General features: G+C 61.4%; 50 protein-coding genes and 4 pseudogenes (2 of these 54 cut by a window edge). 32 read left to right on the top strand and 22 right to left on the bottom strand.

What is annotated here, in order from left to right; genetic code table 11:
• The 4 genes in view from M1D40_RS18490 to M1D40_RS18505 are tightly spaced (each overlapping or abutting the next) and all read right to left on the bottom strand, a layout consistent with a single transcriptional unit that may run on beyond the window.
• Window positions 1–604: the 5' portion of an ABC transporter ATP-binding protein gene (locus tag M1D40_RS18490; RefSeq protein WP_461171205.1), read on the bottom strand. The gene continues 197 nt to the left of window position 1, outside the view; 604 of the gene's 801 nt are visible here — the first part of the coding sequence; it begins with the start codon at window positions 602–604; the stop codon falls past the left edge of the window.
• Window positions 601–1,761: a FecCD family ABC transporter permease gene (locus tag M1D40_RS18495; protein ID WP_461171206.1), complete on the bottom strand. Its 1,161-nt coding sequence runs from the start codon at window positions 1,759–1,761 to the stop codon at window positions 601–603. The genes M1D40_RS18490 and M1D40_RS18495 overlap by 4 nt, the downstream gene beginning before the upstream one ends.
• Window positions 1,758–2,543, bottom strand: coding sequence for a class I SAM-dependent methyltransferase (locus M1D40_RS18500; protein WP_461171207.1), 786 nt, complete (start codon window positions 2,541–2,543; stop codon window positions 1,758–1,760). The genes M1D40_RS18495 and M1D40_RS18500 overlap by 4 nt, the downstream gene beginning before the upstream one ends.
• Window positions 2,543–3,568 carry an ABC transporter substrate-binding protein gene (locus M1D40_RS18505; protein ID WP_461171208.1) on the bottom strand — a complete coding sequence of 342 codons (1,026 nt, stop codon included), beginning with the start codon at window positions 3,566–3,568 and terminating at the stop codon, window positions 2,543–2,545. The genes M1D40_RS18500 and M1D40_RS18505 overlap by 1 nt, the downstream gene beginning before the upstream one ends.
• Window positions 3,569–4,238: 670 nt before the next feature.
• Between M1D40_RS18505 and M1D40_RS18510 the strand changes: the two genes are divergently transcribed.
• The 3 genes from M1D40_RS18510 (at window position 4,239) to M1D40_RS18520 (ending at window position 7,242) form a co-directional block, all read left to right on the top strand.
• A complete protein-coding gene (locus M1D40_RS18510; protein ID WP_461171209.1) occupies window positions 4,239–4,940 on the top strand; it encodes a hypothetical protein in 702 nt (233 codons plus the stop codon).
• A 1,124-nt stretch (window positions 4,941–6,064) separates the two neighbouring features.
• Window positions 6,065–6,724, top strand: a complete 660-nt coding sequence (locus M1D40_RS18515; protein ID WP_461171210.1) for a ParA family protein — start codon at window positions 6,065–6,067, stop codon at window positions 6,722–6,724.
• 5 nt (window positions 6,725–6,729) lie between these two features.
• Window positions 6,730–7,242: a hypothetical protein gene (locus tag M1D40_RS18520; protein WP_461171211.1), complete on the top strand. Its 513-nt coding sequence runs from the start codon at window positions 6,730–6,732 to the stop codon at window positions 7,240–7,242.
• Window positions 7,243–7,297: 55 nt separating this feature from the next.
• Here M1D40_RS18520 and M1D40_RS18525 read toward each other — a convergent pair whose 3' ends face one another.
• From M1D40_RS18525 to M1D40_RS18555, 7 genes are all read right to left on the bottom strand, one after another.
• A complete protein-coding gene (locus M1D40_RS18525; protein ID WP_461171212.1) occupies window positions 7,298–7,597 on the bottom strand; it encodes a hypothetical protein in 300 nt (99 codons plus the stop codon).
• A 268-nt stretch (window positions 7,598–7,865) separates the two neighbouring features.
• Complete coding sequence (locus tag M1D40_RS18530; protein ID WP_461171213.1) at window positions 7,866–8,054, bottom strand: hypothetical protein; 189 nt, start codon at window positions 8,052–8,054, stop codon at window positions 7,866–7,868.
• A 178-nt stretch (window positions 8,055–8,232) separates the two neighbouring features.
• Window positions 8,233–9,192, bottom strand: coding sequence for a hypothetical protein (locus M1D40_RS18535; protein ID WP_461171214.1), 960 nt, complete (start codon window positions 9,190–9,192; stop codon window positions 8,233–8,235).
• 186 nt (window positions 9,193–9,378) lie between these two features.
• Complete coding sequence (locus M1D40_RS18540; RefSeq protein ID WP_461171215.1) at window positions 9,379–9,858, bottom strand: hypothetical protein; 480 nt, start codon at window positions 9,856–9,858, stop codon at window positions 9,379–9,381.
• A complete protein-coding gene (locus M1D40_RS18545) occupies window positions 9,830–10,663 on the bottom strand; it encodes a hypothetical protein (protein WP_461171216.1) in 834 nt (277 codons plus the stop codon). Before M1D40_RS18545 ends, M1D40_RS18540 begins: the two co-directional genes overlap by 29 nt.
• 129 nt (window positions 10,664–10,792) lie before the next feature.
• On the bottom strand, window positions 10,793–12,607 hold the full coding sequence (locus tag M1D40_RS18550) for a MarR family transcriptional regulator (protein WP_461171217.1): 1,815 nt from the start codon (window positions 12,605–12,607) through the stop codon (window positions 10,793–10,795).
• Between the two features lie 314 nt (window positions 12,608–12,921).
• Window positions 12,922–13,155 carry a hypothetical protein gene (locus M1D40_RS18555; RefSeq protein WP_461171218.1) on the bottom strand — a complete coding sequence of 78 codons (234 nt, stop codon included), beginning with the start codon at window positions 13,153–13,155 and terminating at the stop codon, window positions 12,922–12,924.
• Window positions 13,156–13,672: 517 nt separating this feature from the next.
• On the opposite strand from M1D40_RS18555, the gene M1D40_RS18560 reads away from it, so the two are divergent.
• Together M1D40_RS18560 and M1D40_RS18565 are read left to right on the top strand one after the other, a co-directional pair.
• A complete protein-coding gene (locus M1D40_RS18560) occupies window positions 13,673–14,140 on the top strand; it encodes a hypothetical protein (RefSeq protein WP_461171219.1) in 468 nt (155 codons plus the stop codon).
• Between the two features lie 300 nt (window positions 14,141–14,440).
• Window positions 14,441–15,652 (top strand): annotated as a pseudogene (locus M1D40_RS18565) (IS110 family RNA-guided transposase).
• Between the two features lie 204 nt (window positions 15,653–15,856).
• On the opposite strand, the gene M1D40_RS18570 reads toward M1D40_RS18565, so the two are convergent.
• A complete protein-coding gene (locus tag M1D40_RS18570) occupies window positions 15,857–16,282 on the bottom strand; it encodes a hypothetical protein (RefSeq protein WP_461171220.1) in 426 nt (141 codons plus the stop codon).
• A complete protein-coding gene (locus tag M1D40_RS18575; protein ID WP_461171221.1) occupies window positions 16,275–16,874 on the bottom strand; it encodes a helix-turn-helix domain-containing protein in 600 nt (199 codons plus the stop codon). Before M1D40_RS18575 ends, M1D40_RS18570 begins: the two co-directional genes overlap by 8 nt.
• A 284-nt stretch (window positions 16,875–17,158) precedes the next feature.
• Between M1D40_RS18575 and M1D40_RS18580 the strand changes: the two genes are divergently transcribed.
• Together M1D40_RS18580 and M1D40_RS18585 are read left to right on the top strand one after the other, a co-directional pair.
• Window positions 17,159–17,800, top strand: coding sequence for a hypothetical protein (locus tag M1D40_RS18580; RefSeq protein ID WP_461171222.1), 642 nt, complete (start codon window positions 17,159–17,161; stop codon window positions 17,798–17,800).
• Between the two features lie 239 nt (window positions 17,801–18,039).
• Entirely contained in the window at window positions 18,040–18,459 is a 420-nt protein-coding gene (locus tag M1D40_RS18585) for a hypothetical protein (protein ID WP_461171223.1), read from the top strand.
• Window positions 18,460–18,830: 371 nt separating this feature from the next.
• Here the strand turns inward: M1D40_RS18585 and M1D40_RS18590 are convergent, their stop codons facing one another.
• Together M1D40_RS18590 and M1D40_RS18595 are read right to left on the bottom strand one after the other, a co-directional pair.
• A complete protein-coding gene (locus M1D40_RS18590; protein ID WP_461171224.1) occupies window positions 18,831–19,256 on the bottom strand; it encodes a DUF4870 domain-containing protein in 426 nt (141 codons plus the stop codon).
• 339 nt (window positions 19,257–19,595) lie between these two features.
• Window positions 19,596–20,255 carry a TetR/AcrR family transcriptional regulator gene (locus M1D40_RS18595; protein ID WP_461171225.1) on the bottom strand — a complete coding sequence of 220 codons (660 nt, stop codon included), beginning with the start codon at window positions 20,253–20,255 and terminating at the stop codon, window positions 19,596–19,598.
• 219 nt (window positions 20,256–20,474) lie between these two features.
• Here M1D40_RS18595 and M1D40_RS18600 point away from each other — a divergent pair, with 219 nt between their 5' ends.
• Window positions 20,475–21,938: an MDR family MFS transporter gene (locus tag M1D40_RS18600; protein WP_461171093.1), complete on the top strand. Its 1,464-nt coding sequence runs from the start codon at window positions 20,475–20,477 to the stop codon at window positions 21,936–21,938.
• A 310-nt stretch (window positions 21,939–22,248) separates the two neighbouring features.
• Here the strand turns inward: M1D40_RS18600 and M1D40_RS18605 are convergent, their stop codons facing one another.
• The gene (locus M1D40_RS18605; RefSeq protein WP_461171094.1) at window positions 22,249–22,821 is read right to left on the bottom strand and encodes a TetR/AcrR family transcriptional regulator; all 573 of its coding nucleotides are present in this window, start codon (window positions 22,819–22,821) and stop codon (window positions 22,249–22,251) included.
• Between the two features lie 116 nt (window positions 22,822–22,937).
• On the opposite strand from M1D40_RS18605, the gene M1D40_RS18610 reads away from it, so the two are divergent.
• Window positions 22,938–24,623 (top strand): FAD-binding protein, encoded by a 1,686-nt coding sequence (locus tag M1D40_RS18610; protein ID WP_461171095.1) that lies wholly within the window; start codon window positions 22,938–22,940, stop codon window positions 24,621–24,623.
• Window positions 24,624–25,192: 569 nt separating this feature from the next.
• Window positions 25,193–26,508 (top strand): annotated as a pseudogene (locus tag M1D40_RS18615) (ATP-binding protein).
• A 311-nt stretch (window positions 26,509–26,819) separates the two neighbouring features.
• On the opposite strand, the gene M1D40_RS18620 reads toward M1D40_RS18615, so the two are convergent.
• From M1D40_RS18620 to M1D40_RS18635, 4 genes are all read right to left on the bottom strand, one after another.
• Window positions 26,820–27,044: a hypothetical protein gene (locus M1D40_RS18620; protein WP_461171096.1), complete on the bottom strand. Its 225-nt coding sequence runs from the start codon at window positions 27,042–27,044 to the stop codon at window positions 26,820–26,822.
• Window positions 27,045–27,390: 346 nt separating this feature from the next.
• Window positions 27,391–28,410, bottom strand: a complete 1,020-nt coding sequence (locus M1D40_RS18625) for an SDR family NAD(P)-dependent oxidoreductase (protein ID WP_461171097.1) — start codon at window positions 28,408–28,410, stop codon at window positions 27,391–27,393.
• Between the two features lie 560 nt (window positions 28,411–28,970).
• The gene (locus tag M1D40_RS18630) at window positions 28,971–29,171 is read right to left on the bottom strand and encodes a hypothetical protein (protein ID WP_461171098.1); all 201 of its coding nucleotides are present in this window, start codon (window positions 29,169–29,171) and stop codon (window positions 28,971–28,973) included.
• A gap of 163 nt (window positions 29,172–29,334) precedes the next feature.
• A complete protein-coding gene (locus tag M1D40_RS18635; RefSeq protein ID WP_461171229.1) occupies window positions 29,335–29,796 on the bottom strand; it encodes a MarR family winged helix-turn-helix transcriptional regulator in 462 nt (153 codons plus the stop codon).
• A gap of 100 nt (window positions 29,797–29,896) precedes the next feature.
• Between M1D40_RS18635 and M1D40_RS18640 the strand changes: the two genes are divergently transcribed.
• The 20 genes and pseudogenes from M1D40_RS18640 to M1D40_RS18735 all read left to right on the top strand — a co-directional run bounded on the left by M1D40_RS18640 (window position 29,897) and on the right by M1D40_RS18735 (window position 54,460).
• Window positions 29,897–30,952: an MsnO8 family LLM class oxidoreductase gene (locus M1D40_RS18640; protein ID WP_461171099.1), complete on the top strand. Its 1,056-nt coding sequence runs from the start codon at window positions 29,897–29,899 to the stop codon at window positions 30,950–30,952.
• 651 nt (window positions 30,953–31,603) lie between these two features.
• Window positions 31,604–32,515: a tyrosine-protein phosphatase gene (locus tag M1D40_RS18645; protein WP_461171100.1), complete on the top strand. Its 912-nt coding sequence runs from the start codon at window positions 31,604–31,606 to the stop codon at window positions 32,513–32,515.
• A 57-nt stretch (window positions 32,516–32,572) separates the two neighbouring features.
• Window positions 32,573–33,326: pseudogene (locus M1D40_RS18650) on the top strand (transposase family protein); the annotation flags it as partial.
• Window positions 33,327–33,512: 186 nt separating this feature from the next.
• The gene (locus M1D40_RS18655; protein ID WP_461171101.1) at window positions 33,513–34,415 is read left to right on the top strand and encodes an acetoacetate decarboxylase family protein; all 903 of its coding nucleotides are present in this window, start codon (window positions 33,513–33,515) and stop codon (window positions 34,413–34,415) included.
• Window positions 34,416–34,488: 73 nt separating this feature from the next.
• A complete protein-coding gene (locus tag M1D40_RS18660; protein ID WP_461171102.1) occupies window positions 34,489–35,457 on the top strand; it encodes a PDR/VanB family oxidoreductase in 969 nt (322 codons plus the stop codon).
• Window positions 35,458–35,484: 27 nt separating this feature from the next.
• Entirely contained in the window at window positions 35,485–36,051 is a 567-nt protein-coding gene (locus M1D40_RS18665) for a cupin domain-containing protein (protein WP_461171103.1), read from the top strand.
• Window positions 36,048–36,809 carry an SDR family NAD(P)-dependent oxidoreductase gene (locus M1D40_RS18670; RefSeq protein WP_461171104.1) on the top strand — a complete coding sequence of 254 codons (762 nt, stop codon included), beginning with the start codon at window positions 36,048–36,050 and terminating at the stop codon, window positions 36,807–36,809. Before M1D40_RS18665 ends, M1D40_RS18670 begins: the two co-directional genes overlap by 4 nt.
• A gap of 157 nt (window positions 36,810–36,966) precedes the next feature.
• A complete protein-coding gene (locus M1D40_RS18675) occupies window positions 36,967–37,392 on the top strand; it encodes a nuclear transport factor 2 family protein (protein WP_461171105.1) in 426 nt (141 codons plus the stop codon).
• Between the two features lie 289 nt (window positions 37,393–37,681).
• Window positions 37,682–38,506 carry a Gfo/Idh/MocA family protein gene (locus M1D40_RS18680; protein WP_461171106.1) on the top strand — a complete coding sequence of 275 codons (825 nt, stop codon included), beginning with the start codon at window positions 37,682–37,684 and terminating at the stop codon, window positions 38,504–38,506.
• Window positions 38,507–38,524: 18 nt separating this feature from the next.
• Complete coding sequence (locus M1D40_RS18685) at window positions 38,525–39,739, top strand: family 1 glycosylhydrolase (RefSeq protein ID WP_461171107.1); 1,215 nt, start codon at window positions 38,525–38,527, stop codon at window positions 39,737–39,739.
• A gap of 525 nt (window positions 39,740–40,264) precedes the next feature.
• The gene (locus M1D40_RS18690) at window positions 40,265–42,700 is read left to right on the top strand and encodes a glycoside hydrolase family 3 N-terminal domain-containing protein (RefSeq protein WP_461171108.1); all 2,436 of its coding nucleotides are present in this window, start codon (window positions 40,265–40,267) and stop codon (window positions 42,698–42,700) included.
• Between the two features lie 47 nt (window positions 42,701–42,747).
• The gene (locus tag M1D40_RS18695; RefSeq protein ID WP_461171109.1) at window positions 42,748–43,524 is read left to right on the top strand and encodes an SDR family NAD(P)-dependent oxidoreductase; all 777 of its coding nucleotides are present in this window, start codon (window positions 42,748–42,750) and stop codon (window positions 43,522–43,524) included.
• Window positions 43,521–45,959 (top strand): glycoside hydrolase family 3 N-terminal domain-containing protein, encoded by a 2,439-nt coding sequence (locus M1D40_RS18700; RefSeq protein ID WP_461171110.1) that lies wholly within the window; start codon window positions 43,521–43,523, stop codon window positions 45,957–45,959. Before M1D40_RS18695 ends, M1D40_RS18700 begins: the two co-directional genes overlap by 4 nt.
• 95 nt (window positions 45,960–46,054) lie before the next feature.
• Window positions 46,055–48,139 carry a hypothetical protein gene (locus M1D40_RS18705; protein WP_461171111.1) on the top strand — a complete coding sequence of 695 codons (2,085 nt, stop codon included), beginning with the start codon at window positions 46,055–46,057 and terminating at the stop codon, window positions 48,137–48,139.
• Between the two features lie 49 nt (window positions 48,140–48,188).
• On the top strand, window positions 48,189–48,797 hold the full coding sequence (locus M1D40_RS18710; protein WP_461171112.1) for a GDSL-type esterase/lipase family protein: 609 nt from the start codon (window positions 48,189–48,191) through the stop codon (window positions 48,795–48,797).
• Between the two features lie 44 nt (window positions 48,798–48,841).
• On the top strand, window positions 48,842–50,578 hold the full coding sequence (locus M1D40_RS18715; protein WP_461171113.1) for a glycoside hydrolase family 3 protein: 1,737 nt from the start codon (window positions 48,842–48,844) through the stop codon (window positions 50,576–50,578).
• Window positions 50,579–50,767: 189 nt separating this feature from the next.
• Window positions 50,768–53,254 (top strand): glycoside hydrolase family 2 TIM barrel-domain containing protein, encoded by a 2,487-nt coding sequence (locus M1D40_RS18720; RefSeq protein WP_461171114.1) that lies wholly within the window; start codon window positions 50,768–50,770, stop codon window positions 53,252–53,254.
• Between the two features lie 171 nt (window positions 53,255–53,425).
• Entirely contained in the window at window positions 53,426–53,917 is a 492-nt protein-coding gene (locus tag M1D40_RS18725) for a family 43 glycosylhydrolase (RefSeq protein WP_461171115.1), read from the top strand.
• The gene (locus M1D40_RS18730; protein ID WP_461171230.1) at window positions 53,854–54,213 is read left to right on the top strand and encodes a hypothetical protein; all 360 of its coding nucleotides are present in this window, start codon (window positions 53,854–53,856) and stop codon (window positions 54,211–54,213) included. The genes M1D40_RS18725 and M1D40_RS18730 overlap by 64 nt, the downstream gene beginning before the upstream one ends.
• Window positions 54,179–54,460 carry a hypothetical protein gene (locus M1D40_RS18735; protein WP_461171116.1) on the top strand — a complete coding sequence of 94 codons (282 nt, stop codon included), beginning with the start codon at window positions 54,179–54,181 and terminating at the stop codon, window positions 54,458–54,460. The genes M1D40_RS18730 and M1D40_RS18735 overlap by 35 nt, the downstream gene beginning before the upstream one ends.
• 74 nt (window positions 54,461–54,534) lie before the next feature.
• Here the strand turns inward: M1D40_RS18735 and M1D40_RS18740 are convergent, their stop codons facing one another.
• On the bottom strand, window positions 54,535–54,822 hold the full coding sequence (locus tag M1D40_RS18740) for a DUF4913 domain-containing protein (protein ID WP_461171117.1): 288 nt from the start codon (window positions 54,820–54,822) through the stop codon (window positions 54,535–54,537).
• Window positions 54,823–54,978: 156 nt separating this feature from the next.
• Window positions 54,979–55,413 (bottom strand): TraM recognition domain-containing protein, encoded by a 435-nt coding sequence (locus tag M1D40_RS18745; RefSeq protein ID WP_461171118.1) that lies wholly within the window; start codon window positions 55,411–55,413, stop codon window positions 54,979–54,981.
• A 460-nt stretch (window positions 55,414–55,873) separates the two neighbouring features.
• Here M1D40_RS18745 and M1D40_RS18750 point away from each other — a divergent pair, with 460 nt between their 5' ends.
• Both M1D40_RS18750 and M1D40_RS18755 read left to right on the top strand, forming a co-directional pair.
• Window positions 55,874–56,539: a TetR/AcrR family transcriptional regulator gene (locus M1D40_RS18750; protein ID WP_461171119.1), complete on the top strand. Its 666-nt coding sequence runs from the start codon at window positions 55,874–55,876 to the stop codon at window positions 56,537–56,539.
• A gap of 584 nt (window positions 56,540–57,123) precedes the next feature.
• Window positions 57,124–57,671: pseudogene (locus M1D40_RS18755) on the top strand (IS110 family RNA-guided transposase) (its annotated part continues 550 nt past the right edge of the window); the annotation flags it as partial.

Consider the following 57,671-nt stretch of genomic DNA (forward strand, 5'->3'; position numbering starts at 1 on the left):
ATCGTGCGGCGAGGTTGAGATCGTGCAACGCCGTGATCACCGTCATGTCCAGGGATGAGAGCAGAGCGAGCAGGTCGAGTTGGTATCGGATATCTAGATGGTTCGTCGGCTCGTCGAGCACGATTACGTCAGGCTCCTGCGCGAGCGCACGTGCGAGTTGTCCGCGCTGCTGCTCACCTCCGGACAGGCTGCGCCACGTTCGTGAGCGGTAGCGCCTCATCCCTGTCAGCGCGAGTGCGCGTTCGATCGCCGCATGATCGCCGCGGTCCAGGGTGGCGAACGTGCCGCGGTGGGGTGTGCGCCCCAGCGCCGCCGTCTCCTGCACGGTGATATCCTCGTACACCTCCGGTGACTGCTCGACGATCGCGAGCCGTCGGGCGACGGATCGGCGCCGCATGGTTCGAAGGTCTTCGCGGTCGAGGGTGACCATGCCTGCATCCGGGTGGCGCAGGCCGGCGAGGATGCGCAGCAGTGAGGTCTTTCCAGCGCCGTTCGGACCGAGGATGCCGAGCATCTCTCCCGAGCTGGCCTCGAGCGAGACTCCGTCGAGGATCGTAGTGCCCCCTGCCGACCAGACAATGTCGTGCGCAGCCAGCGCGGTCATCGCGTGGCCGCCTTGCGAAGGACAAGAGCGAAGACTGGCGCGCCGAGTAGCGCGGTGATGACGCCGACGGGCACCTCGTGTGGAGCGAACGCCGAGCGTGCGAACGTGTCGACCCAGATGAGGAAGATCGCTCCTCCCAAGGCTGACAACGGCAGCAGCATCCGGTGCGTGTGTCCGGCGAGCAAGCGGACTATGTGTGGGATGAGGAGGCCGATGAAGCCGATCGCGCCGGATGCCGCGACTGCTGCCGCCGTCATGAGCGCGGTGAGGATCATCAGCGCCACCCTCGCGTGCGTGACGCGGATGCCGAGCGAGGCGGCGGTGTCCCAGCCAAAGGTGAAGGCGTCGAGTGCTGGTGCGAACAGCAGGCAGGCGACGGCGCAGATGACGATGACGATGGATGCGACGATGAGCGGCTCCCAGCGCGCACCGCCGAGCGAGCCGAGCAGCCAGTAGGTGAAGCCCCTGGTCGAGTCGGCGTCGCCGTTGAGCATAAGCACGAGTGAGGTTACGGCTGAGAAGAACTGCGACACGAGTACGCCGGTGAGCACGACGCGGGACGGGTTAGACACCTTCCCTCCCCCGATCAGCAGCAGCACGATCGTGAAGGCCACGAGTGCTCCGGCGAATGCCCCCGTTGAGAGGCTCACCGCGCCGGAACCGAAGCCGAGGATCATGACGGCTACGGCTCCGGTGGAGGCGCCGGATGAGACGCCCAGCAGGTATGGCTCGGCCAGGGGGTTGCGGGTGATCGATTGCAGCACGGCGCCGGAGACCGCGAGTCCCAGTCCAACTGTCGCTGCGAGTAGCACCCGTGGCAGGCGTGATTCCCAGATCAGCGCGTCGATGAGTGGTGAGACCGGAGGTGCCGGGGCGAGTGCCTCGAGTCCGAGGTGGCGGAAGATGATCGCGATGACGTCGAGCGGGCCGATGCTCGCGGTGCCGACGAAGGTCGCCGCAATGATCGATGCGGTGAGTGCCGCGGCGAAGATGATGAGGATGGCCGATGACTGTAGCCGGCGACGCACGCGGTCGCCGGCGGGTGGGTCCGCCGCCTCTCTGGTTGCGGTGCCGGCGCCCAATTCACGGGTGGCGGCGGGCGACGGATGCGAGGTCGCACTGTCGATCGCGGCATCCGTCTCGGTGACCTTGATCATCGCCGTCCCAGGACGACGACGTCGTCGTAGTGGCGCCAGATGACGCCCGTCTCGGAGAAGCCGGCCGTGCGCAGCGCGCTCAGATGCAGCTCGAGCGGCGCGTGTGGGGTCGGCGGCCGGTCCGCGAAACGGCGGTCGCGCTCGTCTGTGTGCCGAGCGAGTGCCGGAAGAGCGATGGCATCCGCCCACCATTCGTCCCAGGTTTGCACGCCCTGTGAGTACGAGGCGTGCTGGGTGCGTTCGTCGTCAGCCGCGGCGAGTTCGCTGAGGAGATGCTGGGTGGTGGGGTCATAGCGCAGATGGTCGGCGTCCATGAAGACGCCGTCCGGTGGAAGCACGGTTCTGAGCGTGGCGTAGAGAGCGACCAGCTGCGCGGGTTCCAACCAGTGCAGCGCGGTAGAGGAGACGGCGGTGTGTAGTGAGCCTTCCGGCAGACCTGCTTCCCATCCCGGCGCCGCGAGGTCGGCGTCGAGAGCCGTGAATCGGTCGCCGTACCGGGTGCTGAGCCAGGTGCCGGCGAGGGCGAGCAGCACCGGGTCGTAGTCGATGCCGATCACGCGGGCGCGGGGGAAGCGTTCCAGTATCCGCTGCGACAGGCTGCCCGGCCCGCAAGCCAGGTCGAGGGCGGTGAGTCCTGCGCCGTCGGGTTCCAGGCCCGGTGTGGTCTCGCACACGTGGGCGATGACGTCGAGCATGACCTCGAAGCGCTGTTCGCGGTGGGTGATGTACGCGGCCTGCTGATCGTCCCAACGGCGGATGAGGTCCTCTATGGCATCCGTCATCACTTCACCTCCAGGTCGACGAGCCCCTGAGCGACGGTCGGCAGTGCCTGCACGCTGTGGATCGACGGGTCCATGTACTGGCCGGGAACGATAATGAAGTGGTCGTTGATAACGGCATCCATTGTCGAGGTCAACGGATCGTTCTTAAGGAAATCGATCTTCTCCTCGGCCGTGTCACCGGGGTACCCGCGGGTCAAGTCTGCGAGGACGATCACCTCGGGATCGTGCAGGGCGATTTCATCCCAGCTGACCTCCGGCCATTTGGTGTCGGCGTCGCTGAAGATATTCTCGGCACCAAGCATCTCGGTAACGGTCTGCGGCAGACCGCCGGGACCGGCGACGGACGGGGTGGATGCGGATGCTGCCGTCGAATAGAACCAGACCAGCTGTGGCCTGCCCTCGATCTGCTCGGCGATCTCGAGTCCCTCGTCTACGACGGCCTGTTGGGCTGTAACCACTTCTTCGCCGGCATCCGGCACGTCGAAGATCTGCGCGATGGTCTCGATCTCCTCGAAGAGCATGTCGAATGTCGCACCGCCCTCGACCGCTAGGTGATAGGTGCAGTCGAACTCGCTGAGATAGGTCGGCACGCCGAGGTCGTGCAGTTCGGCGCGTTCTCCCGCGTTCTCGGCGGTGAGGAAGGATGCGAACGAGGAGTAGACGAAGTCCGGTTCGGCTTCGAGCAGTGTCTCGTGCTTGATAAGGCCGTTGGTCAGCAACGGGATCTGGGCATAGGCGTCGGATATGTCGTCACCTATGGGGTCGGTCTCGTACGACGTGCCGGCCATGCGGCCTTCGAGTCCGAGCGCGATCATGATCTCGGTGGCGGACTGATTGAGCGACACCGCTCTCTGTGGCGAGTGCTCTATCGTGACATCGGTGTCGCAGTTTTCGATGGCGAGGGGGAAGGGATCGCCGCCACTAGCGGTGGCTGGTGCATCGTTTGAGGCGGGTGCCGCCCCGCAGCCGGAAAGACCCAGCGCCGCTGCGGCGATCGCACTAATGATAATGATTCTCAGTCGCATTGACTCAGCGTACCGTCCGTAACCGCCCAGAGAAAATCCGCCTCCGGACGTGGTGAAAGACGCACCTTCCGCTTAAATGAGTGCCCTGGTGACATCGCATTGAAGATGCGACCACAGATTTCTCGGCGAAGGCGACCGTGCATTGCTGCAGAACGCCCAGTTCACCCGCACCGCGCGAGTCCTCAAGTCAGAAGGTTGGCTCGACCGGCATCTGCTAATCGCCATTGTCAATATCGTTATCAAGCGCCGTGCCGTCTCCCAAGGATTGACCTTGACGCGGCAGATGACAGACACACGATGGCAGGAATATATCGACCTAGCCCACACGCCCCCACGCGCGGCGGACCCAGTACTCCGGCCAGAGATTTGCGGCGAAGGTGAACTCCGGTTCCACCGATGACGATGCCGATCCCGGATACGCCCCGTAGAGCGACAATGGATCACGCATCCTCCGTCCGGAGAACGTCGTGGCGCTCAGCGCCAGCACACGGCCGACAAATGAGCATCTCCACGTTCGAGCCAAAGCCGCCGGCGAGCAAAGTGACGATGAAGATTGTGATGCCAGGAGCTTGATCTGCTCCTTATTTGACTACCGCTGCGATCCGGGCCAGGAAGCACCACCACAAACCCACACCAAGGAAAAAGACCGCTCCGAGATGTAGCCCCCAAGATGACTCAAGTCCGCCCGTCACCGCAAAAAATACAGCTATCAAAAGCAGAAAGACAAGCGCTGGGGGCGGTGGACTTGATTCCGGCGGAGCAGTTGGAGTCCGCTGCGGCAAGGGTCCGCCCAGTTTTCCTCAAAAGCGACCGAGTACATTACGAGAGCGTACTGAACGCTCTAAACAGTGTCCTGAGAGGACGCGTCGGCTCAGATTCGTTCAGTGATCGAGTCGGGTGCCTGCGGAATCTGTTTCAACAAGCTGATCCTGACTACCCTAGCCACGGTCGGGACAAGGAATGGGACGGTGGCTCGGTTTCCAACAAACAGCTCTCTGGTGCCTGGCTATACGGACATCTCCTTCATGAGGATGAGACGAGGCGGTCGTTCGGCAAAGCCCTCCCCTTGGAAGAGATATTTGTATCCGCAATGCGCACGGTTTGTTCAGAGCTGCTCGCGGTAGTGAAGACCTTTCACCTGGTTGAAGAGCTTCAGGTGAAGGGATGGTTGGAACTGCCGGAAGATGTCTTTACCGACGACGTTACTATTACCGCTTCCTCCTGGACTCCGACGGGAGACGTATCCATGTATCTCGCTCCTGTGGATACCCCCATGCCGGACAACATACCGTCCGATTTCCTCAAGGACAGCCGATGGAGACCACTGACTGAGGTCATCGACCTCCCTGAACCACCTCCTATGGAGAACTGACACCGATTTGCGGCGCCCAAGCCGGTGCTGCTCCATGACTCACTGAGTCCCATGCTCACGGAGTCTGGCGCAGGAGTTGCCCCTGGTCGCCGCCGACCCTACCAGCAGACTCCGGGACTCACCGACTAACAGACTCGCAGAGTCACAGACTCGCAGAGTCACAGACTCGCCAACAAAGGGAGGTGCTCAAGATCGCCACCGACAGATTCCGGGGTCACCGACTGACAGACTCACAGACTCACCGACTGACAGCGTCACGGAGTCACAGAGTCACGGACCCTGTGACAGCCGGAGTTGCCCCTGGCTGCCTCCGACCTACCACCAACAGACTCGGTGACTAACAGACTCACGGAGTCACGGAGTCACGGACTAGCGGAGCGACCCCTAGCTGCCGCTGGCCCACAAACAGACTCAGCGACTAACAGAGTCACGGACTCTGGGGTTTACCGTCTGCAGCCAACGATAGCCAGTGCTGCTCAGCAGTAGACAATAACTTCCGGACCCACAGAGTCCCAGAGTCCCAGAGTCACCGAGTCACCGAGTCGCTGACTGCCAGAGTCACGGACTAACAGAGTCACTGTGTTGAACGTCGGCGGGGCTGCAGCAACCGGGTAAGCCGGCCCCCACAACCACAGCCCTACCAAGCAATCCTCCTGCATCGAGTTGCTGGCATCCTGCATGTCTGCGCCGGCAGAGATCGTGAATGCCTGGCCCGCTGCCCCTCTCCATGCTGGGGGGGGAGGTGGGAGGCCTTGGCCCGACATCCACATGATTCTGCAGACTCTGTCGGTAGCGCCAATCCTGATAAAAAGCTGATCCAGGTGGGCTTGTAGGGCGGGGGAGTGGTGCACCGAGAGTGGGGGAGGGGTCCGCAACAGAGTCACGGACTCGCGGACTCTGTAACTCACTGACTCTGTTAGTTGAGTCTGTGACTCACAGACTCCGCGTGTCACAGAGTGAAATCCAATCAAAAACAGAAAATGACTGATAGTTTTGTTCTAAATCGCATGCCGGCGACCAAGGGACGTTGCAAATCCCGCTTTCTGCTCAGCAGCTCCCAGTAGGGGAGGGGGCGGGCCTTGACTGCCGGCACCCAGCAGCTGAAATGACAGAAGGAAGCATCAATGAGGGTCGTCGCCGTCATCAACCAAAAGGGTGGTGCAGGGAAATCCACCACCGTGATGAATTTGGGCGCTGTGGCGGCAGAGCACTCTAAGGTGCTCGTTGTCGACGTTGATCCGCAAAAGTCCGTGACAACCTGGGCTGAGACGGCTGACCAGCTCGCTGAGGGGAAGCAGCTTCCCTTTGACGTCGTCAGCGAAACCGACCCCAGCATGCTCAAGATGATGCGCGATCTGGACTACGACACCATCTACGTCGACACCCCCGGCAATCTGGACAATGCCGAGGTACTGAAAGCGGTCGTGGATAACTCCGACTTCGTCCTTCTGCCTACCCAGCCCAGTGCGCTGGCGATGCTGCCGCTGATCAACACTTTCACTTCCATCGTGCAGCCGAGCGGCCTCGACTACAGGGTCCTGGTTACCCAGGTCGACTCCCGCTCCATCGTCGATGCCACTGATGCCCAGGAAACGCTGCGTGAATACGGGTTAAAGGTCTGCAAGTCTTACGTCCGCTCCTACAAAGTCCATGAGCGGGCCCCGATGACGGGCAACGTCGTCACTACCTATGACACGAGCCGGAATGCCGAGAAAGCGGCAGGGGACTATAAAGACGTCGCCCGCGAGCTGCTGAGCATCTGGGTTAACGAGAGCAAGGGATAAGGTCCATGGCTGTCAAGAGAAGCTTCAAGGACATGCTGCCGCCCATGCAGGTTCCTGCGCCGGCGGGCACGGTAACTCCTGAGGTGCCTGCTGCTGCACCCAAGGCTGACCCTGAAGCAGTCGCACCAGCATCCGAACAGGTACCCGCTCCGGCGCCGGCTAAGCCGACCCTGGTCTCAGTGCCCTCGCAGGAACCAGCTCCAACCACGGAACCAACACCTGCAGCTGTCCCGGTGAACGGGCCTGCTGCCAAAGCGGAAGAGACTGCAGGCGCACCGGCGCGCCCTCATTACTCGCTCCTTGTCCGCAAGGAACTGCGTGTTTTCAAGGATCAGGCCAAAGACCTGAAGATCCTGACGATGACCATCAATGACCTGAAGCTGAGCGTGGGGGAGCGGATCACCGACAACACTCTGGTCCGGGTGGCTATTGACCTGCTCCTGGAACGAAAAGATGAGCTCTCCGGCACGACGGAGCGCGAGCTTCGCGAATCCCTGGGGCTTCCACCCCGGTACTGATTCCAACCAGGAAGGACCAGTCCAACCGGACTGGCCCTTCGCGTTTCAGTAGTTGTTAGCGCGCTGCAATTCCTTGATGCGCTCCTCTTCCCTTTCGAACTTCCCACTCGCGCAGGAAGTCCCGGATGTCCTCCACATCAGATGAAATGTCCGGCGGCGAATCGGGCTCGTCGACTGCACGGATGGCATCCACAATCCAGTCCAAGCGGTAAGTCTTGTATATCTCTCTGATCGTCGACTGCCCGTCCCTCAGCTCGATCGGGTAGTTCATCACTTCTTCGCGCTGAACGGGATCCCGCGGCGCACGGCTGCACGTCTGCGCTACCCGGACCAACTGGGCGTTGTCATAGATCATGAGCCACTCAGCCCTCTTGGCTTCAGATTTCGGAAGCACGCTCAGGCGGTAAACTTCGTGCTCCTTGCGCCACCGCGCCGTGTGAGCGTCCTTGGCGGCCTTGATGGCGTGGGCGCGTCCTTTTTGGGCGGCTCGGGTAGGATTTGAGCCACTCTATGGTCCATAACCGCATTATTTCGGTCATGTCATCATCAATCTCACTCTGACGTGCCCTGTAGTAACCGCCGTTTGTCTGGAGGACGATCTCATCAGGGATCGGGACTGTGCTCTAAAAGTTGATGCAGTGTTCAGCTGTACTGGACGGAGACGGATGACGGTAGGTTCCGTCCATGCGGTCATGGAGGGGAATCACGTACCCGTAAGCCCTGGCGGGGTCGTATGGAGGCAGCCGCACTTCCTCATAGGGAGGCGGCTGCTCTTCCTCGTATGGAGGCAGCTGGTCTTCGGTAATGGTCATGCGGTTCCCCCTGGTCAGACTGCCGATCGGCAGCGTTTCATCATATCCGCCAACAGCTGGTCACTATGACGTCGTTCACATCCGGATGTGTGCGGACAACAGCAAGAGGCTCACCACAGTGTGGGGAGTGGGGCATCCCCACATTGCCATCGCCCCTGTGACTCTGTGACTCAGTGACTCAGTGACTCAGTGACTGGGTAGACAGCACGAAAGCCCCGAACTTGCTGGGGCTTTCGGCGTCCTCCTCGGTCTCGGTTACGTCAGGCAGCACGCCGACCGTCGATGACCGCGTCCAGATCCACGTCCCACTTCGCATTGTCCGGGCCTTCGATGTCGGCATCCTCGGCAAGGTCGACCAGTCGGCATCGGACTGCGGAAGCTGCTGAGCCAGGCCGGCAAGGTTGTGCCGGGTGCCTGTTCCCTGACTAACCCATTCACTGAATGCGGCGCGCTGATCCCAGCTGGCCCGGTAGTCAACACTGGCAAGGACGTGGCCGTTGCCGTCAAGAACCTCGGCAAGTTCCATTCCGTCCGAGTCTTTGCAGGTCTCCATGCGGATTGTCTTGGCGCTGGCGGTGGGAAACTGCAGCCGGGTCCGATGGGCAACCTGCAGCAGCGACAGGTCAGCAGTGTCGTTGACTGCGCGGTGGCGCTCTTTGAGAGCCCTGCCAAGCTGGCCGTCAAGGTGGTCCGGGTTGGAGGCCCCCTCCAGATTCACATCCCACTGGGCACGGTCAGGCTCATTCAGCTCGGCCTCCACGGCATGATCCCACGAGGCAGCATCATTCTGTGGGAGCTGCTGCGCCAGTCCGGCGACATTGAACCGGGTACCGGTGGCCTGATTGACCCACTCACTGTAGGCGGAGCGCTGCTCATCGCTGGAATCGAAATCGTTGCTGGCCAGGATATTTCCCTCACCGTCGACGACCCCAGCCAACTCCATCTCCATCGATATCATAGCAAGACTCAAGGCGGACAAATTGGCTGTCGGGAACTGCGCGCGGGTCCGGTCGACCAGCTGTGCCAGGGCCAGGCCGGCGACTGTGTCAGCGGCACGGCTGCGCTGGCCGATGGAATAGCCGAGCCTGTAATCAAGGCTGTCCTGATCGGTCGGGGCAAAGGTCCCGGTCAGGATCACGGTTGGCTCCGTGCGCATGGCCGCGGCGAACTGGCCACCGGTGGGACGTCCTCAGGAACGCGGGCGATCATGCCGCAACTGCTTCCGGAGCAGGGGAAGCCCAGGTGCTGGCGGTGTCCATGAGGTACGATTTGAACAGTGCAAACCTGCCGTTGGCATTGCGCGGGGGAGTGGCCACCAGGGGGATCAGTCGTCGCTGACAGCGTGCCCGGCGGCCTTCATGGCTTCGATCGCGCTGTCCTGGATTTCGTTATGGTCTTCGTCGTCGCCGAGGTGGTGGAACTCGGCAATTTGGGTGCCGTCTTCATCCTCGACTTCGTAGTGGCTGTCCCCAAGGCGGTTCACTGAGAAGTCGAGGTACTCTCCGGAGGCATCCCGGAGCTGCATATCGAAGATCTGCTCAGGCTCATCGTCATCATCGTCGTCTTCGTCCGCGTCTGCACAGTTGCCGCACAGGCCGTCGTAGCCTTCACCGTCGTTTAGGGACGCCCCGCAGCTGCAGGTGCAGTCAGGGCAGACGCCGTCTTCCAGGTCGGATCCGTAGTCATCGCATTCAGCGGCCGGCACTGCGGTGAGGATGACTCCTTCAGCCTCGGAATGTGCCGATGCTGCGAACTGGCCGCCGGCGGGAGTTCCTTCAGGCTGCCGGTTGACTGGCGCGCTCATGCCCGGGCCTGCACTTACGGATCGAGGGAGCGATCGGGGTGTTCGGATCCGCGTCCGGCTCCAGGCCGTTGATGCCGATGACATCCATGACGGCGGGACCGGCGTTGAAGGCGTAGTCTTCGTCGTTCTTGGCGAGCCAGCGCATTTCGGCGATGATGGATGCCATCCTGGCGTCGGCCCGGGCCGCTCCGGCCATTGCTCCTGCTGCGCGGGCAGCAATAGGCCTGGTGTCGTCGGGGAAGAGGTTGCCCGGCTTCGCGTTGCTCCCCTCAAGGTCTTCGACCTCAGCCTGGAGTCTTTCCGCACGGTCGGTCCGTGTGAAGGAATCGTTGGAGGAGTATTGAAGCTCTTCCAGGGCGCGCAGGGCACTGTGCCTGTCCTCATCGGATTCGAAGACGGACTGGGTTGCCGGATCGAAGTTCGCCAAGGTGGGCACCGTCGAGGGGATGCCGGAGGCCGCCCGGTCCGCGCGCACTTCGTTGAAAACCTGGGTGGCGATGCCGCTGTAGTAGGTGTCGGCGTCGGGTCCCGGGTACTCGGCTTCCCCGTTGCGTTCCAGGGTTGCGTCGACTTCTTCGGCGGTCACCGGTTCCCGGCGCAGCGCGCGGCCGAGGGTCTCCCTGTCGGCGTCGCTGACTTGCAGGACGTTGAAGTCGCGTGATTCAAGATAGTCGATGGCATCTTGGCGGTTCTCGTCGGGTATTGCGGAGCCGAGGCTGATGCCTGAGGACTCGCTGTGGGTGGCGGCGGCGAACTGTCCGCCGGTGGGAATGCCCTCGGGCTGACGTGCTGGGATGTTGGTCATGCCCAGTCTGTGTGCGGCCGCAGGACCAAACCCGCAGGTGCCGGGGGAGTGGCCCCTGCCGGACATCAGCTCACCACAGACTCACGGACTAACAGACTCACGGACTAACAGACTCCGCCAGTGGCACGGCTATCCTGCGGTGCGGAAGGCCAGATCAGCCAAGGTGAGGTCATCGGGAGGACCTTCGAACTCTTCCCACGGATAATCATCATCCGGTGCCGGGATGAGCTGCACGACGTTGGCATTGCGTGCCAGCCATTCCCACCACTGGGCACGTTGGATCCGGTACGTCTGGATTTGATTGGCCACGGCTTCGAGAACCCCGAAGTATTCGGCCAGTGTATTCAGCGAGGTGCCGGCAACGACGGTCCATCCATATTCACGGGACACCATATTCCAGGAGGCGAGTATCTCCAGGGCTTCAGTGGCAGCGGATCGTGACAGACCGGTGGCCCGGACGACGTCCATGGTGGACAGCGGCACGGGGGAGTCCTCGATCGCCTCGTAGACGAAGGCAGCCGGCAGACCCAGTTCCCTGAAGACCGGGCGCAGTGCATGGATCTTCCCCTTCCTCCAGGGCACGTCCTTCACGGCCTTCATCGTGGAATCCGGAATGGTCAGCTGGTAGAGGTCCCCTTTGGTTCCGCGGCCTGCCTCGATCAGCACAACCAGTGAATCCTTTTCCGAACGCAGCGCCCGGAGATGGAATCCAACCGTCGTGTGGTCCAGCCCGGTGGCTACGGCCAGGGCCCTGCCGCCGAATTTGATGTGCCTGCTGGCGCTCTTGTGAGCTGCTTCTCCCAGGGCGCGCAGGACCATTCTTCGGGCCATTCCCACACGGGACTGATACCGGTGCTCCACCAGGCGAAGTGCGTTCCGCCAGGAACGGATGAAGCGATGTTCGTTGTCGTCGGTGAGGACCTCGGAATTACCACCATGTAAGCCCCCCGCCTGTGTAGGGGGCCCGCTTGTGGGGGAAATGCGGACACTGTTCTTTCCGGGTTCTTGCTTCTTGGTTTGCTGAAGGAAGCTCATGGCTTTTCGCCAGTCCCGCTGCAGTGCTGCTGCCCTGTGCCTGGCCGGATACCGTGCATAGAAGGACGCAAGCCCCGGCCACAGTCCCTGCTTCATGCGCCGCTGAACCTCTGTGAGGGCCATTCCTGAGGCGGCCGCGCCGACGATGACACCTTGGCGTGCCTCAGAATCCGACTGGTACCGGTTCACCTCGTACAGGCCGGTAACAGCGATGCGCTGCATGGAGCGGGACATCCTGATGTTCGCCTCGATACCGGCCGGCTCCGGGGCTTCCAGGGCTTCGGAGGCGACTTGTTCCAGGCGGTAGGCGCGGGCCGCGGCGATCTCCCGGCTCAGATCCGCTGTCATGGCCTTCCACACATCAGCACTGTTGGGCCGGCGGGCGACGTCATAAGCCATGGACAGGCTCATGGCCAGCATCTGGTGGCCGCCGCGCTTGTGGGGGCTGCCGGGGGTTCGCATGCAGCCGTGCAACAGGTTTTGGTGCGGGGTCTTGTCCAGGCTCCGGAAGCGGGTCCCCAGGGCTTCGACAAGATCACGCGCTTCAGTGAAGGTGACACGCTGTGCCAGAGGGACATACAGGTGACGGCCGCCGTTGGGGGAGTAATCCTCAATCCACCGGGCACCATTGCGGTGCAGCCAGTCCTGGGCAGCACGGACATCAGCTTCAACCCAGTCCACACCGGCGACGGAGGAGTCAAAGTCCAAGAAGATGGCCGCGCAGGTGCCGTCCTTGCCGAAAATCCTCACCGCGGCCGGGTAGGAAGGCAGCCCGGGGGTCAGATCGCGTTCGAAGCGCTGCGGGTAGGACTTACCGCCGTCTTTGGACAGACGGACACGCGGCTGACCGGCCAACAGGGGTGCCAGAGAAGACCAGGCCTGCGAGGGGTCGCCAATGGAAGGCGACACGCCCAACAGTCTGTGAGTCTGTGAGTCTGGTAGTTGAAGGGGATGCTGATGTACGATGGGGTTATTCCTTTCGGGGATGCATGAATAAAGCCCCCCTGGGGGTCTGTATGAGATTCATGGAAATTTGATGTTCCTTCGGGAATTGAAAATGGATAGTTCAGGTGGACGGAAACGGACACTTCGTGACCAGCTCTCCCTGCAAAGAGAGCTGGTCGGTTCTACTGCAACTGCAAAGACTTTCACCTGCATCGCCGGCAAGCTTGTTAGGCGAAAGTCACATACTTCGAAGGCCCGCTACGGCGGGCCTTCTGTGTTTAAGAGGCCATACGGTCGATAGGAAGTTCTTCCTGGTGGCCGATAGCACTCAAATCCGTGTTGTCAATGCGCTCATTGACAACGGAGGCCACCCAGTCGCTGACATGCTCAAAGCCCTCGGCCTTCGCCAGCTCACTGACAATGCCTGCCCTGTCTTTGGCCAGGCGGAAACCAATTAGCTTGCGGTCACCCTTGGAACGGCGTCCAACGCGCTTCGGTGCTTCAATAGTCATGATCTTGTCCTTTGAATCTCCGGCCCCGGGGGGAGGGGCTATTGGTTCGTGATCAGTCGTGAACATCATCGGCTGGCCGGGTGGCCCACAGAGTTTGCTGCAAAATCTGAAACCGATATGTAAAAGCTATCACCGGCCGTTATCCAACCTGCGGATTAAGGGAAAACAGAAATTACGCCGTGTCGCACCGGTGGCTGCTCTTTCCCGACGTTATGCACACGGCCTCAGCGGGAGGAATCCAGGACCTGGATAACGTCTTCCTTACCCTGCAGGACCGCCTCGATGCCTTTCAGGCAGCCCACGGAGTCAGCATCGTCATGGACTCCTGGCGCCGCCTTAATTCATCCGGGTCCGTGGATGAGGCGGCGGCCGACATCGAAGGCGAGGTGAACCGCATCTATTCGGGGGAGGACGTTCGATGGTTCATGTCCCGCGCCCGTGAAGCCGAAAGCCCGGCGACCGCGGCTCATTCCCGGATTTCCCCGGGTCCCCGGACATCGACTGGCCGGTCCCATGGGTGGACTCGAACCGTTACTCCGCGCTGCTGGACGCCTGGCTCAGGGAGCTGGTGCGGCAGGCTGAGAATGAGGCCCGCGACAAGTCGGGAACGCCGCGGATCGGTGAGCAGTGGAAGTCAGAGATGAGGTTGCTGGAAGAGTTGCGGGCGGAGTTTCCCGAGGAGACGTTCGTGCACCAGCACAGACCGTATTGGCTTGCTCCCATGAGCCTTGACATCTTCCTGCCGGCCCACAGCATCACCATGGAGTACCAGGGCGCGCAGCACTCAGCACCCGTTGACTTCTTCGGCGGAAAGGACCGATTCGAGATCCAGCAGGACCGGGACATGCAAAAACGGCTGATGTGCGAAGACAACGGCTGCATCCTCATCGAGGTACATCCCGGATACTGTCTGGACGACGTAGCCGACAACGCCAGGGCAGCCATCCAGATTCGCCGGCAGACCGCTGCAGGGGCGGGCAACTGAGCCGGCGGCTCGATGCAGGGGTGCGAAACTGTGTTGGTCGAAGACGCCGGGCCATCGCCCCCGTTACCTTTTTCGTAGCCCGTTCCTGATGCAGGATATGGGTGTGTTGGCCGGTCGGTTCCGGCATGGTTTTTGCCCCCAGCCATCCATGATCCGGGGGGTGTTGCCACCGGAACCGGCTTGGCGGCCGGGGAATCGCTAATAGAGGCACGACCAACGAAGCCATTCGTAACGTGGATGCGACTTCCTGCCGCCCTGACCAGCCAACGCGTCAGTCTCAGCACGAGAGCTACCGTAATCATGATCTTGGAGCAAGAGAGCATCGACGTTTTCCTTGGCCTGGACGTCGGCAAGACCGGCCACCACGCCGTGGCCCTGAACCGGGCCGGGAAGAAGCTCTACGACAAAGCCCTGCCGCAGGACGAAACCAAAATCCGGGACGTCCTCACCAAACTCGCCGGCCACGGCTAAGTCCTGATCGTCGTGGAGCAACCCGCGATCATCGGTGCACTGCCCGTCGCGGTCGCCCAGGCCGCCGGAGCCGACGTGGGCTACCTGCCGGGCCTGGCGATGCGCCGAATCGCTGACCTTCACCCGGGCCAAGCAAAAACCGATGCCCGGGACGCAGCGATCATCGCCGAAGCCGCCCGGTCCATGCCCCATACTCTGCGGTCGGTGGAACTGGACGATGAAACCCTGGCCGAACTCGGAGTGCTCTGCGGCTTCGATGACGACCTCGCCGGACAAATCACCGCCACCTCCAACCGGATCCGCGGACTCCTGACCCAGATCCATCCCGCACTGGAACGGGCATTGGGCCCGCACCTGGACCACCCGGCGGTGGCGGACCTGCTCACCCTGTACCCAACTCCCGCGGCATTGAAGACCGCCGGCCGCGGACACGTCAAAGCACGGTTGAAGAAGCACGCGCCACGAGCTGCTGATCGTCTCACGGAGGCGGTGTTCGCGGCCCTGGACCAGCAGAGCGTCGTGGTCGTGGGCACCGGTGCGGCCGGGATCGTGCTCCCCAAACTCGCTGAGCAGCTCCTGGCGCTGCGCCGGCAACGCGACGAGATCGCGGACCAGGTCGAAGCCCTGGTGGAGGCCCACCCTCTTTACGAGGTCCTGACCTCGATGCCCGGCATCGGCGTCAGGACCTGCGCCCGGATCCTCACCGAAGTCACCGGCAAACACTTTGCCTCCGCTGCCCATCTGGCTTCCTACGCCGGAATCGCCCCGGTCACCCGCCGCTCGGGAACCTCCATCCGGGGTGAACATCCGAGCCGGAGAGGCAACAAGAAACTCAAACGAGCGCTGTTCCTCTCGGCCTTCGCCGCACGGCATCATCCGCCCTCAAGGGCGTATTACGACCGCAAACGCGCGGAAGGTAAAAGCCACAATCAAGCGATTATTACTCTGGCCCGACGCCGCTCCGATGTCCTCTTCGCCATGCTCCGCGACGGAACTCTCTACGCAGACCCTGCGCCCAGAAACCTGCCCTCAGTGGCTTGACGAAAACCATAGAGGCACCCCCCCGGAGACGCAGTTTCGAATCCTGCACATTCCTCTGTTTAGGCTGAAGGCGGTCTGGCTTCAGGCAATCGGGCTTTCGCCAGGGCTTCCTCTGCAACGATGATGTAGTCGTCAGGGTCTCCGGACAGCGGAATGGAATCCTCGCCGTATATTCGATACGCGACCGCCACTATTTCGGCAGCATCAGCTACTTCCAGTTTGCTGGAGAGAAACGCGATATCCGGAATGTCGCTGTCGCGCTCGGCCGCCATCTTTCATTGCCAGCAGCGACTCGTCATCGGCCCGGCCCAGTTTGAGGTCGGTGCTCTTCCACCCAACGTCCACCGCAACCCATCGGACACCGTCGGGGATGAATCCTCTTGCACGGTCGTTGAGCCAGTCCTCGGGTAGGTCCAGGTCCTTGGCCATGGCGGCCGCAACCCGCTCGACGGCCTCCTTGGGAGCGTAACTGGCATCCACGTCCATGGTTGTTCGGCGTCGGGACCCTGAGAGCATGACGGCCACGCCTCCGACCAGGTGGACGTCCGCATGGATACCCTCCGCGGCGAGGCGGCGACCGAGTTCAGCCAACAGCCCCATGGCATCATCGAGGTGAAATTCTTCAGCCACCGGCGATCAATGTCTTCTCCCGCAGAAAAACATTGACCCGTGACAGTTCCGGCGGGGTTTGTTTCTTCGTGAGCTCGGTGTACGCGGAAGTGGAGGGATTAGCGGGGTACCATTCCGACCTCAGCTTGGCTGCCCTGGTCCATGCCGGCGGCTGCAGGCCCTGTTTCCTAAGGGCGTAGGCAATCGAGCTTTTGAGCAGCCGGTCCCACTTCGACGGGAGTCTCTCCGGGGGTTCGGTAAGGAGGGCGTCGTGCAGGTCGTCCCGGCGGAGGATGAAGGCGACCGTCTTCATCAGAAGGCGTAAGGCGAACTCGTCGTCTTTGCCGATCTCTTCCGAGAGGGAATGTGCGCACGCATCGACGATGTTTTGCAGCGGGTGGTTCTTCCTGTCGGTCAGGACCGTCAGCCCGGCGGCTTGCATCAACTGGAGTGCCTTTCCCAGCTCTGCCCGTTCGTGCCCGGACTCGAAATCGGCGACAAACTTGCGGGAAACCCCGGCATCATCTGCGAGCTGCTGCTGGGTAAGTCCTCGCTGGCTGCGCAGATGGCGTAACTGCATCCCGGCTTCCAGGGCGGTGGCGATGGTATCCATGACACAAGAATGGCACCGTACGGTGTCAGAATCAATTACTTTCAGGGTTTCCATGGGGGATCAGATCGCCCATAGAAGAACTTTGCGCCGTGACACGGCAGGGCCGTTCTACAAGCACGACGAATCGGCGAGGCTGAGCGTCAAGTTCGTCTCCACGAAAAACTCGCGGGCACGCGGGCAGTGTCTGCGCATGTTCCGGTGCGGGTAATAACTGCGGCCGAGGGGCTATCTTGCCGAAGAAAGCTGTGGATTTTTCCATGCTCGCCGAAGACCGGTGATGGGCGGTGGCGCCTCTGGGCGGTGAGTGTGAGCCGGTACTGGTGATGGCCGGACTGTTGTTGCCCTTCTACCCGTACTCGGAAACCCAAATCCGGGTGTGGAAGCGGCAGAAGATCAAGCTTCCAAGGTCCAACGGCCCGTTCTACACCTACATGACCACGCCGCGGCCGGAAGCTGACGCCATGGCCTGGCTGAAAGACAACGGCGGCAACGACAAACTCATCAAGTGGGCGCTGGAGGGTCACCGCCTGCTAAGGGTGCCTCCGGGATCCAGCGCCGACGCACTGAAGGCCTTCACCGGCTTTCGTCTGGTGCCACGGATCAAGCCTCCGGAGCGGATCAGCCGCAGCGGAAAGAACACAGTGGACGGGTTCTACGAGGATCCCGGATTTTGGCCGGTCTCCTGGCTCACTGCCGAAGCCGTCTGGGGCAAGCGCCGGCGCCGGGAAGATTTCCCTTCACCAGTCCGGAAACTGTCTGCAGGAACTGAGCTCGAAGGAGATCCCGAAGCAGCCGTTGAGCTTGCTCTCGACGGGCTCCACAACCTGCTGGCCCATCAGATGCTCTGGCTGATGCCGGTCCGCGGTGCGGCCGCCGGATCGCCGGAGTGGGACTGGGGCTGGTTCTTGATCGACCTGTTCACCTAATAGGTGCGCCTTGAACCCGGCGGCTTCAGAGGGATGTCGCTGCCACCGGCGGCAGCCGCACACAGGCCGGTATGACAAGTTCACGAAATCCCAAGCGCCAGCCAGAAGGCGTCCCAGCAGGCGGCCAGTTCGCCAGCATCCCCAGGAAGGTCTCAGCGGTAACCCTCAATGCCCCGCCGGCCAGGGGCCAGCAATGGTTCTAAGACCGCCTCGCCGGCCTCGCTACACGCCGGGACCAGGTGGAAAACTACCGGGACAACGACTCCTATTCCTACTACCAGCTGGAGTTGCGTCACCAGCGAGCCTCCATCGGGTTGGGAGCCGCCGCAGTGCTCCGGGACTGCCCCGAAGCCAAGACAATGCTCCTGCGGGAGAACGAAGACGGGGAGAAGCAGTACGAGATTCTGGCCATCCGCGACGGCGACGACAGGGATGTGGTCGATCCGGAGGACTACTTCGAATGGGGCGAGGAGCTCGTCGGCGGAGAGGGAAGCCCGGAACTGGCATCCATGGCCTGGGCACTTGACGTGAATGAGAGCTCCTGGGCTCAGGGCGTGGCCGAGACCTCGCACAGCCGTAGCTACGGAGTGTCCGCCGTGGTGGACCTGCATGCCGCTGCCGCAATCACCGACTCAGAAATTGGTGTCGCAGGGGAATAGTAACCTGCCCCAGGTTGATCCCGCAGGTCGGTGGTGTGCAGCGGACCTCTCCTCAGCGTTACTTGACATAAGGTAAGTTATCGGCGGCTTGGAGGAGAGTTAGGGGAGTGTAAGCAGGGTCTCGACACCAATTTTTCTGAGGGTTTTCTGCAGCTCTTCAGTTTCTCAAAGGACGCGCGCAGCTGCGAGCAATACGGATACGGTTTCGCCACCGCGGAAATTGAGGACAACGGTCTCGATGCTTTTGTGGGTTCAAGGAGAACGCGTGCGGCACCGCGGCGTGCAACACGCATGGGCACGCTCGCACAGTGGTCTGAACGGGAACGGACGCGTCGTGTATGCAAGGTGACATAGGTGGAGTGTCATCCACCTCAAAGGTGACGAAGGGGTCGCAGATTGAATCGGTAGCGGTGCGGCTGGCCGCGGTTAACTCTGATGCCAGCCCTGACCGAGACGAGGGTAAGCGTAATCCAGCCGATCGCGCTCAGGATTGCAAACAACGCCCCGACTCCAGGTACGAGGGCTAGTAACCAGGTAACAAAGCCAAGGATGGTAGGGGGCAGCATGAAGTTGAGTGCCTCCTTTGATTCCTGTGCGGTGAAGGGCCCCCTGTCTTTGTAGATGCTGTAGATCAGAAGCGCTGGGACGCACCCCAGCACTCCGCCGAAATGTGCGAGGGTGGCAAACTGGCGGTCCTCAGTTGCCGTGAGAGGAAGCGCTATTGCTGGGGCGCCTTCAAACGACGTCCGAATGGCCCCCTGATCGTGAGACTTCTTTTCTACTCGGTTATGCAACACGAGGTATCCTCCGATGGTTCGCAATCTTCGTTGTCGGGCAAGAATCGGGCGAGGTCGATTGTTGCGGCCCCGGCGCAGTCGGGAACCTCGATGGGTTGATCCGACGCTCGTTGATAGTGACGCGGTGCCAGTAAGCGGTCATGCTCTCGGCGGCCGGATTCACAATAGTTTCCTCGAGGCGTAGGCGGCGCGCTTACTCGCCGTTGTTCTCGGGGCAGGATGCAGGCCACAAAGCCCGGCTTTCGAGCCTGTCATATGGTCGAAAGAGCACGAGATGTCCCCGTTGGGTGGGCTGCACGATGCTGAAGGACGCTCCGAGAACCTATCCGGCGAGAGGCGTTAAGCGCACCTACTGGTATCAGCGATGCTTCGGAGCCTCCGCCGGACTGTCGTGTACACCTCGGTCAGGGTCGCATCCATGCCATCGTCGACAGCCTCTGCCCACTCATTGAAAGCGGCCCTGACCCCCACTCCCGCCAGTTCAGTCACAAGCCGCGCTTCCTCAAGTGTCACGGTGCCCTTGTACGCGGTAGTGATGCGCTGTGCCGTCGACCAAGATGTTGCAGAGTCAAGTGAGAAAGCTGCCGCACGCAGTTGCGGCTCATGGAACATCAGACGCCGCACCCGCAGTTGATGGCGCGCCACAGGCGCCAGTGGGCCATCGAGCTCGCCGAGAACGGACGCATAGATCGCCTCGAGCTGTGGAAGCGGCGGTTCACCAATCTGAACCCGGTCAAGCCACGCGGCAAGCGGTCCCCCGAACTCCAGATGCAACGTAAGGACTGACTCCTCCTTGCTGGGGAAGTAACGAAAGCAGGTTCGGTCGGACACCCCTGCAGCAGCAGCAATATCATGCACCGTCGTCGCCGCGACGCCTTTCTGCTCGAACAAGGTCAAAGCAGCTTCACTGATCTCTGCTGTCGTTGCACGTTTGCGTCGTTCGCGCAGGTCACCCGACTGGACGGCCAACGAGCCGGCCTCGGCAGAAGCAGTGTTCATGTGACGTTCCCCTTAAACACTCAAGTAAACACTCAAGCTAATTGGTCAGACATAGACAGCGTGTCATAGTCTGACACTTAGTCTATGGCAGACCCCACTACGGCGGGTGCTGCTCGCCGACGCCCTCGCTTCGGAGTACAAATGACACCCCCTCCCCCGGCTGACGCTTCCCGTCTCGCCACTCGCCCGACCCCTCCTATTGGCCCCGCGAGCCCTAACATGCCTACCGAAGCTGTTGCCCACGCCGATGACGGCAGGCTCCCCCAGGGCGCTCCGCTGGTCATCGGACTTCTTGTCGTGGCCGCGTTCGTCGTCATTCTCAATGAGACGATCATGAGCGTTGCGTTGCCGAGTTTGATGGCAGACCTTGGCATTTCGACCGCCACGGCCCAGTGGCTCACCACGGGCTTCCTGCTCACCATGGCCGTCGTTATTCCTGCGACGGGGTTCATCCTGCAACGCTTCACGACACGGCAGGTCTTCGCCACGGCGATGACCCTATTCTCCATCGGCACGGCGGTCGCCGCGATCGCGCCCGGCTTCGGCATCCTTCTTCTGGGCCGGGTCATCCAGGGCAGCGGTACGGCAATCATGATGCCGCTTTTGATGACCACGGTCCTGAACCTCGTGCCCGCCTCCCGACGCGGGCAGCTGATGGGCGTCATTTCTATCGTTATCGCCGTCGCCCCGGCCATCGGACCGACGGTCTCGGGCTTGATCCTGAGCGTGCTCTCCTGGCGGTGGATGTTCATTATCGTGCTCCCGATCGCCCTGGTCGCCCTGGCGCTGGGCCTGTGGAAGATCACGAATGTCACCACGCCCCGTAAGACACCCTTCGACGTCCTGTCGATCGTGCTGTCGACGCTGGCTTTCGGCGGTCTGATCTATGGTTTGAGCAGTCTCGGCGAGTCAGCAGAAGGACACTCACCCGTATCCCCTTGGGCCATCGTCGTCCTCGGCGCCCTTGCCCTGGGGGCGTTTATCGCTCGTCAGATCACGCTCCAGCGCTCGAACCGCGCCCTGATGGACCTGCGAACGTTCAAGAGCCGCAGTTTCGTCGTTTCCGCCGTCATGATCTCGATCAGCATGATGGCCCTGTTCGGCAGCCTCATCGTCCTGCCGCTCTACCTGCAGAACGTGCTCAAGCTCGGCACCCTCGAAACGGGTCTGCTCCTACTCCCGGGCGGCGTCCTGATGGGCATCCTGTCCCCGATCGTCGGACGACTCTTCGACCGGGTCGGGCCGCGCCCCCTCGTCATCCCGGGAACACTCGTCCTCAGTGCCGCACTCTGGGGGATGACCACGATGCTGCACGAAGGAACATCCATCGGATGGGTCATCGCCGCCCACATGACCCTCATGGGCGCACTGGCCTTCCTCTTCACGCCGCTCATGAGCTCAGGGCTCGGCTCCCTCGACCGGTCGCTCTACTCCCACGGCAGCGCAACAGTCTCCACCCTGCAGCAACTCGCCGGCGCCGCCGGCACAGCACTCTTCGTCACCGCCCTATCGACCATGACCGCCAGCGGCCTCGCCGACGGGCTGTCGGAAGTATCAGCAACCGCAGCCGGCGTACAGGCAGCCTTCACGATCGGCGGATTCATCTCACTGGCTGCAATCGTCGCCTCATTCTTCGTGCAACGACCCACCAACGCCTTGCCAGCCGGCACCCCTACCCACTGAGCCAGGACCCATTGTGGCTCAGCGACTCAGACAAGGCTCGCTCATCAAACTCTTCGATGTGGGAGCCGACGTTTTCGGGAAAGGTCCAGGTGTCTATGGAGGTGAGGAGTTGAGCGAACGCGAACTCGTTTTAACGTCTGGATGACGAGGAGCTCCCGCCGAGACGCTGCCCAGACCGAATACGGGAGCGGATCTTGCACAGGATCCGCTATCTGGAGGCGCTATCAAGTTGTCCTGTTGAGCTCTCGCCTCAGGGGAGTAGCGCCCGTAAATCGCGTCGTAAAGACCTAGGCGCGGTGTCGGACCGCTTTCAAGCGATTGATGTGCGGGCAGGCTGGGGTCGACGGATCCCATCCAGAATGAGATCGATCATTCGATCAAGCGCCTCGTCGGTGGCCCCGAGCGCCGGCGGCTCAATCGCAACCGAGGCCATCATCGCAGTGATGAGTTCGAGGTCGCTGACGCTGAGGTCCGAACGGATCTCGCCCGCGCGACGGGCGGCTTCCAGGGTCCGCTCATGGAGAGCGGAGAAGCGACGATTGGCCGTTTCGACAAGTTCCGCTCCCGCACCGGCCTCTCGCATGGCAGTGATAATTCCGGGCAGACCCGCCATGTATCGTCCGTGCTCGCGGAGGAGTCGTTCGAGAAGGTTTGCGTCGGCCGGCGCGCTGGCATACTCCTCCAATTCCGTCAGACGCAGGTCGATCACAGTTGTCAGGAGTGCTGCCCTATCGGGGAAGTGGCGGTACACCGTAGCTCGTCCAACACCGGCCGCGTTCGCGATGTCAGCGAAACCCGCCTGCGGCCCGGACCGACCGAACACTTCAGAGGCGGCCGCCATGATCGACTCGCGGTTGCGTTGAGTATCGGCTCGGGCTTTCACGAGGCGAGCCTATCTGTGTAAAGGGTGGCAGAAAATCGGCATGTGGTTGATACTCGTTGTGAGACGAGGGTGTCTCACTTAGCCGTGCTGAAGTATCGGCACGAAAGGGAGAAGCAATGCAAACTACGTACGATGTCATCGTTGTTGGTGCTGGGACAGGGATGCTTGCCGCGCTCACGGCCAAGGCGAACGGACTGTCCGCACTTGTTGTTGAGAAGTCAGCACATGTTGGTGGGTCCACTTCGCTCTCGGGCGGCGGCTTCTGGATTCCCGGCAACTCGATCCTTGCCGAGAACGGTCAGGCGCCAGAACCTGAGCGCGTGGAAAGCTACCTCCGCGCTGTCACCAAGGGCGAAGTAGAAGACGAGCGGTGGCAGACGCACATCGAGTACGGTCCTGCCGCCGTGGACATGCTGCGGCGCACCACTCCCCTCGAGTTCCAGTTCATGCCTGAGTATGCGGATTACTTCCCCGAGTTGCCCGGAGGATCAGCGACAGGACGCTCAGTTGAACCGAAACCGTTCAATGTGCGGCGTCTGAAAGAGGCGCGCTCTCTTCTGCGTTCCCCTGTTCTCAGTGCACCCATACCCATGCCCATCACCAGCCGCGCGTACAAATGGCTCAGTCTGCTGACGCGCAAGCCGCAGGGATTTCTCATCGCCGCGAGAATGGCAGCCCTTGGCATCGGCGGTTTGGCATTAGGCAAAGAATTTGCCGCCGGAGGACAGGCGCTTGCAGCTGGCCTGCTCGCAGGCCTCGTCCGCGCCGGTATTCCTGTATGGACCGAGACTCCGTTGACCGACCTGGTCGTCGAAGGAAACCGCGTTGTCGGTATCCGTGTCACACGGGACGGCCAAGAGGTGGAGTTGCGCGCCGAAAAGGCCGTCATCCTGACTGCGGGCGGCTTTGATCACAACGCCGCGATGCGTCACGAGTATCAGACGGAGTACGTTGACGGCTCGTGGAGCCTTGGTGCTACCTCGAACACAGGTGACGTCGTGAGCATCGCGCAGAACCACGGAGCGGATCTTGCGTTCATGGACGCAGCGTGGTGGTTTCCGTCCGTCGCCGATCCCAATGGTTCCATGGGAGCCCTCCTTGCAGAACGGTCTCTGCCGGGTCAGCTCATCGTCAATGGCAGCGGCCACAGGTTCATGAATGAGGCGGTCAACTACATGACTGCCGGGCAGATCATCACCGGTCTGCATACCCCGGACGATCCGCATATCCCGGCATGGATGATTTTCGACCAGAGATACCGGAACCGGTATCTCTTCGCAAGCTCTGTCTTCCCGGGGCAGCCACTCCCACGCGCCTGGTACGAGGCCGGGATCGCTAAGAAGGCCGGCTCCATCGAAGAGCTCGCCGCAACGCTCGATATGCCTGACCTCGTGGCAACAATGACTAGGTTCAACGCTCTTACCCGGGCGGGCAGGGACGACGACTATGGGCGCGGCGACAGTGCGTACGACCGCTATTACGGCGACCCCACAATCACCCCAAACCCGTGCCTGGCCCCCGTCGATCAAGGCCCTTTCTATGCGGTGCAGGTCGTTCCAGGAGATTTGGGTACATGTGGAGGCATCCGAGCAGACAGCCACGCTCGGGCGCTGCGCAAGGACGGATCAGTTATTGAGGGACTGTACGCGGCGGGCAACGTCGCGGGCAACGCATTCGGGCGGGTATACCCCGGCCCTGGGGCCACCATCGGTCAAGGTCTCAGTTATGGCTATATCGCAGTGCTCGACGCAATGGGCAAGCTCGACTCGTCCGACGCCCCTGCTGTTTCGCGTCGAGCATAGGCGACACCTAACCCTCACCCCTTCTATGAACGCGTGTGAGTTGGAGCCACCGCAGCAAAGTGTTTATGTCAGACTCGATCATCTCGACGCCATTTTTGCTGCTGTGAGTGTAGAGGCAGCCCTGTTCCCACTGCGTCCGGGTTACCCTGTTCTCCTTATCTCCGCCAAAGGTATCGAGCACGTCGAACGCCATACCGCTGACAAGGAACTGCTCGTTACTGCCCAGCAAGGCTCATGATGTCCTGCAAAAAGCGTTTCGGACAGCACGCCTTATGTTGGAGCTATCTAGATAAGATTGAGAAGTGCTGTAAGGACCAATGAACGTCGATCCAAGTATTCAGCACCGAAACTTCTCCTTGTGCCATGGCGTGTTGATTGTTTATCGAACGATCCCGGAAGGACGAACGCGGGATTGAGAGAAAAGTTTTATATGAGATAGACCTTTTCCTGTGGTTCTAAGTGCGGCCACCTTTTTTCGCAGACCCTAACACAAGACTGCACCCTATGTGGTAACCGGCACAGAATAAGCAGGACCTACGGCTTAGCGAACAGCTTGAAGGAGGCCCGGTATGACTAATTGGCGGATCAGAGACTTCCACTCGGCGGACATGGACGGCATCCTGCGCCTTTGGGAAGCCCTTAAGACAAGCAAGGTTGAACCTGTTTACGCCCTTTCCGAGGTCCTCGCGTCCTGCGAGAAGGACGATGCTGTGGTGGCGGTGCAGGGCGAACAGGTGGTGGGCGCGGCGGTCGGACGGGCCGCGCACGACCAGGGCTGGATCGTTTTCCTAGCCACGCTTCCCGATTACCGCGGCCGTGGTATCGGCACCTCGTTGCTTGCAGCAGTCGAAAACCGCATGGCCCCGCACCAACTGAACAAGCTCTCGGCGCTGATGCCGGAGTCATAGACGAGGGTCGAAGCATTTCTCAGCCGCGGTTTCGTGCTGCAGAAGAATCTGCACTACTTTGAACGCATCATCCCCGTGCAACGCCAGGAGCTTGGCGCTCTCGGCCAACTTGGTGGCCGCGTTCTTGCCCGTGACCTCTGGAAAAACGTAGCCGGCATGCGGAGCGAAAAGGAACTGTTGGAACGCCGTCTGGTTCTTCCACTGGCTGAAGCGGATCTAGCGATCAGTTCGACGTAGTGCCGCCGCGCGCCGTGGTCCTGTTCGGTCCGCCCGGCACCGGGAAGACTACCTTCGCCAAGGCCATTGCCTCTCGGTTGGAATGGCCCTTTGTCGAGGTATTCCCTTCACGACTGGCGGCCAACCCACAGGGGCTGGCCGGCGCCCTACGTGAAACTTTCCTGAAAATCGCGGAACTCGAGCACGCCGTAGTGTTCATCGACGAGGTGGAGGAAATAGCTTCCCAACGATCCGGCGAGCCGCCATCTCCCCTACAGGGTGTCACCAACGAACTCCTCAAAATTATCCCGGCGTTTCGCGAACAGCCCGGGCGGTTGCTCGTCTGCGCTACCAATTTTGTCAGGGCATTGGACACGGCGTTCCTGCGGCACGGCCGGTTCGACTACGTCGTTCCAATCGGCCTACCCGATGGGCAAGCGCGCGAGCCCATGTGGCACCGATTCATCCCTGGGCTTGCAGTGGACACTGTGGACGTGGCGCTGCTCGTGGAACAGACTCAAGGGTTCTCCCCTGCAGATATCGAGTACGCCGCCCGTAGCGCCTCGCAGCGCGCTCTTGAAAAGGCTGTGTATGACACCAGTGAGCTGGACTCCGAGCGCAAATCCTTCACCCCTGACGCGGTACAAGCGGGCCCGTCAACAAAGGACTACCTGAACGCCATCGGCGAGACCCGAACCACCGTCAGCGAAAAGGTGTACCAAGAATTTCTTGAGGACATTGACACCCTTGGCCGAGTGTAGGAGTGGCGATGTCGGCACCGCCAGAATCGTGCAGGTCCCGGCATTTATTATCCGTTGTTAAATCCCCTCGCGGACTAGCTGTTCAAGTTTTGAGAAGGTGCGGTGTCTTGAAACGCCAGTTCTACTTGTTTAGCTCGTCGACCCATCGAGTTGTAACGATGCAACGTACTCGCTATTCAATTGCAACTGGCGTACCAGGCTGGAGACTCTGACGGGTGAGAGTAGGACTCGAACTCGACGTAGGAATGGCTAGAGGAGTTCCCGGGAATTTACCAGTGTGGGTACCTCCCCAACGGACCCGCGATGCCACCTTACGGCCTCGCTGACCGTGTCCTGATCGTGGCGGTAAGGTCCGGCAAGGCTGACCTCAGGCTTCGAGCCCAGTATTTGAGCCCGGACAGGCCGTCGCCCTGGCCCGAAATGAGGTTGTGGTCGACGACGTCCTCCCTGATCAAAAGATCGAGTTTTTCGAGTTCCCCGTCCGTGATGGCGGTGATGATCGCCCTGAATTTGTGGGCCAACAGAGGTTCGGTCACGATCTCTCTCCTCGCACCGAGGCATCGTTGTGGTCGGTGCTATGGAGCACCCTGCGATGGGCAGACCCGTGAACGTATGTTCGCGGGGCATCCAATCGCCTCAATGTCGGTTCACCCCAGGGCACGAGACTTTGTTCATGCGCGCGGATCCCGCGCCGCTCATCGGTGGCTCGTCCTTCACGCGTGCGAGGAAGGTCCTCGGCAGCGCCACACGTCGGCTGGCCTCCTCTGAATCCCCAAGCGAGGGACCATCACCGCGCGGTAACACGGTGGTGGTCCCGAAACTTTTCCGTAGCGCTTCGGCCAACGAGAGGCGAGATCAAGGAATAACGATGAACAGTACCAACTAGCTCGCGGCGGATCGGGTTGATTCTTTCACCGACTGTTCCGCAATCCATGCCAGATCGGGCACACGGCCGAGTTCGAGCATTTTAAGGAAGAAACGCTCCTCGCGGGGTTGGCTCTGCTCGAACACGTCGGCCAGGGCTCCGGACTCGTCGGTGGTACCCATGATTTGGTCCCAATTCTCCAGCACGTCTTCGGTCGTCAGGTCCGGGCTGAAGTATCCACGAGCGCCTGCGAGGAACACCCGGGCCATCCGTCCACCGCCGGCAGTGAAGGCTTCACCTGTGGTGGGGGCCTTCTCATGGAGCAACGGACCGACCGCGGTCGCGACCTTCTCTGGCTGAAGGGTGCTTCTCATGAACGTGATGAGCTCCGTCTCTTCGCCTCCTCCGCTTGCGCCCACCGTTTCTGTGAACGCCCACGGCATCAGAGTGTTCGCGATGATTCCGTGTTCTTCGCCGGCGGCCGCAATCTGTCGAGCTGCCGCGAAGACAGCAAGCTTGGACACGGCATAGTCGAGTTCGTACCCGGTAGGCCCGTACCAAAATCCGGTTCCCACGGCAGAGGATGTGAAGAGGATACGCCCGTACTGCTGCTGGACCATATGGGGCCACGCGGCGCGGTTGAGTTGGAGGGATCCGCGGACGTTGATGTCGAAGTAGAGGTCAAGTCCGGCGGCTGGCGCCTTTTCGGCGAGCTCGGATCCGTCCATGACGCGCCCTGCCGGCACTCCTGCGTTGTGAATGAGGATGTCGATGCGCCCGAACTCCTCGATCGTCTTTGCGACCAAGGCAACGGCGGCCTCGTCATCCCCGATACGGGCTCCGACGGCCATAGCCTTGCCGCCGGCTACACGAATCTTGTTGCACAGCGCCTCTGCTCGATCAATTGCGGAGGGTAGGTCGTTGACCACGACAGTCGCACCGCGGGCAGCCAAGTAGCGAGCGTGCGCTGCCCCGATACCTATTCCTGCCCCTGTCACGATTGCCACTCGCCCGTCGAAACGCAGTTCTGAACTCATAGGGTTACGTCCTTTCGATGATGCGCCTCGTCATCGGGGCGCATCTAGATGAGATCCGGCCGATGCAGCGGATCGCAATTTGTGGAGCGGAACAGCATTCCTTCGCGCTGTTGGCGCCAGACCTACCAGGGACGGTCGTCTGGCATGCCACCGCGGGAGGCTGTCGCGTCGTCTACCGGGAGACGCCCGATCCGCCGGCGACGAAAATGGATTGGGCCCTGATGTATGTCGAGTCATCACCGAGGAGGAAGGAGACGAGCGCACCGCGTCGGTCTCAAGGTCACCGATCCGCTTGAGCGGGACCGAGTCCATCGCAGCCTGGAAGGCTTGGGGATCACTCTGCTCCCAAACACTGTCCCTTCTGTTGGTGAAAGGCAGAACGACGTCCACCCGGATGCTGTCGACGCCCCACTCGACCGCCGCAACCCAGGTCAACCCTCGAATTGACTCCTTCGCTGCATCCTAGGTGGCGAATCCTGGCTCGCCTGCAGCCCCGGCGCCGGATTCAAGGTTCACGATAGAACCTCCGCCAGCGGCTTTGAGGTGCGGGTACGCGGCCTTCATGAGCAGGAAGGTCGCCGCGGTCCCGTGCTGGAGGACAGTTCAAACTCGTTGGCGGTTTGCGAGGTGAAGGGTGAGGGCGGCTTGATGGCGTTGTTAACCAGCCCGTCCAACGTCTCGAAGTGCTCGATCGCCGCACTGACGACGGCGTCTGCCATTGTGTCATCTCGAAGTTCGGCGGTGAGAACACGGTTCTGCAAGCTGAACTTGAGGCATGGCGCATTCGATTGGCACCCCCGGAGCGCACCGGCTGCCGCAAGTGTAGCCGAATCTCGTCCGGATTGTGGGCACCCACCGGAGAAATGGTTTCGTCCTCGCCGCGGGCAAGCTCCGTCAGCGCCGTAATTTCATTCGTAAATAAAATCATAGATGCACAGGCCGGGCAGAGTCGCTGGATAGATGGACCGCGATGCTCCTTAGTACGTCTGCGGCGTTCGACAGAGTCACAGAATCGGCGCCGTTAAGAGCTTGTGAGAGGATCCCCCGCCGCGCGGAATGGATACTCTGCAAGGCTTGTGCCCCCTCTCCGGTGATACTAATGAGAAATGCGCGTGCATCGGTGGGTATCCGTTCACGCCGAATAAGATCCTCGTTCTCCAGCCGCTTCAGGCGCGGGGTAATCGACGAGACATCAACACCGTGACAGGCCGCGATATCCGAGACCCGTAACTCACCGTAGGCGTCAAGATACTCCAGCAGTGCCCAAGACGCCGGGGGAAGACTGTAACCGCAGCGCTGGGCAATCTCGCCATACGTTGTGCGATCGGCCAGCAGCCGCAGCACTGCGGCCAGGGACCGTTCCAGATCATCGAGAGTCTCCTCCATGTTTGCCACAGTAATACCCAGCCGTGAGAAAGCAAAGCTTGGCCAAACTAACTTTTCTCGCTACTGTCGAGTCCACCCCGCTGCAAGGAGCGCCCAATACATGAAGTTGTCCATTGTTGATCTCGGGACTGTGGCGCCCGGAAGTACCGAAAAGGACGCTCTAGCCGATACGCTGGAGACCGTACGCCACGCTGAACAGCGGGGCTTTCACCGCATCTGGTTCACAGAACATCATCTGAGCCGCTCAGGTGCCTCGCACTACCCCGAGCTCCTGATCGCAGCCGCCGCGATGCTTACCTCCGAGATCCGATTGGGCTCGGGCGCGGTGCTGATGAATCACTACAGCCCGTTCAAGGTGGCCGAGACGTTCAAGCAACTTGAGGCCATGGCTCCAGGCAGGATCGACCTAGGCATGGGCCGGGCGACCGCGGGACCCGTACTCGATCTGGCGCTTCAGCAGAATAGACAAAACCCAGCGCAGACAGACCATCAGCAGCAGGTGCTTGAAACCTTGAGCTGGCTCTACGAGGCATTTCCTGGCGAGCACCCGTTCGCCAACCATCCGTTAATGGCAACTGTGCCCGAGGTGCCGCAAACCTGGCTACTGGGCTCCAGCCCGAACGGTTCAAACCTCGCCGCCGGCCTGGGTATCGGTTACACGTTCGCTGGCTTTATTAATCCTATGAGCGCTGCGACGGCCCTTCGTCAGTACCGGGAGAGCTTCCAACCTCAAGGCTTTGGGCTTGACTCCCCGCGGGCGATCTTAGCGGTCAATGTCGCAGTCGGTGACACTACCGCTGACGGCCTGCATCTGGCGAACTCACCGAAGGGCTACTACTCCAGACTCAGTCGTGCTGGCCGCGCCGCCGGATCCGTCGTAGTACCCTCCCCCGATGAAGCCGCGCGCGAGATGAGTCAAGCCGAGAAGGATCAGCCAACTACCATCGTCGATGGCCGGTGGCCCAGGTTCGTCGCTGGCGGACCCGATGATGTGCGCGCCACTTTGGAGCAGATGGTCGCCGAAAGTGGTGCCGATGAAGTTATGATCCAAAACCTCATCGCCGATCCCGCTGCCCGACGCCATTCCCACGGACTCCTCGCCCAGATATTCGGCCTCACGCCGCGGACGGCACCGCGCGGAAAAACTATGCAATAGCGCGGTCAGGTGCCGCAGACCACTCCTAGACTATTCAACGCTCCGCCAGCTACGGCCACGCCCGCGACACTGACACTGACACTGACACGGCGACATTCGGTCAGGTCCTCCGGAGGCTGTCGAATTAGACTGCACTCACGTAGGGGCACCCGGCCACCCGCCGCCTGCCGTCAGGGGCGGCGCCACAGTCTCGGATCCATCACCGGATCGGTGTAATCAAAGGCAGTCCATGACGATGTCAGCTTACCAACTCGAGCGGGTCTCTTGTTGCCTTACGTAGACAAAAATCCCCTGTGGTGCGGGTTAATCGGGAGATGGGCTGGACCTCTTGGCTGTGGCGGAAGACTTCCGTTTTTGGACAGACGACAGCCCAACAATGACGGGTTCGCGATATGCCACTCTTGCAGCCATCGCGGAAGAAGTTGAGGAGCCGCTTGTGGTCTCCGTTGTGGTCCCCCAAGGTGCCGTCGGGCACCGCTGCATGACCAACTGCAGCCTGAGTAAGAACAAGCATGTCTACGGGCTCCGCAAGCCGTCATCCACCCATTTACCGATCGTTCATCTGATAGCAACCCGCGCCTTCATGCCCGGACATGTTCGCTCTCCACCCTTGGGTGGGTTCTAGTAAACACTTTTGATTAGGAGTCCCCCTTGTCTACTCGCCTTACCTCCTCATGGAGGAAAAATGCCACGGCAGCTTCCCTCGCCGCAGGTATTCTGCTCGTCAGTGGATGTAGCAGTAATGCGAGTACCGCAACCTCTCCCAACTCCACCCCGGCCGCCACCAAATCAATCGCTACCAGCCCTACCCCCCGATTGAGCAGTGCAGACAACTTCCGTGACCTCGCCGGGCCCAACGACGGTTACGTCACCGCAAGTGGTGAACGCGTCAATCACGGCGTCATCTTACGGTCCAATGCACTGACCTTGACCCCATCGGACGTCCACACTGTCGAAAGCCTCGACATCACCGCCATCTACGATCTCCGCACGACATCGGAGATTGAAGCTAAGCCGAATGTAGCGGTTGCAGGCGCAACCAGCTCCAACATCAATATTTCAGGCGATGGTGTCACCGTGGCCGCAGCGGACCTCGACATCGATACACCACAAACGTCCATGCGAATGCTCGAAGACATGAACCGGATGTTCGTCAACGATCCGGCCCAGCGTGAAGGCTTCGCTCAGTTGCTCAACGACTTGGCCGAAATCGAGGGTCCCCAACTGATCCACTGCACAGCAGGCAAAGACCGTACAGGTTGGGCCTCCGCCATGCTTTTGAGTATTGCGGGAGTTTCGCGCGAGGACATCACCGCTGACTATCTATTGACCAACGAATACTCGAAGGACTCGATCAGTCACACTCTCGCCAAAATTGCAGCGGAAGGTGGACAGCCTACCGCGGACGCCTACGCCCCATTGCTCGGGGTGCAGCAGAGCTTCCTTGATGCGGGATTCGATGAGATCACCACGAAGTACAGCACCGTCGACAAGTATCTGACACATGGTCTGGGCTTGAGCCCAGAAACAATCGCAACAATCAAGGCAAAGCTGGTTAGCTGATCGAAGACTCAACATCGCATCTACAACGCGATGTTATTGTTCGGGACTGCCCCCGGTTCGGTCACGACGCTGAAACGGTGGATTGCCATCGGAGCGTAAGGAATCCGGACCCGGCCCGGCACCGGTCGAGTCGGCCGAGTTGCGGGAGCTGAAGAAGCGTAACCGCTTGGTTGAGCAGAAGAACGAGATTCTGCGCCGGGGTGCCGCCTATCTGGCAAGGAACATCAACCCAAAATGATCTACCCGCTGGCCACAGATCTTGCCGCCGAGGGAGTTCCCGTGGCGGTGACCTGTAGGGTTTTGGGCAATAATCAAGCAAGGCTATTACCGGTAGAGAGCGAACCCGGTGGCCGTCAGGGACTGGGTCGACGCACATCTGGTCAACGCGGCCTGGGGCATCCATGCCGATGATACGGAGTTTGGATACCGGTTCATACCTGACGAGCTCTCAGAGAAGGGCTTCATCGCCGGCGAGAACAGAGTGCAGCTTCTATGCAGGGACTACAGCATCTGGCCAGTGTTCTCCAAGAAGCGTGGCCCGTACCGGAGGCCGGGACCACCGGTGCACGAGGACCTGGTGGAGTTGAACTTCACGGCCACGGTGCCGAACGATCTTTGGCTCACCGACATCGCCGAGCACCCCACCGTTGAGGGCAAGCTCTACCTCGCGATCAAGGACGTCTATTCAGGCAGGCTCCTGGGCTACTCGATGGATTCGCGAATGGAGTCCTCATTGGCCGTCGCCGCGCTGGAGAACGCACTGCGGGCACCCCGCTCGGCAGGAACGGTGGTGCATGAGAGCCGCGGCTCGCTCCCTCAGGTGCCTGTCAAGGTAGTGCCGTTGACCTTATCTTGACAGTGACCTAGGCCACAGACTAGATTACGAATCACCATTCGTGCGAATAACGATTCGCGTGCTTAGCGGTTAACAAGTCACACCAGGTGACACGAAGCTTTCAGGACAATGTCGTTCAACTCACCTCGTAGGGGGAACAAGATGTCAGATGCAGACCGGGTCGACTACGGTGCGGATCAGAATCCAGCGGGCGTATCAAATGTCCTGGGCGCACGGCCCGGGACGCCGGCCATGCACGGCTACGACGCTCCTCAGCACGCGGACATGACACGGGTGCAGCTCACGTTCGAGACGACTCATAGGGCGATGCAGAAACTCATCGCGCCTCCACCCCTGCAGGTCGACCTGGACGCGCCCGCCTTCTGCACGATCATGGCCTTTACCTCCCCGAACTTCCGTGGGCGAGACGGCCGGGTAGCCCCGTATACAGGGTTCTCGTTGTGGGCTCCTATCGATCACAACGGCACGAAGGCGCAGGCCGGGTGGGAGTTTGTGGATGGCGCCGGCCCTGCTCATGACAAAACAATCCCGGAGATGCTGATTTTCTCCGGCCAGGTCTATGGCATGTTGAAGAAATTCGGGGACCTTCGCTTCTACCGGAACGGGGTGGAGGTGGCTGGCGACCTCGCGTCGGTCGAAGAGGGTGATGAAATCCTGATTACGGTAGACCGGAAGAGTCGACGGATTGCCAGTCTCCGGGTCCGTGTCGGGGCACCGCGGGGTGGTAGTGATGCTGACAATGAGTCGGCTCCCCGCCTCGGGTCGGTGCCGGTGCTCGCGGTGAGGGAAATTCCGACGGTGGACTACAAGGGCTTCGTTGACCGCAGCATCGTCTCCAGCGACATCAACGCGAACGCAGGGCACGCACCGAAGAAGGAGTTTGCCGCAGAGCCGCTCCACCTGGAGTTCTGGCCCAGCGAGTCGGAGGCTCTCGACCAGCTCGAGGTCGGCAAGTTCATCGCCGCCAGCGTGATCGTCGCAGATTCTCCTCACGAGACGATCAGCAGCATGTTCGTGGTGGAACAGCTTCCGCTCACCGTGTAGTAGGACCGACCGACCTGATAGTCAGCGCTCACACGCCTGCGTTGATCGAACACCTTCAGAAAGGTGACCCGCTATGGGGCGAATTTACGAGACCGAGTTCGGAAAGTTTGAAGTCACTAGGGCTGAAATTATCGCTGATCGGATCAAGGCCTTTCGCTTTCAACCGACAGATGGTGAACCGGTAGCACCCTGGACCCCAGGAGCGCATCTGGACGTCTGCCTAGGACCCAGTATCGTGCGGCAGTATTCCCTGTGTGGTGACGCGGCCGACGCCCACGGGTACACAGTGGGAGTCCTCCTTGATCCGGCCAGCCAGGGCGGATCTAAGGCCATGCATGAACTCGAGGTGGGAAGCACGGTCGAGATCCGGGGTCCACGAAACAACTTTGAGCTCGTGCCCGCCTCTGAGTACGTGTTCTTCGCCGGTGGAATCGGGATCACCCCCCTTCTGGCGATGGTTCGGCGTGCCGCCGATCTCCAGGTTCCCTGGCGTCTCGTCTACGGGGCTCGCAATCGTGACGCCATGGCCTTCCAGACGGAACTGGAGAACGTTCCGGGCGGTGTCCTGAAGCTGATGCCCGAGGACACCCATGGACGAACCGATTTCAAGGAAGAGCTCCTTCTAGCAGGTGAAGGCGCGGCGATCTACGGGTGCGGTCCGGCGCCGATGCTGGATGCACTCTCAGCGACGTGTTCATCCCTCGGCCTCGACGCGAATTTTCATCTGGAGCGGTTTCAGCGATCCGGCGATGTCCACGCACTTCAGCCGGCGGACACAGTTTTCGAGGTTGAACTTGCGCGGTCAGGGGAGGTGGTTACGGTGGGTGCGGATCAAACGATCATCGACGCGCTGTTGCCGCTCAGACCCGACCAACCCTATTCCTGCTTGGAGGGGTACTGCGGTACGTGTGAAACAAAGATCTTCAGCGGGGTACCCGATCATCGCGATGAGTATCTTTCCGACCAGCAGCGGGTAGCAAATGAAAGCATCATGCTCTGCGTGAGCCGGGCTAAGAACCGTCGCCTCGTCCTTGACCTGTAATAACCATTCAATGAAGAAGGGAACACAATGACCACCATACCCCCGGGGGCTCGTCCTTCCATCCGCCCCTTTACCTATGCAGAGGCGCCTGAACTTCTCGAGACCGGAATCATGCAGTTCGGCGAAACTCCAGAGGCAATCATCAACAACGCCAAGGACGACAGCTTGGGAGTCGGCCTCGTCTCCCGCGTGCTGTTCCTCGACACTCCCCCAGAGGGCTCTACCGACACCAATGGGCTCAGCCTGGTCCACGCCTGGCTGGCTCCCAACTACGACCTACCTCCCCACAGCCACGACGGCGACTGCCTGTACTACATCGCTTCCGGCAGCCTCATCCTTGGCAAGCGCACACTCGGCACAGGCGATGGATTCTTCGTCCCCAAGAACTCCCCGTACCGCTACAAAGCCGGACCAGAGGGCGTCGAGGTCGTCGAGTTCCGCACGTCGGTGTCGTTCGACTACCAGTACGCGGACAGCAACGAAACGCGTTGGAAGGACCGCCTCCAGTACGCCACTGACCACCGCGAGGACTGGGCAGCGGCACGAGACAACTTCCTCGACTCCAAGTCCGAGAAGACCGAGGTCGCACGATGAGCGCGGTCGTCGTCGGTGGAGCATCGGGAATCGGGCTCGCCACAGCCAAAGCGCTCCACGACGACGGATTTCGTGTAACGATCGCCGACGTCAATTTGGACGCAGCTAAGTCAGCTGCGGCAGAAATCGGAGGAGACACGTCCGCGATCGCCATGGACGTCACCAATGAAAGCTCCGTCGCCGCGGGATTCGAAAGCATCCAAGATCTGACCACCGTGGTCAGCTGCCCGGGCCTGACCTTCGTGGGCGCCATCACCGAGCTTTCACTTGAGGCGTGGCAGAAAACCGTCTCTGTCTGTATGACGGGGACCTTCCTGGTCCTCAAACACGGCGGTCGGGTTATCGCCGAGGGTGGAAGTATCACCGTTATTTCCTCCCTCAATGCGCGGCAGCCCGGAACCGGAATGGGCGCGTACTGTGCGTCCAAAGCCGGAGCCACCATGCTCGTCGAGGTGGCCGCGCTCGAGTCGGCTGCGCGTCAAGTCCGGGTCAATGCCATCCAGCCCGGCCGAGTAGAAACGCCGATGACCGCAGGGTCGGGTGAACTGCCAGGACTCCTCGACCAGTTCGCGGAGAACACGCCGCTCGGTCGCTCTGCACAGCCGAAAGAGATCGCCGATGTGGCAGCTTTCCTCGCTTCGAACAAAGCAACGTGGATCACCGGCGCAGTCTTCGACATCAGCGGGGGCGCTCACCTGCAGAAGTACCCCGACATGCTGGCGCTGACACGACCTTTCATGGAAGTCGGTGCCTCGTAACGAGCCCCACGTTCTCGGAACGAATGCTGCGCTAAAGACGACGAGTTCGCGAGGAGGACCATACTCAGCTTAGGGCGACACGGAGGTGCGCCCAGAGGAAATCGCGTGACATCCCCAGTTCATAACTCTAGAAGTACCTTCAACAAAAGGAAAAACAATGGTTGAAAGCACCGACGTAGCCTCGAAATCCCGAGAGCTGGCAATTCAGTTCTATGACCACTTCTGCACGTTTGACCCGGCAGCGTACGAGCATCTGGTGGAGCCGGACGCCTACTACAAGGTCGGGCACAGCGAATACTTCGGACATGAAGGATTCGCTACAGTCGCCAAAATCGCGAAGTTCCTATACCCGAACGGCATGCAGCCCGAAATCACAGACATCGTCGTCGAGGATTACAAGGCAGCTCTTAAAGTCACTACTCGGGCTGTCACAAACAAGGGCCTGGACTACGAGAATTTCTATTCCGTCCATTTCCGTTTCTCCGAAGAGGGCCGCGTCGCCGAGCTCAACGAGTTCCCCGATACCGCCTACGCGCTGGAGAAGTTCTCGCACGAAGGTATCGAAGAATGGCTTACCGCCTGATAAGCACCTACTCGGGATAGCATCCCAGCCGTCGAAACGACGCGATGAGTGCAGTGAGGCGCCAAAGGCCTCGATGGATGCGGCCGAGGAGCTGTGGAGCCGGGCTTCGTTCGCGCACGGAAAGCTGTTGTCATGCAGGCCGGCGCGGGTTACAAACGGCGCTCCGTTTCGCACACCTACAGCTCCCATCACAAGAGAAACCGGCCGTGTTCTTCCACCGCGTCGGCGAACTCCACCGACCAATGTCCGCTTTGGCTCCGTCATTAGTCACTGCTCAGGAATGAGCCTCATGAAAGTCTCCTCTACTCGTATCGGGGTTCTCGGCGCTGCTCGGATCGTTCGCACCGCGCAGTTCGCCCCAGAGCAACACATGGACGGAATCGAAATCTCCGGAATCGCTGTCCGGGTTCCTCAGCGTGCACAGGCATTCGCTGCCAAGCGCGGCATACCCCGCACCCATTCTTCCTATGAGGCGATGCTCACTGACCCGGAAATCGACGCGGTGTACTTTGCTCTACCCGCTGCCCTGCACGCCGAGTGGCTAATCTCCGCTGTCCAGGCCGGCAAACACGTGCCGTGCGAAAAGCTATTCACGAGCAACGCAGCAGCGGCCACCCGCGTAGCCTCGGTTGCTGCAACATCGGACCGGGTCGTGATGGAGGCCTATCACACCCACTACCAACCACAGCATGGCCGGCTACGGGAAATCCTGGTTGCGGGAGAGATCGGGAAAATTCGCTCGGCCCGGGCAACCTTCTGCATCCCCGTTCCACCGGGTAGGGATATCCGATGGAATCCGGCGTCGGGCGGGGGCAGCCTTTTGGATGTCGGGTACTACCCCGTCCGCGCGCCGGAAGTCCACCTACACCTATCAGCTGGAAACATTTCGGGACTCCATTCAAGTCGGGGCCGGCGTCGGCACGGATTCCGCAGCAGTAGTACAACAACTCCAGACCCTCGACGCCCTTTACAACGCGGCAGGCATGGAACCCCGCCCGTGATAAGCATCTCGAAGCAAGGTTTGACTCACTGCCAACGAACAGATGGAAGCCCCACAGCGCGCTCCACTGCCGGTCGTGTTGCTCCACCTCGAACGTCCTGTATCAAACTCTAGGTAAGGAGATAATTTGCCATGTCCCACTTCCCAACCAACTTTCTTTGGGGCGCCTCAACGGCCCCCCACCAGGTCGAGGGGAACAACGTTAACAGCGACTGGTGGGCTCGAGAGGGCGTAGCCGGAATTCAGCGCAGCGGTGATGCCGTCGATAGTTACCACCGCTATGCCGAGGACATGCAACTGCTGGCTGACGCCGGTCTAAACTCCTACCGTTTCGGCATCGAGTGGGCTCGCATTGAACCCACCCCCGGTAACTTCTCACGAGCTGAGCTAGCCCACTATCGACGCATGATCGACCAGGCGTTACAGCTCGGGCTGACGCCCGTGATCACCCTGCAGCACTTCACCACGCCCAAGTGGTTCGCTGACGAGGGCGGCTGGCTGACCAATCAGGCCACCGATCGTTTCGTCACCTATGTCCAGCACGCTTCGAGCATTCTGGGAGATGTTCCCTACGTCATCACCATGAACGAACCAAACATGCAGGCGATGACGGTCACCATCATGCAATCAATCCTCGTCGGGCAGACCACACAGTGGCAAAGCCCCACCGTTGACGCAGTCACTGACGAGGAGGGCATGTGGAGCGCCGTGTCGCTGCCAGACCCTGACCCTGCTATCGGTCAGAGGCTCGTCGCAGCGCACGAAGCCGCCCGGGAAGTCCTGCACGCCACAACCGATTCCGCGGTGGGATGGACCGTGGCCAACGGGGCTCTGACCGCACAACCGGGTGCGGAAGAAACGCTGCGCGAGCTCAACTACATCCGGGAGGACCTCTACCTCGAAGCCGCTCGGGACGACGACTTCGTCGGCGTACAGGCATACAGCAGCCAAGAAGTGGATGTGAACGGGCTCGTCTCGCACCAGCCCCACCTGGATGACACCCTCGTCGGCACCGCCTATCGACCCGACGCCCTCGCCCTGGCTGTCCGCCATACCTGGGAGGTGACCCGTCAAACACCGATCCTGGTGACAGAAAACGGTATAGCAACGCAGGACGACGAGCAGCGCATCGCCTACACCACTGATGCTTTGAAGGGACTAGCAAGCACGATGGCCGACGGTATTGATGTGCGCGGCTACCTTCACTGGTCGGCCCTGGACAACTACGAGTGGGGTCACTGGGAGCCGACCTTCGGACTGATCGCCGTCGACCCCAAGACCTTCGAACGGCACCCAAAACCGAGCCTGGCATGGCTGGGCAGCTGCGTCGGACGAGGCGAGGTGTAGGCGATACTCAGCCAGCTGCCGGCTCCTCCGCCATGACTATGCCCCAATCGCGCAACCACCCCGGATGTGCCGTCAACGCTCTACCCCGCATGCCGTTGGTGGAACTCCTTCCTCAAAAGGTCTCGAGCGGTCCGGCGGCGCGGCAGTCACTGACCTCTGCCCCGTCACGAAACGTTGCTAAAACTCGTAGCGTGCTTCGACTTCTTGTGCTAACGTTCTGGGCTAATAGATAAGTCGAATCGTGATTCGACTTCTAGAACTCGGCTCTGCCGCCGAGCCCGCACGGGATCTCGCTGCTACGGCGCTGACAGCCCTTGCTTACTGACCGAACAAGGGAGTTCTGTTGTGTCTGATTCTGATCGCCGAAACACGCCCGTAGCGCCTCATGCGGCAGGCCGTCGTAACCCCTGCAGCAGCGTGACCCCGGCCCTACCCACAGTCATTGCGGGCGACGCGCATTTTGTGTGTTCCTCGTCCGACCAACAAGCAGCCCTATAAGGTCGCCGATCAGTGAAGAGAGTCCCGATGAAAAACCCCTCCTCTGCGGTAGAACAGGCAAACGACCTCCTCTCCCGCATGACTCTGGTCGAGAAAGCGCAGCAGGTCTCTGCCATCATGCCGGCGGTTCTTCTCGGGCCGGACGGGCCCGCCGATGCTGTTCTCGACGACGTTCTCAAGAACGGCATCGGTCACGTGTCGAACCTGGCCATGATGGGCGCTTCCTCCCCGCAGAACCTCGCGAAAATCACCAACACGGTTCAGCGCTACCTCTGTGAGCGCACACGTCTGGGTATCCCTGCAATGTTCCATGCCGAGGCGTTGAACGGGTTCCTAGCGCCGGGATACACGTCGTTCCCGACAGCCATCGGTCTGGCAGCGACCTGGAATCCGGATGCGGTGGAGCTGATGGCTCAGACCATCAGCCGGCAGATGCGGTCCGTCGGCTCACTGCACGCACTGTCTCCGGTCCTGGACATTGCCAGGGATGCACGCTGGGGCCGCGTCCACGAGACCTACGGGGAAGACGTCTATCTGACGACCGCGATAGGCGTCGCTTTCGTCCGTGGGCTGCAGGGCAAGGACCTTCGCACCGGGGTGCTGGCCACCGCGAAACACTTCCTGGGCTACGCGATGACGGAAGCCGGCCAGAACATGGCGGCGACCCAGCTGGGCGAACGAGAACTGTACGACGTGTACGGGACCCCGTTCGAGGCCGCCATCAAGCTCGCAGGGCTTGCAAGCGTGATGAACTCCTACTCCGAGATCGACGGTGTACCGGTCGGCGCAAGCCGGACAGTGCTGATCGATCTTCTGCGCGGACGCATGGGCTTCACTGGAAGCGTCGTGTCCGACTACAGCACGGTCGATTGGCTCGCCACCCGCCAACACGTGGCGCCGACTCCTGCTGCCGCAGGGGTACTGGCACTCAAGGCCGGACTGGACGTGGAGCTTCCAAGCATCGCCGGATACGGGCATCACCTTGTCGAGGCGATCGAGTCGGGACGGCTTGAAGAGGACGTGCTCGACGAGGCTGTCCGACGGGTCCTGGCCGACAAGTTCAAAGTGGGTCTGTTCGAGAACCCCTACGTCAGTGAAGACCCGATCGAGTTGAGCGGCATAGCCGAGCAGGGGCAGGAACTTTCACGCTCCCTGGCGGAAGAGTCGATCACCCTGCTGAAGAATGACGGCGTCCTACCCCTCGCGAAGGGCACCCGGATCGCGGTGATCGGCCCCAACGCCGACTCGGCGATGGTCAACTTCGCCGCCTACACCTACCCGTCGAGCCTCGATATGACCAAGGGCATCCTGACCGGGGAATCTCGAATGGCTGGTGTCAGCACCACCTCAAGTGAAGAAAGCGGTTCCGGCGAGGCTGCACAACGAGCCCAGTACGCGCACGCAATGTCCATTGACACCGACGCCATCGTTCGTGCAAGTTACGGCGCCATGGATCTCGGGCAGGCCCTCCGCAAAGCCTCCCCCGAGAGCGACATCACGAGTACCACCGGGGTTAATATCCACCCCGATGATCCGCAGGATGTGCAGAAAGCGGTCGAGGCGGCCGCCTCAGCCGACGTCGTCGTCCTCGCTTTGGGAGGACGGGGAGGCTGGTTCGGCACACGGATCACCGAAGGTGAAGGCACCGACGCGGCGAGGGTCGAGCTGCCGCAACACCAGATCGACCTCGTCCGCGCCGTGGCCACGACCGGCACCCCGCTCGTGGGCGTGTTTTACCAGGGCCGCGCCTACGCGATCGGAGAGGTTGATGAGCTCCTTGCCGCATCTGTCGTCGCCTACTATCCCGGCCCGCAGGGCTCCCAAGCCATCGCATCAGTGCTCTTCGGGGACGTAAATCCCAGCGGCAAGCTGCCCTACACGATCCCACGCGCCACCGGCCAGGTCCCGCTGTACTACAGCCAGAAGCACGGCAGCGGCTACCGCCGCAGCGAGGCAGACATGTTCCGCAGCTACATCGACCTGGAAAACAGCCCGTTGTACCCGTTCGGACACGGTTTGAGCTATACGGCCTTCGAGTACTCCGACGCCATTCTCGACGCAGAAGCTGTCCCTGGCGACGGGGGCGCCATCACCATCACCGTGACTGTTCGCAATTCCGGAGATCACGACGGCTCGGATGTCGCCCAGTTCTACGTCTCGCAAAAGGCCGAAGGTATAACCCGACCTGCGCTTCAGCTCGCCGGATTCTCACGCATCCACCTCGAAGCAGGCGAGACAGCAACCCTGACGTGCACCGTGGACACAGCGCAGTTGGGGTTCACCGGAATGGACGGACGCTTCATCGTCGAACCGGGAACGGTTGATATCAGCGTCGGTTCAAGCTCATCACAGCTTCCGTGTCGCTCCAGCTTCATGATCACCGGCGACACCGTGAACCTCGAAAACCGACGCTCGTACCTGAGTCGCGTTTCGGTGTCCCGGTCTGCCCTGATTCCCAGCTGAACTTAGCCAGCATCCACAGCTCGACTGCACCGCCTTGGAAGGAAAATATGTCCTACACACACCCCGGCTCCCTCACCGGAAAAGTCATCATCGTCACCGGAAGTGGCCGCGGAGTCGGACGCGGAATTGCCCGCACCCTCGCACGCGACGGTGCCCGCCTCCTCCTCACTGACATCCTCCCCGATGCGGTTACCGATGCCCGCGAGGAACTGACAGCGCAGGGCGCCGAAGTATACAGCGTCGCTGCCGATTTGCGGGATCCCGATGCAGCGACCGAGATCGTCAGCGCAGCCGTGGAGCACTTCGGCGCCCTCACCGGGCTGGTCAACAACGCCATGGCCATCAAGCCACCATCACCCATGACCTCCCAGAGCACCGAGGACTTCGACCTCGCCTACAGCACAGGTCCTCGTGCGACGTTCCAGCTCATGCAAGCCGCACACCCGCACCTCGCCGTAGCTGGTGGCGGGTCGATCGTGAACTTCGGCTCGGGCGCCGGCGCTGCTGGAGAACCGGGCTTCGCCGCTTACGGCACGGCTAAGGAAGCCATCCGCGGGCTCTCGCGCGTAGCAGCGCTTGAGTGGGGCGCCGATAACATTCGGGTCAACGTCATCCTGCCCTTCGCCGAGACAGAAGGTACGATTCATTGGAAGGCCAGTGATCCGGCAGCGTTCCAAGCCGCCATGGATACCGTGCCGCTGAAGCGAATCGGTGACGCCGAGAAAGACGTCGGAGCTCTCGTCTCTTTCCTGCTTAGCGATGACGCCACCTACCTCACCGCCCAATCCATCTTCGTCGCGGGCGGCTCGGGGGTTTCCCGATGAATCATCAGAGCTTCCTGTCGCCGGTCGAACGCGCCAATGAGCTGCTTGCAAGGATGACGCTCGCCGAGAAGGCGCGGCAAGTCGGGTCGGTCATGGGTTTCTCCCTCGTTGGAGCGGACGGGGTGGATCCGGCTGCTCTCGACCGATACCTGTCTGATGGGATCGGACATATTGCCGGCGCCGCCACTGGGGCTGATCCTCAGCAGACTGCGGGTGCCGTCAATGAGATGCAGAACTACCTCGTCGAACGAACCAGGCTTGGCATTCCGGCCATCATGCACGCCGAAGCCCTCAACGGGTTTGTGGCAGCCGGTTACACCTCGTTCCCGACCGCGATCGGCCTGGCCGCATCATGGGATCCGGAACGGGTCAAAACGATGGCCGAAGTGATCCGGCGACAGATGCGATCCGTCGGGGTACTGCAGGCACTGTCACCCGTTCTCGACGTGGCCCGCGACGCCCGTTGGGGACGAGTGCACGAAACCTACGGTGAAGACGTGTACCTGGTCAGCGCTATGAGCGTGGCATTCGTGCAAGGTCTTCAAGGAGAGGACCTCACAACCGGTGTCCTCGCCACAGCGAAGCACTTCCTCGGGTATGCATTGACGGAGGCGGGGCAGAACATGGCTGCGACGCACTTCGGCCCCCGCGAGCTGTACGACGTGTACGCGACGCCGTTCGAAGCGGCCATCAAGCTCGCAGGTCTCGGAAGCGTGATGAACTCCTACTCCGAGATCGACGGTGTCCCGGTAGGGGCGAGCCATGCGGTGCTCACGGACCTTCTTCGTGGCCGCATGGGCTTCACCGGCAGCGTGATCTCCGACTACAGCACCGTCGAGATGTTGCACACCCGCCAGGGCGTCGCGTCCTCTCTGGCCGAGGCTGGGGAATTCGCTCTCGCCGCCGGCCTCGACGTCGAGCTGCCCATCACCAACGGTTACAAAACTCTTGAAGAATCGATCCGCGAAGGGCGCCTCGAGGAGTCCATCCTCGACGATGCGGTGCGCCGGGTCCTTGTCGACAAGTTCAAGCTGGGCCTGTTCGAAAACCCATACGCAAGCACCGACAGTATTGAGTTGAGCTCGCTTCAGACAGAAGGCATTGCCCTGTCGCGGGAGCTGGCCGAGGAATCCGTGACGCTCTTGAAGAACGATGGGCGGCTGCCTCTGGCAAAGTCCGGTCGTATCGCGGTGATCGGACCGCACGCCAACTCGGTCATGGTCAACTTCGCGGCGTACACCTACCCGGCTACCATCGACATGCTCAAGGGCCTCGCGACAGGGGAATCGCGCATGGCCGGTCTTGACAGCATGTTGGAACCCTCATCACCAGAAGCCGCTGAGACGGGCCCTTCTCCACTAGCAGAGCTGATGAAGGTCGACAGCGAAGACGTCGCCCGACACGTGTACGGCGCCCAGACGCTCACGGAAGCCATCCGAGCCACAGCGCCGGGCGCTACCGTCGAGTCAGTCGAGGGCGTCGGTATCCATCCCGACGACCCGCAGGATCTCGCGGCAGCAGTCGCTCTCGCGCAGGAAGCAGACGTCGTCGTCCTCGCCATCGGTGGTAAGGCCGGTTGGTTCGGGACCCGCATCACCGAGGGCGAGGGAACGGACGTGGCACGGGTTGAATTACCGGATCACCAGGTCGCCCTCGTCGAGGCTCTACATGCCACCGGAACACCTCTCGTAGCAGTCCTCTACCAAGGACGACCGCTTGCCATCTCCGCGATAGAGCCAAAACTCGATGCCATCCTGACCAACTACTACGCCGGCCCCCACGGCAGCGCGGCCCTGGCTTCGACGCTCCTCGGCGACACGAACCCTTCCGGTAAGTTGCCCTACAGCATGCCGAGGGCCACCGGGCAGTTGCCGCTGTACGTCTCGCAGAAACGAGGCAGCGGATATCGTCGCAGCCCAGGTGACAGCTTCAAATACATGGACCTGGAGATCACGCCGCTTTTCCCGTTCGGTCACGGGTTGTCCTACACCACGTTTGAGTACGGAGAGCTGCAGCTTGCGGCTGATGCTGTGCCCGCGGACGGGGGTTCGATTGTGGCGTCCGTTGAGCTCCGCAACAGCGGAGACCGAGACGGAGTGGAAGTCGTGCAGCTCTACGCCTCACAGAACGCCGCGCGAGTCACGCGACCTGCCCAGCAACTCATCGGATTCACACGGGTCGCCCTAGCCGCGGGCCAAAGCGCGACCGTGCAGTTCACGGTGCCGACGAGCCAACTCGGGTACAGCGGTGTCGACGGTCGCTTCATCCTTGAACCGGGCTCTATGGCACTCGCGGCCGGGGGCAGTTCAGATGAGACTCCAGCACAGGGCTCCGTACTGCTCACCGGAGACGCGGTCGATCTTGAAGGACGCCGCGCCTACCTCAGCACGTCGGCAGTGCTCCCGGCGCCGACACAGGTCAATGCTCACCGCTGACCCAGCGGGTGAAGGTGGCCGTTGGCGTCCGACGCCCGATGGGCTTTGCCATCGTCCAACAAGCACAGCAGCTCAATTGCAGTCGGAGGACCCTCATGACCATTGATCGGCAAGCCGTCGTCGCGCGTCACGATGTGCACGTGACAACGCCAGATCCTCAGCACGTGCTGTCGGTCGGCAACGGGGACTTCGCGTTCACCGCCGATATCACTGGGATGCAGACGTTCCAGCGCTTCCACGATCCGCTGGCGGCCATGATGAAGGGCGAGGTGGCAGTCAACACGGCCACCATGTCCACCTGGGCATGGCATAACATGCCCAATCCTGAGGGGTTCACCCTTCAGGACGCGATGACCACGTATGACACTCCCCGCGGCTCGGTCCCCTACCCCGGTAAGTACGACATGGAAGCTGCTATGGCCGGTCACCTCACGGAGGAGCACCGGGCAGGGGCATGGTTACACACCAACCCGCAGCGCGTCGATCTGGGTCGTGTCGGACTGCTCCTACGTCCCAACCAGGACGGAGCGGCGATCACCGACCCCAGTGAGCTCGCTGGTACGCGGCAGAGCCTGGATCTATGGACCGGGACGCTACGCAGTGAATTCGCCTACCAAGGGGAGCGCGTGGAGGTTGTCACCGTAGCCTCACCCGACGACGCGACCGTAGCCTTCCGCATCACCAGCGCACTACTGGCCGACCAGCGGGCCGCTGTGCAGATCGCCTTCCCCTACCCCCACGACGGGTTCTTCCAGACGGATGACTGGAGCGTCCCCGACCAGCACCAGTCATCGCTCACCGAAAGTCGATTCGGATACGCCCAGATCGAGCGCACTGCCGACGACACCCGGTACTCGGTCACGGTTATGTCCTCACACGGGACGGTCGCGTCGAGCCCAGACCCGCACGCGTTCGCCCTGACGACCGGCTCCACCAGCATCGACGTGGTGGTCACATTTCAGCCTGAGGGTGTCCCGACATCTGGGTCGGATTTCGCCGGCATCGCTGCGAGGTCCACCGTATCGTGGGAGTCGTTCTGGAGGTCCGGGGCAGCAGTTGACCTGAGCAGCAGCACCGATCCGCGCGCCGCTGAGCTCGAACGCCGCGTCGTGCTCTCGCAGTACCTCACTCGAGTCCATTCAGCCGGCGTCATGCCGCCGCAGGAGACCGGGCTTGTGACGAACTCGTGGCAGGGCAAAAGCCATTTGGAGATGCATTTCTGGCATGCCGCGCATTTCGCTGCGTGGGGACGACCGGAGCTGCTGGAGCGCAGCCTTGGTTGGTACCGCCAGATCATGCCCGCAGCTCGCGCCACCGCAGAATCGCAAGGGTATGACGGCGTCAGATGGCCCAAGCAGGTCGGTCCCGACGGCCGGGAGAGCCCCAGCCCGATCGGTTCCCTGCTGATCTGGCAGCAACCCCATGTACTGCACCTGCTCGAGCTCCTCTGGCACGCGTCCAGCGAGGATCGGCGTGCAGCACTGCTTGAGGGGTACGCCGAGCTCGTCGAGGCGACCGCGGACTTCATGGCGTCGTTCGCCGAGCTTCGGGACGGCCGCTTCCACCTGGGTCCGCCGGTCATGCCTGCCCAGGAGTTCTACGATGCCGCCTCGACGATCGATCCGACGTTCGAGCTCAGTTACTGGTGGTGGGGCCTGGACATCGCGTCCAAGTGGCAAGCCCGCAGCGGCAGGCCCGCGCGCGCCGACTGGCTTCGGGTTCAGGAGCAGTTGGCTGCCCCACGCGTCGTCGATGGTCGCTACGCGGCCGTCGCGAACGACGTCGAGGCTCGCCGTGATGACCACCCGTCACTGCTGGCGGCGCTCGGAGTCGTCCCACCGAACCCGTTGATCGAGCCCGACATCATGTCTGCCACCCTGGACGACGTCCTGGCCACCTGGGACTGGCACTCCGCCTGGGGGTGGGACTTCCCGATGATCGCGCTCACCGCCAGTCGCCTCGGACGAACGGACACAGCCTTCGACGCCCTCGTGCGCGACGAGACGAAGAACCATTACACGCTGGTGGGCCACAACCCCCATATGGGCGGGGTTCTTCCTCTCTACCTGCCCGGTAATGGAAGTGTTTTGCTCGCCGTCGCCCGCCTCGCTTCCGACCCATCCCTCCCATCAGCCAACGGCTGGACGGTGCAAGCTGAAGGTTTCCCGGAACTGCCGTGAATGCCCTGCTGCCACCCAGCATCGACCGAGAACGGAAAGAAGATTCTGCATGTCACTGATTGGGAAGTTCATCGACCGGAAATTCCTCGAACCCGCCCACCGGATGAAGGCATCCCAATTCGAGGAACTGTCCCCTTCAACCGGAGCCCTCGTATTCATCGGCGACAGCATCACCGAAGGCGGGCTGTGGCACGAGTGGTTCCCAGAACACCTTGTCGTCAACCGAGGCATAGATGCCGATACGTCGGCCGGAGTGCTGAAACGCATCGACGTCGCGATCCGTAACTCCCCCACCACAGTCTTCATACTGATCGGGACGAACGACATTCGCGGCGGGCGCACAACGGACGAGATCGTCACCAACGTCAAAGCGATCATCGAAGCCATCCAAGCGCATGCACCGGGGGCGCACATCATGCTGCAAAGCGTCATGCCCCGCCAAGCCAAGTACAGCGGCCGCATCAAGACACTGAACGCCCAGTACCAGCAGATCGCAGAGGCTACCCCCAACGCCGAGTACGTAGACCTTTGTCCAGCTTTCGCCGACGGGGACTCACTACGAAGCGATCTGACCGAGGACGGGCTCCACCTTAACGGGACGGGCTACCGGGTTTGGACCGATCTGCTCCGACCACTTCTTCCGCCAACAAAGCACTGATAAGACCCCCCATTCAGCACCGCCCACATACTGATAGGAATGTGATGACCAACCCCATCAACTACCCGTACCAGGACTCCAGCTTGGCGATCGACCAGCGGGTGGAAGACCTGCTGTCACGTATGGCGGTCGAGGACAAGGTCGGGTTGATGTTCCAACCCATCGCCGTCGTCGGAGACCTGGACGCCTCCGACCATTTCGCCCCCCACACTAATCGGGAACTCATCGCACGCGGCATCAGCCATGCGAATATCCTGTGGGCGAGCTCGGCTCGCGAGCTCGCCCAGTGGAACAATGCCCTGCAGCGCGCCTACCGTGAGCAGCCCCTGCAGATTCCTGCGACCATCTCGACCGACCCGCGACACTCCTTCAGCAATAATCCGGCTGCGACGCTCATTGCCGGGCCGTTCTCGCAGTGGCCCGAGCCTATGGGCTTCGCCTCCATCGGGGAAGAGGACATTGTTCGCCGCTGGGCCGAGGTCGTACGCACCGAGTACCTCGCGGTCGGTCTACGCACCGCGCTGCACCCCCAGATCGATCTGGCGACCGACTCGCGCTGGGCGCGCGCGTCATCGACCTTCGGGGAAAGCTCCGAGCTCACGTCCCGCCTGGCCGTCGTCTACATCCAAGGCCTCCAAGGCGGCGACAGCGTCGGCCACCAGTCTGTCTCAGTCATGGCCAAGCACTTCCCCGGCGGCGGTCCGCAGAAGGACGGGGAAGACCCTCACTTCCCGTACGGTCGCGAGCAGGTATATCCCGGTGGAAAGTTCGACCTGCACCTGGAACCGTTCCGGGCAGCCATTAAGGCCGGTGTCTCTCAGCTCATGCCGTACTACGGCATGCCGGTCGGCACCGACTACGAGGAAGTGGCCTTCAGCTACAACCGGCAGATCCTCACAGATCTGCTGCGCAATGAACTGGGCTTCGACGGGATCATCTGCACCGATTGGGCCATCCTGTCCGACCGGCCCTGGGGAGTGGAGCACCTGACATTCGAGCAGCGCATGATCAAAGCAATCGACGCTGGAGTCGACCAGTTCGGCGGCGAGACCGCCACCGACGTGCTGACCAGCCTGGTGCGGACCGGGCAGATTCCCGAAACGCGTATCGACGCCTCTTGCCGCCGGCTGTTGCGAGAGAAGTTCCGGCTCGGACTCTTCGACAACCCGTTCGTCGACGCGGACGCTGCCGACATGATTGTCGGCGCCCCCGAAGTACGCGAGGAGGGCGAACGCGCCCAAGCTGCCGCCCAGGTTCTGCTCAAAAACGACCAGGGTGCCACACACCTGCCATTGGGCCCCGGACTGAAGGTGTACGCCGAGGGAATGGATACCGAGGCGCTGACGCGCTGGGCCACCCCCGTTGCAACACCGGAGGAAGCAGACGTAGCAATCGTACGCACTTCAGCCCCTTGGGAGCAGCGCGGTGAGGAAATGAGCCTGGAGTCCTTCTTCCACGCCGGTTCACTCGATTTCCCAGACGACGAGCTCGAGCACCTGGCAACCATCGCCAACGCGGCGCCGCTCATCGTCGACGTGTACCTGGACCGCCCCGCGATCCTCGCTCCCGTGACGGATCTTGCCTCGGGCCTCATTGCCAACTTCGGCTCGTCCGACACTGTGCTGCTGCAGACCCTGTTCGGCGAACTTGAGCCGCAGGGCAACCTTCCCTTCGACGTCCCCTCCTCCATGCAGGCAGTCAAAGACTCCCGTCCGGACACTCCGTTCGACACCGCAAGCCCCACGTTCCGGTTCGGCTTCGGGTTGCGCTTTGGAGGCTAACCCAGCGGTGCTGTTTTTCCCCTGAGCAGGGCCGATTGGCTCGCGTCTGTATGTATCAAGGCGGTACGTCTCGAGTCGTTCGCCGCGATCGCGAGACGACCGCCAAGCCAACAATGTCCTTGCCCTGCAGCAACCGGCCACCCAATGCAGGCGACCGTCGTTTAACGTCGCACAATCTAGGAGCACATGATGAGTACATCTTCATTCAACGACAACTGGCAGGTAAGCCTCAAGACCAGTCCGTTCGAAGCTATCGGGAGTGTTGGGAATGACGGTATCACCGTCACGCTGCCCCATGATGCGCTCATTGACGTCACACGTCATACCGATGCGGCAGGTTCCCGGCACACGGGGTATTTCCCCGACGGAGCCTTTCAGTACACCAAATCGTTCAACGCGCCTGAGGAATGGAAATCCAAACGCGTCTCGCTGGAGTTCCAGGGCGTCTACAGGGACGCGATGGTCTACATCAATGGCGATTACGCAGGCCAGCGGCCCAACGGGTACACTCCCTTCCGGGTCGCCCTTGACCCGTTCTTGCGGTACGGGGAGACCAACACTGTCCGAGTCGACGTTCGCACCCACGAGGACTCGCGCTGGTACACGGGCGCCGGGATTTACAGGGATGTGGTGTTGGAGGTTGTCGACCTCGTGCACGTTGATCAGTCCGGAGTGCGCATCACGACACCTGACATCGACCACGAGCGAGCAGGGGTGTCCGTAGTGACTCCTGTCTCGAATGAGGGCACGACCACGACCACGGTCCGCGTACGCACGGAACTGCACGGACCCGATGACAGCTTGGTCGCCCGGGACTCGGCCCCCATCACCCTGCGGGCCGGCGCCTCCGGTGTGGTGAGGCAGCGGCTCTTTGTCCCACAGCCCGCGCTCTGGAACATTGACACACCCCACCTGTACACCGCCCGAACCATCCTGGAAACGGCCGACCGCACTCTCGACACCATATCGACCAACTTCGGCATCCGATCCATCAGACTCGATCCGATCCACGGTCTACGGATCAACGGGGACACCGTCAAACTCCGGGGAGCCTGCGTTCATCACGACAACGGGCCGCTTGGCGCAGCCACGATCAGGCGCGCCGAGGAACGGCGAGTCGAGCTGCTGAAGGAAGCAGGATTCAACGCCCTGCGCAGTGCACACAATCCCCTCAGCCCCGCGATGCTAGACGCCTGCGACCGGCTCGGAATGATCGTCATGGACGAAACCACAGACGTCTGGACGGAAGGGAAGACCACCTTCGACTACGCTCTTTCCTTCCCCGAGTGGTGGGAGCGCGACATCGAAGCGCTGGTCGAAAAGGACTTCAACCACCCGAGCGTCATCTTCTACTCGATTGGCAATGAGATCTTCGAGACAGGCAGCTCTCTCGGGGCTGAATGGGGTAGGACGCTCGCTGAGAAGGTGCGATCCCTCGACGACACCCGGCTCGTGACGAACGGAATCAACCCCTTCGTCGCCCTTCTCAATGAGGTTGTCGCTCAACTGCATTCAACCGCAACCGGTACCGACACAGGTAGTGGTAGTGGCACCGACGCCGGGGCCGACGGCGGCGTGAACGCGCTAATGAACCTCGCTGGCTTCATCGACCAGCTGAACGTCACCCCGATGGTGTCCGAGCGCACCGAAGCGTCCTTCTCGGTGCTCGATGTCGCCGGCCTCAATTATGGGGACGCGCGATACGAACTCGACCGCACTCTGTTCCCGAATCGAACGATCGTGGGCACCGAAACGTACCCGCCGCGCATCGCGAACAACTGGCAGCTCGTCCTAAACAACTCCCACGTGCTCGGGGACTTCACCTGGACCGGATGGGACTACCTGGGTGAGGTAGGACTTGGCCGAACCCAATACGCCGACGCCCCCGAGTTCGTAGCACCGTACCCATGGATCGCAGCCCATGTCGGCGATCTTGATATCACTGGCCACCGGCGACCCATGTCCTACTACCGCGAGATCGTGTTCGGCTTGCGAACCGACCCATACATCGCTGTTCTGCGCCCAGAGAACCATGGCAGATCCGTTCTGCCCAGCATGTGGGCATGGAGTGACTCCATCGCGAGTTGGAGTTGGGACATCGAAGCGGGCTCCCCCATCAACGTCGAGGTCTACGGCGATGGCGACGAAATTGAGCTGCTGCTCAACGGGCAAAGTGTCGGTCGGGCAAAGCCAGGCAGCTCCAGACCGTTTTTGACCGAGTTCGACCTCGCGTACGAGCCCGGGACGCTCGAGGCCATCACCTACCGTGACGGCACGCCGATCGCCCGCACATCACTTCACTCAGCTGACGGGCCAATCCAGCTCGTCGTCACACCCGACCGCACCGAACTCCAGGCCGACGACCGCGACCTCAGCTTCATCACCATCGAGCTGCGCGATGGCAACGGCAACCTGGCAAGTGCGCTCGACACGCCCGTCCGCGTCTTTGTGGATGGCCCCGCTGTGCTGCAGGCGCTGGGAAGTGGACGTCCCGACACGGAGGAGCGCTTCAACACGCCAGAACACACAACCTTTGACGGACGAGCCCTTGCCATCATCCGGCCCACCGGTCCGGGAGACGTCACCGTCACGGTTTCCGCAGACGGGTACCCTCAAGCGACCTCGTTGCTGCAGGCAGTCGCACCCGGCAACGACTCGGACGGTGGCAGCATCTGATTCCCGATCCCGGGGAAAAGAGGGGACATCGGCAATCCTGCACAGCACGGGACTTTCCCTGACCCATTCCCTGGCCCACGTGGTGATGCAATCCTTGGCACAACTGAACAACTGACGCAAATGGCTGCGGCAGCGCCTCGAATCGAGAACAAAGTTGGAGACGGACCAGTCATGACAACGCCGCTAATCATCCATGGTTTCTTCCCCCCCCCGTTGATCTGCCGGGTGGGAGGCGAGTACTTCATCGCGAACTCCAGCTTCGAGTACCCGCCAGGGATTCCTATCTCCCGCAGCACCGACCTGGTCACATGGGAGCAGATCGGTGCTGCCCTCACCCGGCCCACGCAGCTGCCTCCGAACGCCGGCAGACCCAACAGCGGCGTGTACGCGCACCGCCTGGCATCACGGCGGGAATCGACCCTGATCTGTGCTGGGATGAGGAAGGCACCTGCCCTCACGTGGTCGAACTTCCAACCGGAATTGCACGGTATCGCGTCAGTACCGATCGATCTCACCCCGGGTGACCTTCTCGATGAACCATTGACGGCTGGTGGTATCTGCTCCTGGCTGAAGGGGGAACCGAACGAGGTCACGCCGTCATCCTCGCGCGGGCACGGACGTTGGACGGTGATTGGGAACCAGCTCCCCACAACCCAATATTGACTCACCGCAGTCAGCCCCATCCAGGGCAAAATACCGGGCACGCTGATCTGTTCCAACTGACCGAGGGTACCTGGGGGTGGTGTACCTGGGCGTCCGCCCTCGAGGTCAGACGCCGGGCTTTCACACGAACGGCCGAGAGACATTCCTGGCCGGGATCGACTGGGTGGACGGCTGGCCCGTTGTCCACGAGGCACTCTTCGAAGTGCCCTCGCGAGACAACTCGTTCACTGAGACCTTCGACGCGGCTGAGCTGGATCCACGGTGAGTTTCCGTTGGCGCTGGCCGGAACGGTTTGAGCGCGACGAGAGCATGGGCGTTGTGCTGGAACCGCATGTTGATGAGGTTCCAGCGGTGCTTGCCACGCGCATTCGGGATCTCGAGTGGAGCGCTGAGGTGACCCTCGAGATTACTTCTGCGCGGGTGCGGTTCGCGGTAAGAATCGACGACGAGCACTGGTACGGCCTCACAGTCGACACTGCTGAGGTAGAAGTAGCCCTGCGGATTGGACCGGCAACCGGGCACCAGTCCCCTGCACCAGCATGAATATCGCATTTACCTGATCAACTGCAGCGAAAGAGAATGTTTGCAATACTGCAATACAAGGCTTCTCTTTTCTCTCAGTCGTGATCACTACACGCCGCTCTGCAGAGCAGGAGGTGCGGGGCTCTCACCACCCCAACAGGTGGTTGCTCTGTTGCCAGGACACGACGAGCTGTCATTCCCACATGCGTCGTCCCGCATTCGTCGAACGGACCCCGTTTGGCGAACAGGACGGTGGCGTGGCGGTCGTAGTGGTCGATCCACCATGACGACATCCGACCGCTGGCTTGTGCTTCGAGCCATTGCTCATACAGGCCCCGGAGCCCCTGTCGACGGCTTCGGGGTGGTTCCACCACTGGGAGCACCTGTACTGATTCTGGGACCGGTCGACCGATTCGAGCATCGCAGCCAGGCCCTCCACCCAGTCCGCCAACTCCTCGGGTGTGAAAGTGGGAAGTCCTCTGCCTCGCCGCCGTAACCGTTAGGTTCAGGGGCCGATGTGGTGTCGTCTTTGGGCTCGGTCATGCGTGTTGCCCGGCCTGTGTCGCCTTGATACGTTCGACGGTGTTTCCGATGCGGGCGGTGATGGCCTTGTCACGGGACCAGGGCACGGTGCGGACGATGGTTCCGCCTCCGTTGGAGGTCTGAGCCCACGCCCTGTCGGTGGGCAGTTCGGCGAGCTGAGCAACGGACATGATGTCCCGGCGCTGGGTCTGCAGGGTGTCCCATCCCGTTCGCTTGAGCATGGCTATCCCCTGCCCACGGGTCTGGAAGTAGGCGCTGACGACGATGCCCATGGACCCGAAGAACGGATACCACTTGGGCAGTTGCTTAAGTTTGACGACGTTTCCGACCTCGTCCAGGTCAGCGACCAGCGGTACCTGCAACCGTCCGCCGGCTCGCCGGGGTGCAAGGAAAACGCGTGAGGCACCGCGGCGTGCAACAAGCACGGGCATGTCCGCGAGCAACTTTGTCGCTAAAGCGATACGGAAGTGTGCCGCGATCCCAGACTAGGATCAATACAGCGAGAGCAACGACGCGCTCCCACAAGCCCACAATGCGGGACAGGAGGGTCCGAACATCGACGTCGCGTCACTTAGCTCCTGAAAACCACGGAATCACGTGCATCTCAGTCTCGCTGGCGTTGGCCCTCAAAGACACAAGCGCCGTGCAGTAGGACACGGACGCCACCCTCCTCGGCCGGGTTGGTAAGGGCCTGAGGATTCAGCCTGCCTCACCGTGCAACCATCATTCTATGAGGCGTAATCTATCAAGGGGCAGACGCTCGGCCTCAGCGGCTGAAGCCTCATAATCTGAGTCTCGTACGAATCCGCGCCCGCTCCCATACTTCACAGTGTTGGCGTCGTCCCGCAGGTTGACCAACATAGGTGATGAAACGAGAGGTAGGATTTCGCCATGCCCGCTGGGAAAGTGAAAGAACAACGGAAAATTGGAACGAGACGGATCGAAATTCAGGACGCTGCCGTCACTCTTTTCGCTCGCCAAGGTTATAGCGGCACTGGTATGGAAGATATTGCCGCTGCCGTCGGACTTGTTCCTGCAAGCCTTTATAACCACTGGCCTTCGAAGCAAAAGATTCTTTCTGCCATCATCATCACCTACGAGATTGAAATGCTCGAAACCTTCGACGAGGCGGTCAAGGGCCGACGATCCGCGAGTGATGCGCTTTACGCGGCATCAACCGCACGGCTGGAATACCTGCTCCGACATGGTCGTCAGGCCGCCATCACAGACCGTGAAAAACTATCGCTTGATCCGGATAGCCTCGCCCGAGTAGAAGTGCTTCAGAATACTCACTTCACTCAGTTGCGGTCGCTCATCGTCGACGGCCAAAGGAGCGGGGAGTTCGACAGACGTACAGATGCCCTCATTGCGACAGTCGCCTTATTGGAGATGGGGACCCGGTTGGCAACGTCGTTTCTTCATCAGACCGAGTATCCGTCCTGGGCCGACCTTCCCGAGTTGGGAATGGTTCTTCAGATGGCTGATGGACGGGTGATTGTGAGTCTTGATGATGCCTCCGCCCAGTACGGTGACATGGCGCTCCGGATGCTCTCCTAATGCGCCACATCCATCCTCCGCCATATGGGGCCGGAGGGCCTGACTTACAGGCCATCCTACGCTGGTCCTGACAACGGTTTCGCGACGTCGCTCAGTCACCGCGCCGGCTCACAGTGTTCGTGTGTCGGCAGTGATCACGTGTCGGCGTGCACCAGACATCCCTTCCGACTCATCCAACCGGGCACTTGATGGGAGGTGGACATTGGCGCTTAGAATAGGCACCTGAGGTTATGCACACTCGCCTTCGCCGTCGGCAGATTAGGTGTCCGCTCACCCTCGAAGTAGGGGACGAGGACGACGCCACCCGATCCCGGGTCGGCCGCTCGGGCCAGCTCAGCGCCCCCCGTTACCTTTTTCGTAGCCCGTTCCTGATGCAGGATATGGGTGTGTTGGCCGGTCGGTTCCGGCATGGTTTTTGCCCCCAGTCGCCCATGATCCGGGGGGGTGTTGCCACCGGAACCGGCTTGGCGGCCGGGGAATCGCTAATAGAGGCACGACCAACGAAGCCATTCGTAACGTGGATGCGACTTCCTGCCGCCCTGACCAGCCAACGCGTCAGTCTCAGCACGAGAGCTACCGTAATCATGATCTTGGAGCAAGAGAGCATCGACGTTTTCCTTGGCCTGGACGTCGGCAAGACCGGCCACCACGCCGTGGCCCTGAACCGGGCCGGGAAGAAGCTCTACGACAAAGCCCTGCCGCAGGACGAAACCAAAATCCGGGACGTCCTCACCAAACTCGCCGGCCACGGCTAAGTCCTGGTCGTCGTGGATCAACCCGCGATCATCGGTGCACTGCCCGTCGCGGTCGCCCAGGCCGCCGGAGCAGCCGTGGGCTACCTGCCGGGCCTGGCGATGCGCCGAATCGCTGACCTTCACCCGGGCCAAGCAAAAACCGATGCCCGGGACGCAGCGATCATCGCCGAAGCCGCCCGGTCCATGCCCCATACTCTGCGGTCGGTGGAACTGGACGATGAAACCCTGGCCGAACTCGGAGTGCTCTGCGGCTTCGATGACGACCTCGCCGGACAAATCACCGCCACCTCCAACCGGATCCGCGGACTCCTGACCCAGATCCATCCCGCACTGGAACGGGCATTGGGCCCGCACCTGGACCACCCGGCGGTGGCGGA

It is taken from the genome of Arthrobacter sp. Z1-15, from assembly GCF_054792395.1.

What these genes read in the sequence shown, in the direction of transcription:
- M1D40_RS18495 (WP_461171206.1), bottom strand. Translation starts at nt 1,761, where the DNA reads ATGATCAAGGTCACCGAGACGGATGCCGCGATCGACAGTGCGACCTCG.
- M1D40_RS18500 (WP_461171207.1), bottom strand. Translation starts at nt 2,543, where the DNA reads ATGACGGATGCCATAGAGGACCTCATCCGCCGTTGGGACGATCAGCAG.
- M1D40_RS18505 (WP_461171208.1), bottom strand. Translation starts at nt 3,568, where the DNA reads ATGCGACTGAGAATCATTATCATTAGTGCGATCGCCGCAGCGGCGCTG.
- M1D40_RS18510 (WP_461171209.1), top strand. Translation starts at nt 4,239, where the DNA reads ATGACTCAAGTCCGCCCGTCACCGCAAAAAATACAGCTATCAAAAGCA.
- M1D40_RS18515 (WP_461171210.1), top strand. Translation starts at nt 6,065, where the DNA reads ATGAGGGTCGTCGCCGTCATCAACCAAAAGGGTGGTGCAGGGAAATCC.
- M1D40_RS18520 (WP_461171211.1), top strand. Translation starts at nt 6,730, where the DNA reads ATGGCTGTCAAGAGAAGCTTCAAGGACATGCTGCCGCCCATGCAGGTT.
- M1D40_RS18525 (WP_461171212.1), bottom strand. Translation starts at nt 7,597, where the DNA reads ATGATCTATGACAACGCCCAGTTGGTCCGGGTAGCGCAGACGTGCAGC.
- M1D40_RS18530 (WP_461171213.1), bottom strand. Translation starts at nt 8,054, where the DNA reads ATGACCATTACCGAAGACCAGCTGCCTCCATACGAGGAAGAGCAGCCG.
- M1D40_RS18540 (WP_461171215.1), bottom strand. Translation starts at nt 9,858, where the DNA reads ATGAGCGCGCCAGTCAACCGGCAGCCTGAAGGAACTCCCGCCGGCGGC.
- M1D40_RS18545 (WP_461171216.1), bottom strand. Translation starts at nt 10,663, where the DNA reads ATGACCAACATCCCAGCACGTCAGCCCGAGGGCATTCCCACCGGCGGA.
- M1D40_RS18555 (WP_461171218.1), bottom strand. Translation starts at nt 13,155, where the DNA reads ATGACTATTGAAGCACCGAAGCGCGTTGGACGCCGTTCCAAGGGTGAC.
- M1D40_RS18575 (WP_461171221.1), bottom strand. Translation starts at nt 16,874, where the DNA reads ATGGATACCATCGCCACCGCCCTGGAAGCCGGGATGCAGTTACGCCAT.
- M1D40_RS18595 (WP_461171225.1), bottom strand. Translation starts at nt 20,255, where the DNA reads ATGAACACTGCTTCTGCCGAGGCCGGCTCGTTGGCCGTCCAGTCGGGT.
- M1D40_RS18600 (WP_461171093.1), top strand. Translation starts at nt 20,475, where the DNA reads ATGCCTACCGAAGCTGTTGCCCACGCCGATGACGGCAGGCTCCCCCAG.
- M1D40_RS18610 (WP_461171095.1), top strand. Translation starts at nt 22,938, where the DNA reads ATGCAAACTACGTACGATGTCATCGTTGTTGGTGCTGGGACAGGGATG.
- M1D40_RS18625 (WP_461171097.1), bottom strand. Translation starts at nt 28,410, where the DNA reads ATGAGTTCAGAACTGCGTTTCGACGGGCGAGTGGCAATCGTGACAGGG.
- M1D40_RS18635 (WP_461171229.1), bottom strand. Translation starts at nt 29,796, where the DNA reads ATGGAGGAGACTCTCGATGATCTGGAACGGTCCCTGGCCGCAGTGCTG.
- M1D40_RS18640 (WP_461171099.1), top strand. Translation starts at nt 29,897, where the DNA reads ATGAAGTTGTCCATTGTTGATCTCGGGACTGTGGCGCCCGGAAGTACC.
- M1D40_RS18655 (WP_461171101.1), top strand. Translation starts at nt 33,513, where the DNA reads ATGTCAGATGCAGACCGGGTCGACTACGGTGCGGATCAGAATCCAGCG.
- M1D40_RS18660 (WP_461171102.1), top strand. Translation starts at nt 34,489, where the DNA reads ATGGGGCGAATTTACGAGACCGAGTTCGGAAAGTTTGAAGTCACTAGG.
- M1D40_RS18665 (WP_461171103.1), top strand. Translation starts at nt 35,485, where the DNA reads ATGACCACCATACCCCCGGGGGCTCGTCCTTCCATCCGCCCCTTTACC.
- M1D40_RS18670 (WP_461171104.1), top strand. Translation starts at nt 36,048, where the DNA reads ATGAGCGCGGTCGTCGTCGGTGGAGCATCGGGAATCGGGCTCGCCACA.
- M1D40_RS18675 (WP_461171105.1), top strand. Translation starts at nt 36,967, where the DNA reads ATGGTTGAAAGCACCGACGTAGCCTCGAAATCCCGAGAGCTGGCAATT.
- M1D40_RS18680 (WP_461171106.1), top strand. Translation starts at nt 37,682, where the DNA reads ATGAAAGTCTCCTCTACTCGTATCGGGGTTCTCGGCGCTGCTCGGATC.
- M1D40_RS18685 (WP_461171107.1), top strand. Translation starts at nt 38,525, where the DNA reads ATGTCCCACTTCCCAACCAACTTTCTTTGGGGCGCCTCAACGGCCCCC.
- M1D40_RS18690 (WP_461171108.1), top strand. Translation starts at nt 40,265, where the DNA reads ATGAAAAACCCCTCCTCTGCGGTAGAACAGGCAAACGACCTCCTCTCC.
- M1D40_RS18695 (WP_461171109.1), top strand. Translation starts at nt 42,748, where the DNA reads ATGTCCTACACACACCCCGGCTCCCTCACCGGAAAAGTCATCATCGTC.
- M1D40_RS18700 (WP_461171110.1), top strand. Translation starts at nt 43,521, where the DNA reads ATGAATCATCAGAGCTTCCTGTCGCCGGTCGAACGCGCCAATGAGCTG.
- M1D40_RS18705 (WP_461171111.1), top strand. Translation starts at nt 46,055, where the DNA reads ATGACCATTGATCGGCAAGCCGTCGTCGCGCGTCACGATGTGCACGTG.
- M1D40_RS18710 (WP_461171112.1), top strand. Translation starts at nt 48,189, where the DNA reads ATGTCACTGATTGGGAAGTTCATCGACCGGAAATTCCTCGAACCCGCC.
- M1D40_RS18715 (WP_461171113.1), top strand. Translation starts at nt 48,842, where the DNA reads ATGACCAACCCCATCAACTACCCGTACCAGGACTCCAGCTTGGCGATC.
- M1D40_RS18720 (WP_461171114.1), top strand. Translation starts at nt 50,768, where the DNA reads ATGAGTACATCTTCATTCAACGACAACTGGCAGGTAAGCCTCAAGACC.
- M1D40_RS18725 (WP_461171115.1), top strand. Translation starts at nt 53,426, where the DNA reads ATGACAACGCCGCTAATCATCCATGGTTTCTTCCCCCCCCCGTTGATC.
- M1D40_RS18745 (WP_461171118.1), bottom strand. Translation starts at nt 55,413, where the DNA reads ATGCCCGTGCTTGTTGCACGCCGCGGTGCCTCACGCGTTTTCCTTGCA.
- M1D40_RS18750 (WP_461171119.1), top strand. Translation starts at nt 55,874, where the DNA reads ATGCCCGCTGGGAAAGTGAAAGAACAACGGAAAATTGGAACGAGACGG.